The 57,671-nt window shown below is 50.9% G+C and carries 56 protein-coding genes and 1 pseudogene (2 of these 57 only partly in view); 9 read left to right on the top strand and 48 right to left on the bottom strand.

Annotated elements, in window-relative coordinates:
• From J2Z18_RS15755 to J2Z18_RS15735, 5 genes and pseudogenes are all read right to left on the bottom strand, one after another.
• On the bottom strand, positions 1-943 hold the 5' portion of the coding sequence (locus J2Z18_RS15755) for a DUF3658 domain-containing protein (protein ID WP_210094978.1). Its footprint begins 872 nt before the window's first position; only the first 943 of its 1,815 coding nucleotides appear in the window; it begins with the start codon at positions 941-943; its stop codon lies beyond the left edge, outside the window.
• A 14-nt stretch (positions 944-957) separates the two neighbouring features.
• Positions 958-1,143: a hypothetical protein gene (locus J2Z18_RS15750; RefSeq protein WP_007131369.1), complete on the bottom strand. Its 186-nt coding sequence runs from the start codon at positions 1,141-1,143 to the stop codon at positions 958-960.
• 14 nt (positions 1,144-1,157) lie between these two features.
• The gene (locus tag J2Z18_RS15745; protein WP_210094977.1) at positions 1,158-1,670 is read right to left on the bottom strand and encodes an NUDIX hydrolase; all 513 of its coding nucleotides are present in this window, start codon (positions 1,668-1,670) and stop codon (positions 1,158-1,160) included.
• Positions 1,671-1,749: 79 nt separating this feature from the next.
• Positions 1,750-2,308: pseudogene (locus tag J2Z18_RS15740) on the bottom strand (GNAT family N-acetyltransferase).
• Between the two features lie 189 nt (positions 2,309-2,497).
• Positions 2,498-3,553, bottom strand: coding sequence for a GntR family transcriptional regulator (locus tag J2Z18_RS15735; protein WP_210094976.1), 1,056 nt, complete (start codon positions 3,551-3,553; stop codon positions 2,498-2,500).
• Positions 3,554-3,680: 127 nt separating this feature from the next.
• On the opposite strand from J2Z18_RS15735, the gene J2Z18_RS15730 reads away from it, so the two are divergent.
• Entirely contained in the window at positions 3,681-5,726 is a 2,046-nt protein-coding gene (locus J2Z18_RS15730; protein ID WP_210094975.1) for an RICIN domain-containing protein, read from the top strand.
• A 384-nt stretch (positions 5,727-6,110) separates the two neighbouring features.
• Here the strand turns inward: J2Z18_RS15730 and J2Z18_RS15725 are convergent, their stop codons facing one another.
• From J2Z18_RS15725 to J2Z18_RS15690, 8 genes are all read right to left on the bottom strand, one after another.
• Entirely contained in the window at positions 6,111-7,874 is a 1,764-nt protein-coding gene (locus J2Z18_RS15725) for a glycoside hydrolase family 2 protein (protein ID WP_007131364.1), read from the bottom strand.
• 71 nt (positions 7,875-7,945) lie between these two features.
• Positions 7,946-9,970, bottom strand: coding sequence for an alpha-L-arabinofuranosidase family protein (locus J2Z18_RS15720; RefSeq protein WP_210094974.1), 2,025 nt, complete (start codon positions 9,968-9,970; stop codon positions 7,946-7,948).
• Between the two features lie 19 nt (positions 9,971-9,989).
• Complete coding sequence (locus tag J2Z18_RS15715) at positions 9,990-10,895, bottom strand: carbohydrate ABC transporter permease (RefSeq protein ID WP_007131362.1); 906 nt, start codon at positions 10,893-10,895, stop codon at positions 9,990-9,992.
• Between the two features lie 14 nt (positions 10,896-10,909).
• Positions 10,910-11,869: an ABC transporter permease gene (locus tag J2Z18_RS15710; RefSeq protein ID WP_007131361.1), complete on the bottom strand. Its 960-nt coding sequence runs from the start codon at positions 11,867-11,869 to the stop codon at positions 10,910-10,912.
• A gap of 32 nt (positions 11,870-11,901) precedes the next feature.
• On the bottom strand, positions 11,902-13,476 hold the full coding sequence (locus tag J2Z18_RS15705; RefSeq protein ID WP_007131360.1) for an extracellular solute-binding protein: 1,575 nt from the start codon (positions 13,474-13,476) through the stop codon (positions 11,902-11,904).
• A gap of 118 nt (positions 13,477-13,594) precedes the next feature.
• On the bottom strand, positions 13,595-15,190 hold the full coding sequence (locus tag J2Z18_RS15700) for a response regulator transcription factor (protein WP_007131359.1): 1,596 nt from the start codon (positions 15,188-15,190) through the stop codon (positions 13,595-13,597).
• Positions 15,191-15,213: 23 nt separating this feature from the next.
• Complete coding sequence (locus tag J2Z18_RS15695; protein ID WP_007131358.1) at positions 15,214-16,986, bottom strand: sensor histidine kinase; 1,773 nt, start codon at positions 16,984-16,986, stop codon at positions 15,214-15,216.
• Positions 16,987-17,061: 75 nt separating this feature from the next.
• Positions 17,062-17,922, bottom strand: a complete 861-nt coding sequence (locus J2Z18_RS15690) for an AraC family transcriptional regulator (RefSeq protein ID WP_244869109.1) — start codon at positions 17,920-17,922, stop codon at positions 17,062-17,064.
• Between the two features lie 126 nt (positions 17,923-18,048).
• On the opposite strand from J2Z18_RS15690, the gene J2Z18_RS15685 reads away from it, so the two are divergent.
• The gene (locus J2Z18_RS15685) at positions 18,049-19,587 is read left to right on the top strand and encodes a sulfatase family protein (protein WP_210094973.1); all 1,539 of its coding nucleotides are present in this window, start codon (positions 18,049-18,051) and stop codon (positions 19,585-19,587) included.
• Between the two features lie 132 nt (positions 19,588-19,719).
• Here the strand turns inward: J2Z18_RS15685 and J2Z18_RS15680 are convergent, their stop codons facing one another.
• Both J2Z18_RS15680 and J2Z18_RS15675 read right to left on the bottom strand, forming a co-directional pair.
• Positions 19,720-20,253 carry a chromate transporter gene (locus tag J2Z18_RS15680; protein WP_007131355.1) on the bottom strand — a complete coding sequence of 178 codons (534 nt, stop codon included), beginning with the start codon at positions 20,251-20,253 and terminating at the stop codon, positions 19,720-19,722.
• Between the two features lie 14 nt (positions 20,254-20,267).
• Entirely contained in the window at positions 20,268-20,903 is a 636-nt protein-coding gene (locus tag J2Z18_RS15675) for a chromate transporter (protein WP_210094972.1), read from the bottom strand.
• 259 nt (positions 20,904-21,162) lie between these two features.
• On the opposite strand from J2Z18_RS15675, the gene J2Z18_RS15670 reads away from it, so the two are divergent.
• The gene (locus tag J2Z18_RS15670; protein ID WP_210094971.1) at positions 21,163-22,353 is read left to right on the top strand and encodes an ROK family protein; all 1,191 of its coding nucleotides are present in this window, start codon (positions 21,163-21,165) and stop codon (positions 22,351-22,353) included.
• Positions 22,354-22,493: 140 nt separating this feature from the next.
• On the opposite strand, the gene J2Z18_RS30505 is transcribed toward J2Z18_RS15670, so the two are convergent.
• Both J2Z18_RS30505 and J2Z18_RS30500 read right to left on the bottom strand, forming a co-directional pair.
• On the bottom strand, positions 22,494-22,892 hold the full coding sequence (locus tag J2Z18_RS30505) for a GNAT family N-acetyltransferase (RefSeq protein WP_245256015.1): 399 nt from the start codon (positions 22,890-22,892) through the stop codon (positions 22,494-22,496).
• A gap of 33 nt (positions 22,893-22,925) precedes the next feature.
• On the bottom strand, positions 22,926-23,315 hold the full coding sequence (locus tag J2Z18_RS30500; protein WP_244869107.1) for a GNAT family N-acetyltransferase: 390 nt from the start codon (positions 23,313-23,315) through the stop codon (positions 22,926-22,928).
• Between the two features lie 202 nt (positions 23,316-23,517).
• Between J2Z18_RS30500 and J2Z18_RS15660 the strand changes: the two genes are divergently transcribed.
• On the top strand, positions 23,518-24,453 hold the full coding sequence (locus J2Z18_RS15660; RefSeq protein WP_210094970.1) for an NADP-dependent oxidoreductase: 936 nt from the start codon (positions 23,518-23,520) through the stop codon (positions 24,451-24,453).
• Between the two features lie 93 nt (positions 24,454-24,546).
• On the opposite strand, the gene J2Z18_RS15655 is transcribed toward J2Z18_RS15660, so the two are convergent.
• The 5 genes from J2Z18_RS15655 to J2Z18_RS15635 all read right to left on the bottom strand — a co-directional run bounded on the left by J2Z18_RS15655 (position 24,547) and on the right by J2Z18_RS15635 (position 28,202).
• Positions 24,547-25,377 carry an SDR family NAD(P)-dependent oxidoreductase gene (locus J2Z18_RS15655; protein ID WP_007131350.1) on the bottom strand — a complete coding sequence of 277 codons (831 nt, stop codon included), beginning with the start codon at positions 25,375-25,377 and terminating at the stop codon, positions 24,547-24,549.
• A 72-nt stretch (positions 25,378-25,449) separates the two neighbouring features.
• Positions 25,450-26,019 carry a TetR/AcrR family transcriptional regulator gene (locus J2Z18_RS15650; RefSeq protein WP_007131349.1) on the bottom strand — a complete coding sequence of 190 codons (570 nt, stop codon included), beginning with the start codon at positions 26,017-26,019 and terminating at the stop codon, positions 25,450-25,452.
• Positions 26,020-26,240: 221 nt separating this feature from the next.
• Positions 26,241-26,429 carry a hypothetical protein gene (locus tag J2Z18_RS15645; protein ID WP_007131348.1) on the bottom strand — a complete coding sequence of 63 codons (189 nt, stop codon included), beginning with the start codon at positions 26,427-26,429 and terminating at the stop codon, positions 26,241-26,243.
• Positions 26,430-26,459: 30 nt separating this feature from the next.
• Positions 26,460-27,650, bottom strand: coding sequence for an ArsA family ATPase (locus J2Z18_RS15640; protein ID WP_007131347.1), 1,191 nt, complete (start codon positions 27,648-27,650; stop codon positions 26,460-26,462).
• 66 nt (positions 27,651-27,716) lie between these two features.
• A complete protein-coding gene (locus tag J2Z18_RS15635) occupies positions 27,717-28,202 on the bottom strand; it encodes a MarR family winged helix-turn-helix transcriptional regulator (protein WP_007131346.1) in 486 nt (161 codons plus the stop codon).
• A gap of 325 nt (positions 28,203-28,527) precedes the next feature.
• Between J2Z18_RS15635 and J2Z18_RS15630 the strand changes: the two genes are divergently transcribed.
• The 3 genes from J2Z18_RS15630 (at position 28,528) to J2Z18_RS15620 (ending at position 31,483) form a co-directional block, all read left to right on the top strand.
• Entirely contained in the window at positions 28,528-29,238 is a 711-nt protein-coding gene (locus J2Z18_RS15630) for a response regulator transcription factor (RefSeq protein WP_007131345.1), read from the top strand.
• Between the two features lie 4 nt (positions 29,239-29,242).
• On the top strand, positions 29,243-30,310 hold the full coding sequence (locus J2Z18_RS15625; RefSeq protein WP_007131344.1) for a sensor histidine kinase: 1,068 nt from the start codon (positions 29,243-29,245) through the stop codon (positions 30,308-30,310).
• 81 nt (positions 30,311-30,391) lie between these two features.
• A complete protein-coding gene (locus J2Z18_RS15620; protein WP_007131343.1) occupies positions 30,392-31,483 on the top strand; it encodes a hypothetical protein in 1,092 nt (363 codons plus the stop codon).
• A 45-nt stretch (positions 31,484-31,528) separates the two neighbouring features.
• Here the strand turns inward: J2Z18_RS15620 and J2Z18_RS15615 are convergent, their stop codons facing one another.
• The 8 genes from J2Z18_RS15615 to J2Z18_RS30495 form a co-directional block, all read right to left on the bottom strand.
• Positions 31,529-31,876, bottom strand: a complete 348-nt coding sequence (locus tag J2Z18_RS15615) for a hypothetical protein (protein ID WP_007131342.1) — start codon at positions 31,874-31,876, stop codon at positions 31,529-31,531.
• 307 nt (positions 31,877-32,183) lie between these two features.
• Positions 32,184-32,978: an SDR family NAD(P)-dependent oxidoreductase gene (locus J2Z18_RS15610; protein WP_210094969.1), complete on the bottom strand. Its 795-nt coding sequence runs from the start codon at positions 32,976-32,978 to the stop codon at positions 32,184-32,186.
• A gap of 128 nt (positions 32,979-33,106) precedes the next feature.
• Complete coding sequence (locus tag J2Z18_RS15605) at positions 33,107-34,114, bottom strand: AraC family transcriptional regulator (protein ID WP_210094968.1); 1,008 nt, start codon at positions 34,112-34,114, stop codon at positions 33,107-33,109.
• 305 nt (positions 34,115-34,419) lie between these two features.
• Complete coding sequence (locus J2Z18_RS15600) at positions 34,420-35,838, bottom strand: phosphomannomutase/phosphoglucomutase (RefSeq protein WP_028404267.1); 1,419 nt, start codon at positions 35,836-35,838, stop codon at positions 34,420-34,422.
• Between the two features lie 84 nt (positions 35,839-35,922).
• A complete protein-coding gene (locus J2Z18_RS15595) occupies positions 35,923-36,963 on the bottom strand; it encodes a hypothetical protein (RefSeq protein ID WP_007131338.1) in 1,041 nt (346 codons plus the stop codon).
• The gene (locus J2Z18_RS15590; protein ID WP_007131337.1) at positions 36,938-38,098 is read right to left on the bottom strand and encodes a glycosyltransferase family 4 protein; all 1,161 of its coding nucleotides are present in this window, start codon (positions 38,096-38,098) and stop codon (positions 36,938-36,940) included. The genes J2Z18_RS15595 and J2Z18_RS15590 overlap by 26 nt, the downstream gene beginning before the upstream one ends.
• The gene (locus tag J2Z18_RS15585) at positions 38,095-39,135 is read right to left on the bottom strand and encodes a nucleotidyltransferase family protein (RefSeq protein WP_007131336.1); all 1,041 of its coding nucleotides are present in this window, start codon (positions 39,133-39,135) and stop codon (positions 38,095-38,097) included. Before J2Z18_RS15585 ends, J2Z18_RS15590 begins: the two co-directional genes overlap by 4 nt.
• Positions 39,136-39,515: 380 nt before the next feature.
• On the bottom strand, positions 39,516-39,620 hold the full coding sequence (locus J2Z18_RS30495) for a DUF6254 family protein (RefSeq protein ID WP_222119631.1): 105 nt from the start codon (positions 39,618-39,620) through the stop codon (positions 39,516-39,518).
• Between the two features lie 238 nt (positions 39,621-39,858).
• Here J2Z18_RS30495 and J2Z18_RS15580 point away from each other — a divergent pair, with 238 nt between their 5' ends.
• Positions 39,859-40,263 (top strand): FixH family protein, encoded by a 405-nt coding sequence (locus J2Z18_RS15580; RefSeq protein ID WP_007131335.1) that lies wholly within the window; start codon positions 39,859-39,861, stop codon positions 40,261-40,263.
• 17 nt (positions 40,264-40,280) lie between these two features.
• Here the strand turns inward: J2Z18_RS15580 and J2Z18_RS15575 are convergent, their stop codons facing one another.
• The 9 genes from J2Z18_RS15575 to J2Z18_RS15535 all read right to left on the bottom strand — a co-directional run bounded on the left by J2Z18_RS15575 (position 40,281) and on the right by J2Z18_RS15535 (position 47,308).
• Positions 40,281-40,919 (bottom strand): sulfite exporter TauE/SafE family protein, encoded by a 639-nt coding sequence (locus J2Z18_RS15575; RefSeq protein ID WP_050954061.1) that lies wholly within the window; start codon positions 40,917-40,919, stop codon positions 40,281-40,283.
• 332 nt (positions 40,920-41,251) lie between these two features.
• Positions 41,252-41,905: a response regulator gene (locus J2Z18_RS15570; RefSeq protein WP_007131333.1), complete on the bottom strand. Its 654-nt coding sequence runs from the start codon at positions 41,903-41,905 to the stop codon at positions 41,252-41,254.
• 1 nt (position 41,906) lies between these two features.
• Positions 41,907-42,737 carry a sensor histidine kinase gene (locus J2Z18_RS15565; protein WP_007131332.1) on the bottom strand — a complete coding sequence of 277 codons (831 nt, stop codon included), beginning with the start codon at positions 42,735-42,737 and terminating at the stop codon, positions 41,907-41,909.
• Positions 42,738-42,799: 62 nt separating this feature from the next.
• Positions 42,800-43,324, bottom strand: a complete 525-nt coding sequence (locus tag J2Z18_RS15560) for a redoxin domain-containing protein (RefSeq protein ID WP_028404261.1) — start codon at positions 43,322-43,324, stop codon at positions 42,800-42,802.
• 140 nt (positions 43,325-43,464) lie between these two features.
• On the bottom strand, positions 43,465-44,199 hold the full coding sequence (locus tag J2Z18_RS15555; RefSeq protein WP_028404260.1) for an ABC transporter ATP-binding protein: 735 nt from the start codon (positions 44,197-44,199) through the stop codon (positions 43,465-43,467).
• On the bottom strand, positions 44,192-45,013 hold the full coding sequence (locus tag J2Z18_RS15550) for an ABC transporter permease (protein ID WP_007131329.1): 822 nt from the start codon (positions 45,011-45,013) through the stop codon (positions 44,192-44,194). The genes J2Z18_RS15555 and J2Z18_RS15550 overlap by 8 nt, the downstream gene beginning before the upstream one ends.
• Complete coding sequence (locus tag J2Z18_RS15545) at positions 45,010-45,615, bottom strand: nitrous oxide reductase accessory protein NosL (RefSeq protein ID WP_007131328.1); 606 nt, start codon at positions 45,613-45,615, stop codon at positions 45,010-45,012. Before J2Z18_RS15545 ends, J2Z18_RS15550 begins: the two co-directional genes overlap by 4 nt.
• Complete coding sequence (locus tag J2Z18_RS15540; RefSeq protein ID WP_007131327.1) at positions 45,612-46,940, bottom strand: right-handed parallel beta-helix repeat-containing protein; 1,329 nt, start codon at positions 46,938-46,940, stop codon at positions 45,612-45,614. Before J2Z18_RS15540 ends, J2Z18_RS15545 begins: the two co-directional genes overlap by 4 nt.
• A complete protein-coding gene (locus J2Z18_RS15535; RefSeq protein WP_007131326.1) occupies positions 46,937-47,308 on the bottom strand; it encodes a hypothetical protein in 372 nt (123 codons plus the stop codon). The genes J2Z18_RS15540 and J2Z18_RS15535 overlap by 4 nt, the downstream gene beginning before the upstream one ends.
• 241 nt (positions 47,309-47,549) lie before the next feature.
• Here J2Z18_RS15535 and J2Z18_RS15530 point away from each other — a divergent pair, with 241 nt between their 5' ends.
• The gene (locus J2Z18_RS15530) at positions 47,550-48,182 is read left to right on the top strand and encodes an SCO family protein (protein WP_007131325.1); all 633 of its coding nucleotides are present in this window, start codon (positions 47,550-47,552) and stop codon (positions 48,180-48,182) included.
• A 102-nt stretch (positions 48,183-48,284) separates the two neighbouring features.
• Here the strand turns inward: J2Z18_RS15530 and J2Z18_RS15525 are convergent, their stop codons facing one another.
• The 9 genes from J2Z18_RS15525 to J2Z18_RS15485 all read right to left on the bottom strand — a co-directional run.
• Complete coding sequence (locus tag J2Z18_RS15525; RefSeq protein WP_007131324.1) at positions 48,285-48,731, bottom strand: disulfide oxidoreductase; 447 nt, start codon at positions 48,729-48,731, stop codon at positions 48,285-48,287.
• Between the two features lie 22 nt (positions 48,732-48,753).
• Positions 48,754-49,077 carry a c-type cytochrome gene (locus J2Z18_RS30790; protein WP_007131323.1) on the bottom strand — a complete coding sequence of 108 codons (324 nt, stop codon included), beginning with the start codon at positions 49,075-49,077 and terminating at the stop codon, positions 48,754-48,756.
• Between the two features lie 247 nt (positions 49,078-49,324).
• Positions 49,325-51,046 carry a thiol reductant ABC exporter subunit CydC gene (cydC, locus tag J2Z18_RS15515; protein ID WP_007131322.1) on the bottom strand — a complete coding sequence of 574 codons (1,722 nt, stop codon included), beginning with the start codon at positions 51,044-51,046 and terminating at the stop codon, positions 49,325-49,327.
• Positions 51,043-52,866: a thiol reductant ABC exporter subunit CydD gene (gene cydD / locus J2Z18_RS15510; protein WP_007131321.1), complete on the bottom strand. Its 1,824-nt coding sequence runs from the start codon at positions 52,864-52,866 to the stop codon at positions 51,043-51,045. The genes cydC and cydD overlap by 4 nt, the downstream gene beginning before the upstream one ends.
• A 69-nt stretch (positions 52,867-52,935) precedes the next feature.
• The gene (locus J2Z18_RS15505; protein WP_007131320.1) at positions 52,936-53,952 is read right to left on the bottom strand and encodes a cytochrome d ubiquinol oxidase subunit II; all 1,017 of its coding nucleotides are present in this window, start codon (positions 53,950-53,952) and stop codon (positions 52,936-52,938) included.
• Positions 53,949-55,313 (bottom strand): cytochrome ubiquinol oxidase subunit I, encoded by a 1,365-nt coding sequence (locus J2Z18_RS15500; protein WP_007131319.1) that lies wholly within the window; start codon positions 55,311-55,313, stop codon positions 53,949-53,951. The genes J2Z18_RS15505 and J2Z18_RS15500 overlap by 4 nt, the downstream gene beginning before the upstream one ends.
• A 303-nt stretch (positions 55,314-55,616) precedes the next feature.
• A complete protein-coding gene (dnaN, locus tag J2Z18_RS15495) occupies positions 55,617-56,756 on the bottom strand; it encodes a DNA polymerase III subunit beta (protein WP_167324119.1) in 1,140 nt (379 codons plus the stop codon).
• 5 nt (positions 56,757-56,761) lie between these two features.
• A complete protein-coding gene (locus J2Z18_RS15490) occupies positions 56,762-57,049 on the bottom strand; it encodes a ribbon-helix-helix domain-containing protein (protein ID WP_232239236.1) in 288 nt (95 codons plus the stop codon).
• A 154-nt stretch (positions 57,050-57,203) separates the two neighbouring features.
• Positions 57,204-57,671, bottom strand: partial view of a CPBP family intramembrane glutamic endopeptidase gene (locus J2Z18_RS15485; RefSeq protein WP_007131317.1) — the 3' portion only. Its footprint extends 273 nt past the window's final position; the window shows 468 of its 741 coding nt (coding positions 274-741); the start codon falls outside the window, past its right edge; it ends in the stop codon at positions 57,204-57,206.

The following is a 57,671-nucleotide window of genomic DNA, read 5'->3' as shown; positions in this document are numbered from 1 at the left end:
CGGGCCAGACCTCCCATCGGATAGCAGCCTCAAGCTGGATCAGCTTCCACTCGTCCGCCGTTAATCCATTGTATCGCTCTTCATACCACCGAATCCGTTCCGCGAAGGATTCATAAAGGCGCTCAGCGTCCGGCAAAGGTCCTACCATCAAATTGCCGTCCAGGACGATGACAAGCTCGTCGGGCCGTGAACGAAGACTGATCCTTAACGAGCCGGCAGTGGACGTATCAAATGCTACATGAACACATGAGACTTTTCCTCTGAAGAGGGGCGACTCCCTAAGATAAGCTTCATTTCCGAGCTCCCATTCGTTGTCGAACGCCTTCCTAAAATACTGCATGCCTTGATGCCTTCCCTCGGCCAATAGCCGAGCAGCATCCGTATTCATCAGATCCTTCAGCTTCAGCAGCTTCTCGTCAAAATGATTGATTGCGGTACTTTCGCCCTTCCGGTATTCATCTCGAGTCATATGATCACGGGGCATTATGGAAGGGTCATATATTTTCTGACCCTTCCACCCGGAATAAGCAAAGGTTCGTGCAATGCCAATGGCGCCGAGAGCGTCCAGGCGATCAGCATCCTGAACGATTTTCCCCTCCAATGTGGTCATCCCGGCACCCGTTCCTCCGGCATAAGACATGTTAGCGATGATCGAGAGAATATGAGCCCTGTCATCCCGATCTACACCGGCCTGCGCCATCCATGCCTCCAACCTTCCGATGGCTGCCTCCTTCGAGTCGTTCAATTTCTCGTCCGCTACATCATGGAGAAGTGAAGCCAGTTCGCATAGAAAGGCATTCGCACCTTCAAATACCGCCAGCATCCGTGCAAGACGGCTCACTCGTTTGACATGCCACCAATCATGACCGCTTGCGTCGTTCTCATGCACCGATCGGGCAAATTCCTCGGCCTTACGAAGAATATGGATTTTTTCCGCTTCCATTTCAGGCATCTCCCTCATACTTTCTTATCCACAATGTGCTTGTTATCTTTGAGCTCCCGAATATCTTTACGAAGCAGCCTCATCTCGTGAAGCATTGCATCCATGCGTGTGATCATCTTGGAGGTATCGATGGCATAACGAACAGCAAGAACTAGAGCGATGACACCGACTAACAAGAATCCGATCCCGATGAACTCCATTACCTTCCCCCCCATCAATGAAGATGGATAATCCCACGGAGCAAGCATTGCAAAACGGCAAATACCAGCTCCGAATCCTGGATCTCGTTCTTCTGAATGCGGTGCAGACACTCCTGAACCGGAATCCGGATCACATCAATGTGCTCGTAATCTTCCGGCCGGGCTTCACCTCGAACCAGAATCTCTTCCGTATAGTAGACATGCGCTACCTCGTTGCACCGCCATGAAGCAGGATACATCCGTCCCAAGTAATGAAGACCTCCGCATTCGTATCCGGTCTCCTCAAGCAGCTCCCGTCTCGCAGCGGCTTCCAGGTTCTCTCCTTGAAGAACCCCGCCGCCTGGCAGCTGGATGACCAGATCATTCACCGGTTTCCGCTGCTGTTTAATCAGCAGGAACTCATCCTCCTGCTTGGCCAGCACGACGACCGATTCAGGGTGATCCTTCGTGAAATATACTTTCCCGTGACCGTCCACATAGACGGAAACGCCGTTTTGACTTGCCACGAGATCCTTCGACTTTGACATCGTCTCTCTCCTCACCTACCACTCAACGTTTACCTCTCTATCCCGCTTCACTGCTCATTAATTTGCCCCGCTGCACACTTCACCGCTCATCGCTTCGCACTTCCGTATTGGACCTATCGAGTTCATCTCTCAAAATCGAGAAGAGATACGAATCGTGAAACCGTCCCTTGAACCACAGATGCTGGCGCAAATGGCCCTCCTTCGTCATGCCGATGCGGCGAAGAACGCCTGCCGAGCCTGCGTTTCCTGGCCGACAGGTAGCATAGATCCGATGAACACCGAGCGTCTCGAAGCCGAAACGGCATATCGCTTCGGCCGCTTCCGAAGCATAACCCTGCCGCCAATGATCCCGGTTTAAGCAATATCCCATCTCGGCATTGGTGTCCATGCGATAAATGCCGCATCCTCCGATAAGAGCCCCTCCATCCTTCAATGTGATCGCCAGCTCGTAGTTGTTCCTCGGTGTCTGTTCGCTGTATTGAATAACCATGTGGAGGTATTGCAGCGTGTCTTCTTCTGCATTTGGCCCCCACATCGTGTGCTCGGTGACCGCGGGATCGGATGCATAGCGATGCACATCCTCGCATATCCGCCATCGTAAACTCCCGAATGATCAATCGTTTCGTCTCAAGCTGCATGTCATCCCCCTTGCCCCGATTACCGGATCTATCTTTCACCTTATGTATAGACATTTACGTTACAGCCATTGTACCATGTTCATATTCCCTTCACCCTGCCCCCATTTAAAAAAGAAGCCTGCACCATATCAGGCGCAGACGCTTCTTGAAATCGCATTGTGCGAAGGTTTTTCCCTCAAGTCAAAGGAATCATTGCGGCCAAATCCAACGGACGGGTACCACTTCGCGCCTCGGCTCAAAAGTCCCGCTTAGCTGTTCCGACAGCAATTCGACGGCGATACGGCATACGTCATCCAATTGTTGATGGACATAAGGAACGCCTTCGAGATCCGGATCATCAAAGGCAGCCAGCTGGGGTGAACTCCCCGTTCCCAGCCCATTTTCCCGAATCGCGTTTGAGGCATAGCGTGCCAGTTCCGCGTTAACCGCAAAGACCGCCGTGACATCGCGCCGAGCACGCAGAAAACGCTCGATTTCCCGTTGGCCGCGCCCTTCTCCGATCGTACCCAGGTCCAGCATGCACCACAGCGTCTTGTCTATGGGCAAGCCCTGCTCCATGAAGGCAGCCTCAAATCCTTTGGCTCTTTCGTCAGTAACCGAATTCGTAATTTCAGGAGACAGGTAGGCGATGCGCGTGTGTCCTGCCGCAAGCAATCCGGATACGGCTTCGCGGACGCCGCCATAATTGTCGGAGCTCACGCTGTAGGTCTTGATCTCTTTCAGGAAGCGGTCGACAAGCACCAATGGAACCTGGTCAAGGGACAAGCGTAAAATTGCGGTATTGTAGCTTTCCTGCTCCACGGGAAAAATAATAAATCCGTCAACTCCCCGTTCCCTGAACTGCTCAATCGTTCGGGACTCTTCCTCCGGCGACTCGCGCGTAATGCGGAACAACAGGTCATAGCCTCTGCCGGCACAGTATCGCTCCAGCCCGTCGAGCAGCTGCTGGTCGATCTTGGTTTTCATCGTCGGCAAAATAATCGCGATCGTCCGTTTCGTAACCGGCGGATGCTCCCGTACTTCCGGAGAACCATCCTCCCGCACGAAGGTTCCTTTTCCCCGAAATCGTACGATCAAACCTTCCTCCACCAATCCGTTAAGTGCGTTTTTGGATGTGATTTGGCTTACGCCGTATTGCTGAGCAAGCTCCTTCTCCGAGGGCACCAGAGCGCCTGCCTGAAGCTCACCGCTTCGAATGCGGCGGCGGATGTCGTTTTGAATTTGTTTATATAGCGGATGCTCCATATCATACCTCGCTTTTTACATCGAACCCGACTGAAAATAATATATATTTAGTATATCTTAATTTATATCAACTGCGATACAATCCAATTTAGAGAGCGCTTTCTAAATTGGATTGGGAGGTTTGTCTATGAGTCGGATCCAAAGTTTATGGAAGAAATCGCTTGCCTTCATCATGATCTTCGCGCTTGCTTTAACGGCACTCCCGTTGTCGCCGGTCCATGCAGCTTCTACCGGCATGGCATGGGCTTCGCAGCAGATCGCCATCTATACCCCGCCTTCTGGAGGCGTATGGTATCCAAGGCTCCTCAAGCTGTCGCCAAGCGAATGGCTTGTATCCTTCGACACGAACGCCGGTGGAGGCAACACGCGAATCGTGGTCTCCAGGACACAGGACGGCGGCAAAACATGGAGTGCTCCGATCACAGCTGTATCAAGCACCGCCGGCAATGTGGGAAACGGTCAAATGCTGAGGCTGCCGAGCGGAGAAATATGGCTGGCTTACCGGCTCGTCGTGCAGAACGGCTCGACCTATGAGATCCAGCTAAACGTCCGGCGGAGCGTTGACGGCGGACATACATGGAGCGATTTGCCAGGCGGACTGATCGGCAGTTCAACCGCCTCCGGCTTTAAAGGTTTATGGGAGCCGCATTTGGAGATGATCAACGATACGATTGCGGTGCTCTATGCGGACGATAGCCCGACGGCCGTCGGAACGACCGGTTTGCAAAATCTGTACATGAAGACATGGAACGGCAGCAGCTGGGGCAATCGCATCACCGTCAGCGACGGAGTTGCAGCTGGCTCCCGCGACGGCATGCCGGTCATCACGCGGATGAACGACGGCCGGTATATAACCGTGTTCGAAGCCTCAGACGTAGCCGGCCACCCTTTTGTCATCAAATACAAGATTTCACCGGACGGCTTCAATTGGTCGGTTCCCCGCCAGACGTTGTACGTGCCAATCGGCAGCGGCAAAAAGGCGGGTGCCCCGTTCGTCGTAAAGCTCGCTGACGGTCGCCTCATGGCGGCATTCCAGACCGATGAGAGCAGCGCCAATACGGGAGATCCCTACACCTCGATGCATACGATGATCAGCTCCGATAACGGCGCGACATGGCAGCATAAAACCAACGTTTTTCCAGTGTCCGATACGAAGTCTTCCAATTGGAACGCCCTCATGACCATTGATTCCACTCGCGTCGCAGCCGTCACCAGTGCAACCTATCCGGCTAACGGCATCTATCTGCGCTTTGGGCATTCCGTGACGCCAGCGCAAACGAATCTCGTCAACAATCCCGGGTTTGAAACGGCGAATGTAACCGGCTGGACCACGTACGGCGATGATTATCCGAACCGGATCCATATCCACGGCGTCAATGACGGTGTCGGGCTTCCCGCAGCAGAAGGCTCTTACTTCGTTGGACTTGCGGGGACAACCGGGCCCTCGACTGCATATATCGGTCAGACGATTACCGGCCTTGATAACGGCACCTATACGATGCGTGCCCACATGCGAAGCAGCGGTGGCCAGAACAGCTGCGTAATGGAAGTGAAGGATTATGGCGGCAGCATGCTTCAAACCGGATGCCCTATCACAACATCATGGACGCCGGTGTCGATTTCGAACATTCAAGTGACAAACGGCAAGGCAACGATCGGTTTCTACGTATCGAACTCCTCCTCATCCCAATGGGCGGATCTGGATCGGGTTGAGTTCATCCGGGAACAAATCACGATAGCCTCGGGTCAAACCTATCGTCTCATGAACCCGAACAGCGAGAAAATGCTCGAGGTTGACGGATGGAGAACCGAGAACGGCTCGAATGTGATCATATGGGACGATCACGGCGGGGCGAACCAGCAATGGCGAATCACGGAGACTTCCGGGGGGAATTACAGCCTGATCAACGTCCATAGCGGCAAAGCCCTTGAAGTTGACGCATGGGGAACGGATAACGGCTCCAATGTGACCATATGGGACAATCACGGCGGCGCGAACCAGCTGTGGCGGATCGTCGACGCAGGAGGCGGTTCCTATAAACTGATTAACGTTCACAGCGGGAAAGCATTGGACGTAAGCGGCAGCGGCACGGCCAACGGGACGAACGTGCAAATCTGGCAGGACCTGAATAATGCCGCACAGCAATGGAAGCTGGTTCAGTTGAATTTATAATGGGGCTGCAGGAGCTGTTCACGAGCGGGGGCGTCTATCCGATTCTCGACTCCGCTTTGTTCGTTTATCAGGCGTAAGGATAACTTAATATTGGAATAGACGAAGAAGGCCAGGCAGTCCAGAGCGGACTGACCGGCCTTCTTATCATGCTTCTATGAACCCTTATGAGCGTTCATCGAGGATATTGTTGACGCAACAGGAAGCAGCAAAGGAAATATTTATTATCATGAGCCTCAAGGATCCTCGTTGATTTGGCAGCTGACTCGTCAAATGACACACGCATGCAATGACCTGACTTGCGCAGCATCATTTCGGATCAAAATTGTCCTCCGGTATATCCAGCCTTTCAACGCGTTCTTTTACGGTCACTTCCACCAAAAAAACTTAAGCCATATTGATCTCTTTAATTGTGGACAACGGGATTTTCGGTTTGCGGTCCTCCGTCAACAAGCCGTTGATCTCCTGCTGCACATCGGTTAGCTGCGTGTAGCAATACCCGCATATATAATCCACGCTCTTGATCGCCTGAACCAAGCCCTCAAACCGCTTCATGAAATCCTCTTCCGTAGCTACCTGCCGGCCATACCCCCACCCTTTATCCGATTCGAAGGCGATGCCGCCAAATTCGCTGATGATGATCGGCTGGCCGCGATATTCATACCCTTCGGCAAATGCGTATTTCCAGTGGTTGCAGGTCATGTCCTTGTTGACGATGGCATCCTTGTTGCCTCGGTACCGCCGCAAAAAGCCGCTGCCGGTTTCGACGTAATCATGCAGCGTTAAGATATCGGATACGGTGTGCTCCCACCCGTCGTTCGTGATGACAGGACGGAAAGGATCAACCGCTTTGGTAAGGTGATAGATGCCTTCGGTAAATTTCTGCTGCAGGACGTCACGGAGAATGGACGGAATGCCCCAAGACTCATTGAACGGCACCCAGGTAATGATGGACGGGTGATTGTACTGCTGATCGACGATTTCCAGCCATTGCTTCGTGAACGCTTCGACCGCTCGTTCATTGAACTCGAAGGTAGCCGCCATTTCGGACCAGACCAGCAGCCCTTTGACGTCGCACCAATATAAAAAGCGGGCATCCTCGATTTTCATATGCTTGCGTACGCCGTTGTAGCCCATCTCCAGCATGAGGTCGATGTCGGCAATGATTGCCTCCTCGCTTGGCGGCGTTAAATGGCTGTCCGTCCAGTAGCCCTGATCCAGAATCAACCGTTGATATATCGGCGCATTGTTCAGCAGTATTTGACCGTTCTCGATCGAAACCTTTCTCATTCCGAAATAGGAAAAAACCCGATCGACCACCCGGTCTCCCGCATACAGGACAAATTCCACATCGAACAAATTCGGATGCTGCGGCGACCAGAGGCATTTCTTCCACGGTCCGTTCGCCTCGTGCACCAAATCAACTTCCACCGATAGATTCGGTCGATCCGCAAGCAAGGAGACTCGTTTAACCGGTTTGCCTTTCAGCGTCACGATCGCCTCCAACCGTAAATCCAAGGTCGCGTCGATTCCGCTTAACCGGTAATCGAAGCGAACGGTTGACCGGTCGATATCCGGAGTGATTTTGACCGTGTCCAGCCGCTGCTGCTCCACGAATTCCATCCATACAGTCTGCCAAATGCCCGTCGTCTGAACATAGAAGCACTCGAAGCTGTCCTTGGTCCAGCGCTGTTTGCCGCGCGGTATGGTGCAATCATTGCTGTCTTCTGCCTTTACCGTGATTTGGTTGTCCGCTCCGAAGACCAAATACGGGGTAATGTCAAAGCTAAAAGCCGCGTATCCTCCTTGGTGGTTGCCGGCCAAGTTCCCATTGATCCATACCTTAGCGCTATAGTCCACCGCCTGAAAGTGAAGGATGGCTCGTTTACCTGACGCTTCCTTCGGGATATGCACCTTTTTTCCATACCACACATGCGGATGAAACTCCTCGATCCCGATCCCGCTTGCCTTCGTTTCGTATGTAAATGGGACGGTAATCGCATGCGTACCCGCTAGGGATTTAGGCCACCCCTCTTCTTCGCCCACATTGTCGTCATCAAAACGAAAATCCCAAAGACCGTTCAGATTCAGCCAATGTTCCCGGACGAATTGAGGCCTGGGATAATCCTTCCGATAAGCTCTGGTTGTCATTTCCTCTCCTCCTATTTCCTGTTCGCAATGATGGTTCGGATGGGCTTTTCGCCCTTGTTTCGTAAACCAACCTACCCCGTTTCTGGCGCGGCATTCATCTCCAGTGCGTATACCGATGCCGGACGCAGCGGATAACCGTTTTGCAACGCCTCGAATGGAACAGTTCTTACCGTCGATTTAATGCATTCCGGCTCAAATACAGAGTTGATCGCTTCCACGGAGTCGCCTGTAATTTCGTGAAGCAGTATCTCTGAGGACGATTCATATCCGGGAAGATTCAGTTCAACCTGGACTTCCTGCAGGCTGCGGTTCACGATAAAGACCGTCATGGTGCTCCCGTCTTCATTCGTGCAGGCGACGACATCAAGATCCGGCATCGCATCAAGATCGATCGGAGCCGGCTTGTTTGACCGAACCGAGAAGCTGCCGCACTCCACGTCGGCAGGAAGCAGCCTATGGATGTCCCGGTTCGCATACAGCTTCATCACTTCGTAGGTCGGAGTTCCGTATACAGTCAACGGATGGCCGCTCCAACCTGGTAATTTGCCGCGGTATTGGTCCGCATAATAATCCCCTACTCGGATGCAGCCACCGAGCCATCCATTAACAAGATCGGAGAAGCTGCCGATATGCACCATGTCGCTTGCTCGCAGCATTTCATTAAGATTGCCGGCGTTGGCGACCGCGGCCCCCAGCGTATGCTCATCCGGCAAGCCTTTACGCACGGTGTTCGGATAGTACATCGTATTGTATTCGGTGATAGCCAGCTTGATATGACGATGATTCTCGGTAGCCTGAATCTGTTCTACTGTGCGGCGAATGTCATCCCGGGTCCATTCCGGGAAGACGGCAATCGCTTTGTAGCGTTCTTCTGCAGGCGTATCCCGGTTCATCCCGAACCGGTTAAGGCCGTGATACAGATGCAGCGTCAGATAATCAATATGTGCGCCGGCAATATCCAGCACGGCCCGGTTCCAGTCTTGGTCGGTATGCCCGCAGGCCAATATCACGACCGACGGGTCCGCCGCCTTCATCGCTTCGGCAAAGGAGACACACCGCTCGGCAAAACGGTCCGCAGAACAGGTGCCTACCTGCCACCCTCCCCAAACCTCATTGCCGATCTCCCAATACCGGACATTGTAAGGCGCCGGGTAACCGTTAGCGGCACGCACCGCCCCCATTGGGGTTTCGGCGCTTCCGTTGCAATACTCCACCCAACGAGCGGCTTCCTCCGGGGTTCCGGAACCATCGTTAACGCAGATGAGCGGCTCTACCCCAAGCTCCCTGCAGAACCGGATAAACTCGTCCGTGCCGAAATATTTGCTCGTCCAGCCGCCCCAGGCTTCATTGAACATGACCGGTCGTTCCAATACAGATCCCACTCCATGTTCAAAATGGTAGGCGCTGATGTAATTGCCGGCCAGCCGCATCATGCCCGCGTTCAGCTCTCGTGTCATGTCCATCACTTCGCCCTTCACGCCGCCGATATTGTCTGCGGGCAGCAAGGAAACGTGGTCGAGCCAAAGCATGCCCGTGGATACATGATCAGTCCATCTCGGGTGCTCCATCGGTACGTATACCCGGATTTCAGCATGCTCGCACGTGCGGGACACCGGCAGCGCTGCCTCGTACTCCTTCCAGTTATGACTGCCCAGCTCAATCCTTGCACGGCCGAGTAACTCCTCCGTACGCCGGTCCGCCGCCTCGACGATCAAGTATTGCAGCTCGATGGACGCCCGTGCCACCACCCGGACGCTGTACGCCATCGGGCCTTTGAGTGCAGCTTCTTGCGCAATTCCGGCAAATGCCTCATCATCGCTCTGGACGCGGATTCGCTGCGCCCGTCCCGAATGCTTCGGAGCCGGTGCTTCCAGCGCATACGAAGTGTTCCGTCCATTCGTAAATGGCCTCCAGCTTCCGGATACGGCTGTCTTGCCTTCGGCTTCGCTCTCAAAATCCATGTCCTTCAGAGGATAGGCCAGCATCGCCTCCATGTGATCGCGAATATCCTCGACAAAATGACCGAACAGATAAGGGTTTATCGTATGCCCGCCGGGCCGCCCAACGTCAATTGTTATCTTCGCTTTGCGTTTCAAATGAATCCCTCCTAGTCGTTTAACCTTTGATAGAGCCGATCATGACTCCTTTGACAAAATGTCGCTGCACAAACGGATACATGATGAGCACCGGCAGGCTGGACACAATAATGACCGCGTACTTGATACTTTCAGCCAGAAGCACTTTATCTTCCAGACCTACGCTGCCGTCCACGGCATCCGATTGGCTGATCAGCAATATTTCGCGCAGCACCAGCTGCAGCGGATACATTTCTTCGCGGCGGATATAGATAAGCGCATTAAAGAAGGAATTCCAGTGGCCCACCGCATAGAACAGCACCATGACCGCCAAGATCGGCTTCGACAGCGGCAGAATGATGCTGATGAGCAGCCTCCAATTGGAGCAGCCATCAATATGGGCAGCCTCTTGAAGCTCCCAAGGAATGCTGGATTGGAAATACGTTCGCATGACGATCAGGTTGTACGTAGAGACCGCCCCAGGGATGATCAGCGCCCACATTGTGTCGACCATCCCGAGGTCTTTGACGAGCAGATAGGTCGGAATCAATCCTCCGCTGAAGAACATCGTGAGCGTGACGATCAGCATCAGCCCTTTGCGCAAAGGCAGATCCGGCCTTGATAGCGGATAAGCCGCGAGCAGCGTCATCAAGATATTGATCGTCGTTCCGACTGCCGTATACAGAATTGAATTGCCGTATCCGGTCCAGATTTTATCGTTTTGCAGAATATTAATGTAAGCATCCAGCGTCACGCCCTTCGGCAGCAGCCACACCTCTCCGCCCAGCACCTTTGCCGGATCGCTGAATGAGGCGCTGACCACAAACAGCAGCGGATACAGCACGATCAGCATGATCACCGCGGCGACCGAATAGATCACGATGTCAAAGCAACGTTCATCCTTCGCGGTATGGCGCGTTTTATTAACCGGGGTTCGTTGGGACATGGAGCCCTCCTCCTTTACCATAGACTCGTCTCCGACGTTTTCCTCGCGAAGCGGTTCACTAGAAGCAGCAGCGTAAGGTTAATCACCGAGTTAAACAGCCCGATCGCCGCGGTGTAGCTGTATTCGCCCTTAAGAATCCCGGTCGTGTACACGAACGTGGAAATCACGTCGCTTGCCTCTAGATTCAGGTTGTTTTGCATCAGCAATATTTTCTCGAACCCGATATTCATGAATTGTCCGACATCGAGAATCAGCAAAATGACGATGACGGGCACGATTCCCGGCAGAGAGACATGCCAAATGCGCCGCATCCTGGAGGCTCCATCGATCTTGGCCGCTTCGTACAGCTGCGGATTGATTCCGCTGAGCGCCGCGATGTAGATAATCGACTGCCACCCCATGTTCTGCCAAATGTTCGAGCCGATGAAGATCGTCTTAAACCAGCTGGCCGATTCCATGAACCGAACCGGATCTCCGCCAAATGTCTGGATCAGCATGTTTAAAGGACCGTTAACCGACAGCATCACCGTCAAGATGCCCACGATGACAACCACGGAAATAAAGTGCGGAATATAGGTGATGTTTTGCAGCCATTTACTGTAGGCTTTGCTGCGAATCTCATTCACGAGCAGTGCCAGCATGATCGGAATAGGGAACGCGAGCAGCAGTGAGATCAAATTGATGGTTAGCGTATTGCGCAGCAGTCTCCAGAAATAATACGAATCGAAAAATCGCGTAAAATGCTCGAAGCCGACCCATTCGCTGCCGAATATCCCTTTGGCCGGGTTGAAATTTTTAAAAGCGATTTGAAGTCCGTACAAGGGACCATAGTGGAAAATCAGATACCAAGCAATCGGCAGCAGCAGCATCAGATACAGGTCATATCGTTTGGCCATCTGAACCAAGAGGCGGCTGCCGCGATTCGGACGGCTGGGGGGCAGGTTGGCCCCCGGAGGGGCCTCCATGTTGTTCATAATATCTACTCCTTAACCAGCGGCAATCAGCCTTATTTTTTCATCTTGTCGTAAGCATCCTGATACAACTGCTGCAGCTGATCCATCTTCATCTTCTTTAAGGTCGACTGGAATTCTTCCCATTTATCGAAGCTGAGGGCGCCGGCAATGAATTTCGTGCTCTGCTCCTCGTAATACTTGTCAATGTCGTTGCGTAGGATATTGACCTCTTGCGCGGTTTTCTCATCAAACATCGGTGCCGCGTAACGTATCTCCGGCATGAACGGATCCAGCTTCTTCTGCGCATCCTGCACCTGCGGCGGATTAATATAGGAGGAGACCTGCTCGCTGATCAGATGAGGCGCTCCGCCGCCGGCATACGGGGTAATTTTCGGCTGCGTTTCGGAAGTCGAGTATTCTTCCTTGTAGTACGGGATGCCGTCTTTCAGCTCGTAGTGCTCGCCTTCTCTACCGAACCGCAGGAGCGTGGAGCCTTCATCGCTGTAGAAATAATCGATCCAGCGAATCGATGCTTCGGGATGCTTATTCTCGGACGTGATGGCATAAGCTCCTGGATCTCTCGGCACCGGCGACGCCTGGCTTTGCATCCGGTCTCCGTGCGGTCCAGCCGGAGGCGCCATCCCTTCGTATTGATCCGCGATCGGCAGGAAGTTGTTATTCGTTTGGTCGAAGAATACTCCCGTTTTGCCTGACCCTTGCTTCGCCAAATACTGCGCTTCCGTATGAGAGAACACCTCGGGATCAAGCAGCTTCTCTTTGTACAGCTTGTTCAAGTACATCAGCATTTCTTTGTTGCGTTCGCTGCCCATCCAAATTTCAACCTTGTCGTCGACGATGTTAATGTTGTAGCCAAACTGCTGATCCAGACCGAATGAGCCGCTCATCATCGTCACGATATGTAGTCCTACACGGGCGGTCATCGGAATCTCGTCCTTCTGGCCGTTTCCGTTCGGATCCTGATCGCGGAAAGCGACCAAGACGTCGTACAGCTCATCCGTCGTCTCGGGCACCTGCAGCTTCAGCTTCTCCAGCCAAGCCCGGTTGATCCATTTCTTGTCCGTCCGTGCCGATCCGAGCGTCACAATTCCCGGAATCGCATAAATATGACCTTCCGGCGTCGTAATTGCCGCGCGGATTTCTGGATATTCCTCCATCAGCCTGGTGAGGTTGGGGGCGTAATCCCGGATCAAGTCTTCCAGCGGAATCAGCTGGCCGCCTGCCCCGTAACGAACCGCTTCGAGCGGTGTAAGACCGGAGCGGTATAACACATCCGGAAGCTCATTCGAGGCGAACAGCAGGTTCTTCTTTTCCTGGAAGCCATCGGTCGGTGCTTCGATAAACTCAACCTGAACATTGCTCATTTTCTCGTAATCCTGAAATACCGGCATGTCTTTGAACGGCCCGTTCACGGGTGCGATCCGGGTGAACATCTTCAGCTTGATCGGTTCCTGCACGATCGGGAATCCTTCCTTGCTCACCGCGTTTGACGCTGCTCCCTCTGGGGCGGTATCCTTCTTCCCGCCGGTCCCGGAGCTGCAGCCCCCAAGGATCAGGCCTGATATAATCATCAAGCTGATTGCAGACCTGCCCCATTGTTTTCGCTTCATACAATGACCTCCTCTTTCTCGATGAATATCACTACTTGTAAGCGTTTGCGTTGATGTGGATTTATTATAGTCGATCCCATCAGAGGGCAAATTCCACAAATATGACCTCATACTCCACTTATTTTACGGAGTTGCCTGGCCTGACCCTTTGCACATAGGCTTGGGGCGTCATGCCTGTCCTTTCCTTGAATACTTTAAAGAAATAATTGTAGGTGCTGAAGCCGACCTGGACGCTGACTTGCTTAACCGAATAGCGCCGGCTTTCCAGCAGCTTACGGCTTGCATCGATTCGCACCCGGTTCAAGTATTCCGAAAATGTCATGCCTGTCTCCTCTTTGAAAATCCGGCTCAGATATGATGGATTCAATCCGATCGCCCCTGCCGCAAGCTCGAGCGTAATGTAGCTATGATACTTCTCCAGGATCAACAAAATCGCCTGGGAAACATGCCGCGAATGATGGCCGGCGGCACGCTGAAGCTTCAAACGGTTCAACAGCTCGGCATAATAAGAAAGAAGCCATTGCTCCAATTCATCCACGCTCCCGATTTGTCCCACATCGTCGCGCGGTGGAAGGACGCCGTTCTCTTCGCCTTCATCAGCTAAGGGAAGCCATTTTCGAATCGCCTTCTCTGAGGCGGACAACAGCTCGCGTACGATCAGCTGGACCGACGGCGAATGGATCGGCTGCTTGCGAAGTCCGTCAAACACGGAAGCAATCACTTCCTTTACGCCTTCTCCGTCCAAATTTTCCACGGTGAGAAGAAGCTGCTTCTGCTCCTCGATGGTCAAGGATACACGTTCGCTGTGCAGCCCCGCCGGCTGCAGGGCCGGAGCAGCATCCAAGGCCCGCTCAGCCGTCCGGTAGCTGGCTTCGAGCCGGGAGAGGCTGGAGCATATGTGTCCGACGGCATACGTGCATTTCAAATTCATAAACAGCTCCAGCGAGTGACGGAGATGGCTCATCAATCTTTCGGCTTCACTTGCGGCAGCCTGCTCGCTGCGCTCCTGGAATGCGAACACGACGGCGATGCGTCCGTTCTCCACATAAGCTGCCGTCCGCTGCGACATGTCGCCGCCCAGGCTTTGCTGCATCAGATCTACCGCCTGCTTCATCAGCCGGTTCGTCTCCACATCGCTTCGCGACTCTGTGAGCAGCAGGAAGGAAGAAATTTGCATTGCCGCAGCTGCAAAACATACTGCCCCCGCATACAAGCCGTTCTGTCTGGAATAGGTCTCCAATTCGATCGCCGACTCGGTCTTTCCCCGCAGCGCTTGAACGATGAGCTCACGCATATCCGAAGGACCGGCGGGTAACAGACGATGTTCCGCTTCACGCTCTTCCATCTCCTGTACGGCTTTCTTCAGAACGCCCATGAGCTGAGCTGCGTCCAAACGATGCTTGAGTAAATAATCGACTGCCCCGTTCTTTAAGCATTCGCGAACATAGTCGTAGTCGTCGTAGCTGCTCAGCATAATGGTTTTGGCGAAGGGATACCGTTCCCGGATCGTCCGGTTGAGTTCCACACCGTTTATGCCCGGCATACTTACATCCAAAATGACGATATGCGGCCGATTCCATTCAATCATACGGAGCGCCGTTTCTCCCTCATAGGCCTCGCCGCACAGCTCGAAACCGTGAATGCCCCAATCCGATATCGTTCTAAGATGGTGGTGCACCAAAGGTTCATCGTCAACCAACAGCACTTGATACATCGCTTATTCCCCTTTATATCAATCTATTTACCGCTCCCCATTCCGGGGAAGCTGAGCTCGACTTTCGTGTACAATCCCTCTTCACTATAGAGCTTGATCCCATAGGGCTTGCCGAACAGCCTATGGATCCGCTCATGCACATTACGCACCCCCATGCCGCTGAAGCGCGAGTAAGTCCCTTCGCTGCTCTCCTCCAGCCGCACCATGCTTTCATTGCTCATGCCTTTGCCATTATCGATCACTTCGATCTTCAGGTCTCCATCCTCGCCGAAGACTCGGATCAGCACGAATCCCCCGTGGCCTGATGGACCGAAGCCATGCATCAGCGCATTTTCGACAATGGGCTGTAATGTCAGCTTGGGTACTCGGCATTCCAGCAGATCTTCATTTTCTACCTGAATCTGCACCGGAATCGGTTCAATAAACTTGTATTTGACGATTGCGACATAACTGTTGACGTAATCCAATTCCTCTCTTAATGTAAGAAGCTCTCCTGAATTACCAAGCACGCCGCGCATCAGTTCAATCAGTGCTCCCGACACCTCTTCGATGTTGGGCACCCCGTTCAGCTTGGCCAAATATTTGATCGTATTCAGAGAATTGTAGAGAAAATGCGGGCGGATTTGTGCCTGGAGTGCGGTGAGCTCCGCCTCCCGTTTGGCTTGCTCGCTCGTCCGGATTCCTTCCATCAAGCGTTTCAATTCATCCACCATACCGATAAACACGTGATATAAATCGCCGATTTCGTCCTTCGACTCGATCTCCGTTCTCGGAAAGTCGAGATTCCCGTCCTTGACCCGCATCATCATCGTTTTCAAACGGCGGATGTGCAGAGTGGTGCGGGACGACATCTGAAGCGATCCGAACAGCACGGCGATGAAAACCACGACCGATACCTCTACCATGAGATTGCGTATTCTTATGGATTCGCTCAGCAGCGAATCGAGCGGAATCAACGCCCGGGTCGTCCACCCCGTATACTCCGATTTCCGGCTGACGACGATATAAGGCTTTCCGTCAATGACTTGTTCCGCGGTTTCTTCGATACTGGACAGCTCAGCTGCATCATAAATCGCTTTTTCCATACCGGGGGTTACGCTTGCCGGAGCCGAATCGGACTTGTAAACAAGCTGCTTCTGCCCGTCGAGCACATACAGCATGCTATCGGCGGTCGGCTTGACTCCGTATGTTTTACGAATGAAATCATAATGCAGGTCCACCATGACCACGCCGATCGTTTCCCGATCGTAGCGGAGGACGCGGCCAACAGAGATTGCCTCCGTTGTGCCCAAATGCTTGAAATATGCGTGGCGCTCCCCATTGCGCAGCATGAAATCCATCGTGCTTGTTTCCAGGAACGTACGGTCGATCCAAGGCCCTCCCGAGAAGAATACTTTTCCGTTCAGGCCGATGACGGCAATTCGGGAAATATACGGCTTGTAATCGATCAATCCCGACAGATATTCGGTGATCCTCTTCTGCTCTTGAAACCATTCATAGCTGATTTCTTCGCTTGGGCTCAGGACCGTATCGATCACCGTATTTTTGTTGGTAACCGCAACCGTGTTCAGCCGATCGATCTCTTGGAGCATAACGTTAAGGGATTCGTCCGCCTGCCGGATGCTGTCCGAAACCGAGGTAATGGCGGTACGCTTGATCGTATCCCGCATATTCACATAAACGATGCTGGTAACGGAGACGATCGAGAGGAGCGTAAGAAAACCGAGCGCAACAAACATTTTTCCCTGAATGCTTAATTTGGGTGAAATCCATTTTTGCAGCGTGGCCAGCGTCATTGTCCGCTCTCCTTTTCGGCTGGAATGATAAAAACAAGATGGGTCGTAAGCGTTTGCAATAATAACAAGCTCCGGCTAACCTTTCGCACCGGTTCGCATGGCCAGCGGAGGCATATTGTAATAAATTTTAAAAGCTCGTGTGAACGTGTACAGGTTCGGATAGCCGAGGGACAATGCGATTTCAGTGACGGAAGCATCTGTCTCGGTAAGCAGGCGCTTCGCTTTTTCCATACGGATGTTTTGAAGATATTTCTGCGGGGATACCCCGACTTGAGCGGCAAACACGTTGGAGAAATACGAGCGGTGCACCCCTGCGAAAGCTGCTACCTGCTGCACCGTTATCCCTTCGGTTGCGTGAAGATCCATAAAATCCATGCACGCCCGGATCCACCGCGAGGGCTCGCTTGAGTGGACGGGTTCTGTATCGGGTATAAGCAGCGCCATCAGCTCGCATACCATCCCTTGAAGCGCCAAAGAGACGGCCGGATGCCAGCGCTCGGTGCCGGCCATCTTATCAAGCGTTTTTGCTGCCGCTTCCTTGACCGGTGAAGTAACCATTTGTTTCCCGTATGGTCGATCCGGCGTGATCCCGGCAAGCCCCAGCAGCCCTTTGACCCGGGTGCCGTCCACGGCAAGCCAATTCATTTGCAGAGGCGCATCGGATGCAAGCGCGTAATAATCATAGGTCCTGCCCGGGAACAGACAAAACAGATCGTTCTTGCTGAGCTCCACCCTTTTGTCGCCGAATTCAAGGCATACCCTTCCTTCAAGAACCAAATGAAGGCTGTAACATTCAATCCGCTTCGGCCCGACCTTGTAATTAGCCTTAGCAATGCTTCGGCCGCCCCGGACTGGCCATAACTGCGCCTCCTTATCGAGGTAGCCGGGCGTGTAATAAATAAACTCGGCAAACTCGTGATCATATTCCTGCATCATCGATTGCCACCCTCCTGAAAGTGTTGATGAAATCATCTAGATAACAAAATGACAATATGTAGACAACATAACGATATTCCTAAACCATTGATAATTCAATATTATCATAATGGGAGGGGATAAATTTTGTATAGTCAACCTAACATTTTACTAATCACAAGTGATCAACAGCATTGGAACACGATCGGTGCCTTTCAACCGGAAATTTCGACTCCGAATTTGGATCGGCTGGTACGGGAAGGGACGATGTTCGAGCGGGCCTATTGTCCGAATCCTACTTGTACGCCCAGTCGAGCCTCTATCATTACTGGCATGTACCCAAGCCAACACGGCGCATGGACATTGGGAACGAAATTGCTGGAGGACCGCCATACGGTCGGGGAAGATTTCAGTGCGGCAGGATACAAAACCACGTTGATCGGCAAAGCGCATTTTCAGCCCTTGAAATCGACGCCGGAGTACGAATCGAAAGAAGCATACCCGGTCTTGCAGGACTTGGAATATTGGCGGAAGTTCCATGGACCGTTCTATGGCTTCGACCACGTCGAGCTAGCACGCAACCATACGAACGAGGCACATGTCGGACAGCATTATGCACTGTGGCTGGAAGAGAATGGATGTACTAACTGGCGCCAGTACTTCCTTCCTCCTACCGGCACAATGAATCCCAAGCAAACGTACAAGTGGCCGATTCCGGAACGATACCACTACAACGCGTGGATTGCCGAGCGTACGAACGCCCGTCTCGAGGAGCACAACAAAACCGGAGTCCCGTTCTTCCTATGGGCGAGTTTCTTCGATCCGCACCCGGAATATTTGGCTCCGGAGCCATGGGATACGATGTACGATCCGGAGGAGCTTACGATCCCCGCGCTTGTGCCTGGTGAGCATGATCGCAATCCACCGCATTTCGGCATGACCCAGGAGGAAAATCCCGACTTCTCCGAATGGATGGAGACGGGATTCGGCATCCACGGTTATCGTTCGCATCATTATTATGAATACGGGGGCAAAGAACGGCTGACGGAATATGACAAGAAGAAGCTGGTCGCCGTTTATTACGGCATGATCAGCCTGATGGACAAATATATCGGCAGCATTCTGGATAAGCTGGACGAACTGGGTCTAGCCGAGAATACCCTGGTCGTATTTACGACGGATCACGGTCATTTCTTCGGCCAACATGGCCTGCAGGCCAAGGGAGGATTTCATTATGAGGATTTGATCAAGCTTCCGTTTATTGTGCGGTATCCCGGCCGGGTTCCCGCAGGAAGAAAGTCGAGTGCCATCCAATCCCTGGTTGATCTGGCGCCCACCTTCCTCTCATTCTGCGGATTGCCGATACCGCCAGCCATGGCCGGCGTCAACCAGAAGGACGTCTGGCTCGGCTCCCGGGAAAGCGCGAGGGACCATGCAATCTGCGAATTCCGGCACGAGCCGACGACGATTCATCAAAAAACGTACGTGGATGATCGCTATAAAATCACGGTCTATTACAATCAAACGTATGGGGAAATTTTCGATCTGAAGGAGGATCCGGGGGAGCTTCGCAACTTATGGAGCGAACCAGGGTACGAAGGGTTAAAGTCGGAGCTTCTTCTCAAATATGTGTGGGCAGAGCTCGGGAAAGAACCGATGCCGATGCCGAGAATTCATCACGCCTGAACGGCTTCTTCATTAAATATAACTTCATGATTCAACCTTGTAACTAAAATAGGGGGGACGTTCGATAAGGCTATTTTGCCTTCGATCTGCCCCTCTTTTTCTGTAAATTTATCCTTGCCATCCATTTGAAGGTTAGAACACTACGATACCTGCAACCGCGGACAGCAAAATCACTGCAAAGGGATGTACTTTATACTTCGTCACCATCACGATACTGCCGGCGCAGATCAACAGCATTCCGATCATCGACCAGCTCGGCACCGCTTCTCCGCGCCCGCCGAGTCCAAAATGGATGGCGGCGTAAATGATTAGGCCGGTAACGATCGGACGCAAGCCGTAAAACGATGATTTGATCCAATCGTTGTTGTACAGCTTCAGAAAAAAAGCCGAAATTAGAATGACGAGGATGAGCGACGGCAAGATGATGCCGACCGTGGCAACGATGGCTCCTAAAACACCGGCCTCCGAGTATCCGATCAAAGTAGCAGCATTGGTCGCAATGGAACCCGGCGCCATGCCGGCCATAGCTACGACTTCCTGGAATTCCCCGAGATCCGTCCATCCCCTTCCCTCCGCCTCCCGCTGGATTAGCGTGAGCACGGCATATCCGCCGCCGAACGAAACGAGGCCCACCTTAAGAAAGACAATGAATAACTGCCATAGCATAAGTGGATCCCCCTTCAGATGTAATATTCCGGATATTGCAATTCCCGCTTTTCTTCATACGGCGGCTTCTCTGTACGAACGGCCATTCCGAGTTTGCGCTTGCATAAGACCACCGCTATTCCCGCAAGCGGCCCTCCAAGGATCAGATATAGCGAATGGATACTGGTGAACAACAAGAGAAGCACCGCAATCGCTGCGATCATCAGCGTAGCGGCATCCAGGATGGAGGACTTCCACATTTTGCAGGCAGCAACGATAATCAGAGCCACTATCGAAGCATGAATGCCTTGGAGCGCAGCTGTCACTTTCTCGTTATCCTTAAAAATCGTGCTGAGGAGACTCAGAAGAAATACGATCATGAACGTGGGCAGCGTGATTGCAAAGACTGCCGTAACCGCCCCTAAGATCCCGGCAAGCCGATAGCCGATAAAGGCAGAGGAATTAACGGCAACCCCACCTGGAGCGGAGCCGGCAATGGTCATCATCTCCGCCATCTCTTCCTCGTTCATCCACCCTTTCTTATGAACGATTTCTTGTTCGATCATCGCGATCATCGCATAACCTCCCCCGAACGTGGAAGGTCCGATTCTTAAAAAAACGCCGAACAATTGCCTCAACAGCTTAAATCTCCGGCTTTGCGCATCGTTCATCCGGCCTCACCCTTTATGCTCTAGTTTGTCATATCAGAATTATAGCACATTAATTCCATTTTGGTATTAAGTTTTATTTTTGGCGAGGAATATGTTGACAAATCATTATGATAGAATCAAAATCCATATGAAGTTCTTGTGTAATAATATCAAAATGATGTAAAGTTGATTAATCCGATGTCTTGTCTGGAAATAATACGACGATGCCGCTATACTTGATATACCCGACTAATGAACTTGGAAATGGAGAACGATGCTTATGGTGGTTCATTCCAATCCTCCGCTTAAGAAGCAGGTTTACGATCGTATTTCCTACCTTGGGACTGCCTCGAAAGTCGATTTGATGCATTATTTTTCAATCACCAGCAGCAGCATGACGCGTCTGCTTGAAGAGATGACCTCCCAAGGGCTGATTGTCGTCTCCGGTCTGGGCAGCTCCACCGGCGGCAGAAAGCCGCTCCTGTTTCAGACCAATCCGACATACCGGTATATGTTAGGTCTCGATATATCCCGCATTCATTCCGCGCTCGGTCTTTATGACATGCACCTAAATACTTTGTCTCTGACACGCTGGAATATGGACAATCAAATGACGCCGGAGCGGTTGGTCGACCTGGTCGCAAGTGAAGCAGGGAAATTTCTGGCCGCCCAAGGAATCTCGGCAGACGATGTCCTGGGAATTGGAATCGGAGCGGTCGGTCCGCTGGATCAGAGCAAAGGCTTGATTCTCGAGCCGGAATTCTTCTCGGCTCCTTCGTGGATAAACGTTCCGATTTGCGAGCTGCTTGAGACAAGACTGGGGATCCCCGCCTTACTCGACAACGGTGCCAATACCGCTTTGATTGGTGAGCATTGGGCACTTAGAGCGCATAACATACAGCATGCCCTTTACGTGCATGCCGGCGTTAATATCCGGTCCGCCGCGATGTCGGGCGGTCAAGTGCTGCGCGGGGCCGTCGATACCGAGGGTGCGGTCGGGCAAATGATCATCCAGGCGAACGGCCCTCGCCTCCGTGATAAAGGCAACTATGGCGCTTTGGAAGCCTTCGTGTCGGTCCCCGCGCTGGAAGAGCGCGTACGTACCCAACTGAAAATCGGGCGCTACAGCATGTTGTCCGGCATGCCCCCGGATCATGTGAATTTCTCAGCGCTGGTCGACGCTCTGGTAAGCGGGGATCCGCTCGTAACCGAGCAATTTACGGAAACCGCCGCATACTTGGGTATCGGTCTCGCCAATCTGATCAATGCGCTTCATCCCGAATACGTTATACTGGGCGGACCGCTGATGACCGCGCATCGGATGGTGTTCGACAACGCGGTGGAAATCGCCAAGAAAAATACATATCATTACCCCGAATACAATCCGGTCTTCACCCCGGGGATCCTCACCGATGAAGCCGTCGCTACCGGAGCAGCGATTATGGTCCTTCAAGCGTGGGATGGCGAATGAACCGGGGAAGCCCGCCCCAACCAAACAAAGAGGCGCTGCAAATGCAGCGCCTTCTTCATACGCATTGAACATTTCCAAAAACAACGATTCTGCAGGCAATCTAACGGTCTTCCTCCCCTGTGAGTTGGAATCAGCACTTATCAGCATGGATAGCTATAGTAATCCTGCGTGTGCACAACTTTGAATCCAACGGATTCATATAATCCAAGCGCATGCTCGTTTTTCGTTTCAACTTCTAAGTGTACCGAATATCCGGCAGCGCTTTGTTCTTTAATGACTTGGCGCAACACCTGTCTCCCGATTCCCTTTCCTTGATATTCCGGCAGGATCGAGAATCCATAAATCCATGCCTGCCCCTCTTCTTCCCTGCTTATTCGCAGCTTACCGACGGTTTCTTCATTCACAACAATCATGAGCATGTCCGTATGATCCGCGAACGTTTTGCTTTCCATCACGCTGGCGTCTTCTTCATCCATGCCGAACGCTTGAACGGATATCCGTACGCTCATTTCATAATCATTGATCGTAGCCTTCCGCAAAACAAGACCGCTCGTTTCCTCAAGCGGACATTCCTACCACTTCATTTGATGCTCCGAGAACGCATACTTAACGCCTTGTTTATTCAAAAAGGATTTTGCCGCATCCGATCCTGCAGGCGCGTTCAGCAAAATTTTTTTGTATCCGCTTCGTTTGATGTGTTCCATGGCATGATCGAACAATCGTTGGAAATATCCCTTACGCCGCTCGCTTGGCTTTACCATGCCGCAAACCTCGACAGCAGAACCAAAAGCATATAAACCTAAGAACGCGACGAGCTCGCCATGCTCGTATTGCAAATAATCCATTTGGTCAGAAGTGCGCTCCCTGAGCATTTCCCAATTCAGCTTCAGTTGTACATGATCATGACTTTCACACTCTTTTTGCAATTGCTCAATGTCTATTAATTGTTGTGTCGTTAACATGTTTTCTCCCTTCCGCGCTCCGTCTGTCTTCAATTATAAATCGTTTATCTGCCCAGGGATATGAATGGTTATCCGATGACTTAATAGAGGATTTCACCTTATCGTACTGGGGTATCAACCGGATCGCAGTTGCCCATAATTATAAAAACTACGCGAAAATTTGCTTATGCTTGTTGCCCAAAAATATGAGGAGTGAATGGATATGAAAGCTATCATTATTGAACAATATGGCGGAAAAGAGCAATTAAAAGAAGCGGATATTCCAAAGCCTACTCCTGGAGAGCAACAAGTCATCGTAAAGCTCCATGCCACTTCGATCAATCCGATCGATTGGAAGCTACGTGAGGGATATCTCAAGACCATGATGCCGTTCGATTTCCCGATTATTCTAGGATGGGACGCTGCTGGTGTCGTTTCTGAGGTTGGCGAACAAGTGACCAGCTTTAAGGTTGGGGATCGGGTCTTTGCTCGTCCTGAAACAACGAACCGGGGAACCTATGCGCAATATACTGCGGTGGATGCTCATTTGCTCGCCAAAATCCCTGAGAATCTAACCTTTGAAGAGGCTGCCTGTGTCCCGCTGGCCGGATTAACTGCATGGCAGTGCTTATTCGACTTTGGAAATATCCAAAAAGGCGAGAAGGTGTTGATTCATGCCGGAGCAGGAGGCGTCGGCACATTCGCCATCCAGCTTGCCAAGCATGCGGGAGCCTATGTTGCAACTACAGCGGGAACACATAATGTGGATTTATTAAAGTCGCTTGGTGCCGATGAAGTTATTGACTATAAGATAGAAGACTTTGAAAAAGTTCTGAGCGATTATGATTTTGTCCTTGATTCGTTGGGGGGCGAAAACCAAGAGAAGAGCTTTACCATTTTAAAAAATGGCGGCAAAATGGCATCGATAGTGTCTGAGCCTAATCAAGAAAAGGCCGCGCAAAAAAACATAAAATCAGGCAATGTCTGGTTGAAACCGAATGGCTCACAATTAGCAAAGATGGCTGAGCTTTTGAAACAAAACAAACTTAAGGTCTTGATTGGGCACCGATATCCATTATCTGTAGAAGGGATCCGGGAAGCCCATGCCATAAGCGAAAGTCATCATGCGAAGGGAAAGATTGTTATTGAAATAAGTTAAACATTCAAACCTCCCGTTGCGTCAATGTTTTTGTACGATATATCAATAGACTCAATTATTGGGTTGCACTGGCTTGGTGATGGATGAGGTGAGCTATTGAGTCACCTCCCCGTCTTTAAGCTTGCGTATACTTCTGATTTTTCGTAGCCATGCCTGCTTTAACAATGCGGGAAACAGACGATGGATACGCCACGCCCACCGAACGGCAACAGGAAATATAATGATATCTTTGTTTTGGATAATGCCCTTTAGGATCAAATCAACGGCCTCACTGGTTTTCATTGCCCCTGAGGGCAGCGATTCCACAACTTTCTCATTCGGTACATTGGCAACCGTCATATTCTTATAAATGTCGGTTTGAACATGGCCGGGACAGATCGTGCTAACCTTGACTCCCACATCTGCTCCCTCATACCTTAATGATTGTGAAAGACCGACGACTGCGTGTTTGCTTGCACAATACGGCGTGTTGCCCGGCTGAGGCATTAAGCCAGTGGCAGACGCTGTATTTACGATATGCCCGAACCCTTGCTGGGCCATCACTCGATAGGCAATTGTCGAGCCATAAAGCACCCCATTCCAATTGATATCCATTACTTTTTTCCACTGGGCCATCGTCAGATCCCTGACATCCCCGCCAATTGCAATGCCAGCGTTATTAAACATATAGTCAATCCTGCCGTATTGTGATACGGTTTCCTCGATTAATTGTTGGACCTCGGCTTCGCTGGCAACATTGACTTTCATATAACGTGCGGTTCCTCCGCGATTCTTGATCTCATCTACAGTACTCTCAGCATAATCTTCACGAATGTCTGCTACAACTACAGTCGCGCCCGATTTTGCTAATTGGAAGCAAAGCTCTCGTCCAATGCCAGAGCCGCCGCCAGTAATAATGGCCACTTTATCCTTAAAATAATTCACGATCCGTACCTCCTTCAACTGACTGACTTCAGTCAATTAATGATTAAAAATATACAACTTCCGAAGAAGCTGTTAACCAATGCCTAGTATGCGTTTATAAAAATATTTAAGCTTCTCCACTCTTTCTTCATCGGACATACTTGAATCAATCGACTGCCAGCCGTATAAACAAAATTTTGCTGTCTCCTCAGGATACGAGCAGTTGAATGAACCATCGGCATTTCCTGTTTCAATTAATTCTTTGAATAGGGGGAGAATCATTTGTATTCCTGCGCTGCCAATTCGCTTATGAATCTCCTCATTCTCCTGCTGGTGTATGGTTTTGATTAATATAGCATCCTTCTTAAGCATGCCGCTTGTAAATTGGAACATCCGTTCTAATCGATCCGCTGCGCTGATCGTATTGTCTTTCATCAAAACCATTAAATCGGCCAGTATTTCTTTAGCCCACTCCTCAACAACAGCATCGAGCAATTCTGATTTTGATTTTACGTAGTGATACACAAGCCCATGCGCTACACCCATTTTATTCGTGATATCGCTGATTTGTGTTCCTTCATAACCCTTCTCCTCAAACAGTTCCTTGGCGGTCTGAATGATCTCGGCTCGCCGCTCTTCTGGTGGCTTCGTCTTTCGTGCCATGGAAGTTCACCTCCTCCTTCTGTCATCTAATGGGCTCCCTTCAAATATGAATATATCAGGCCCATTGACTTGAGTCAACGAGGATAATGTCCAGGCTGGCCTACCTTTTTTTCTGTTTAGTAGGTTGCGAAAAAAAACCAAAGGGCCATCTAGGCAAATCAAAGGCCATCTCGTAAAAAGAATGGCCTTATCAGTAAGGGCTTCATATAATCGAGTGATCTTTATTCGTCCGAAATATTGATTTTGCGGGCAACGGGGGCCTCTTTTTCCTCCTCGATCGTGTCAATGACACTGTCAATCACGGATCGCGAAGCAAGCAGCCATTCCTTGACGGCGTTTTTCACATGCTCCTTCGTTTGATGCCGCTCCAGATTTGCCAACAACTGCTCCAGTCGTAGCATTTTTTCCATGACTCGTTCCCTCCTAAGCGCTCCCGCTTCTTATTTATCCTGCATACTCTCCATTTCCCGTTTGCCAAACCGGATAACAAGCCGGTCCTCTGCATATCTAGCGCCTACCACTTGGCGGTTCATCAACGTCCTTGGCAGGATAACCTTGCGTTTATAAGCACCGGCATCCACCGTCAATTCGTCGCCCGTCTGCGTTAAATTCAGATCGGCCTTATCGATAAATGGAATCATAAGCTCCAAGAGCATTTCCCCATCCTCCTCGCGAATCGACTCTGTTCTGCCGTGGTAAAACATGGCGGAAGGATCCCGGTCGGCATAAACGATGTCCGCTAATTCTTTAAGAACGGGAACTCCGATGATTTCCTTTTGCATCATAGGAGCCTTCAGAATCGGAAGCGGCTGGAAGTTCAAGACGATTTCTTCCTCGTATTTCTTTTGAATGTCCCGCCACTGAGCGAAGAAGCCTTCTCCTGCCCCATCCGGCAGCAACCGATTGACGATAATGGCATCCGTGTTGAATCCGAACAGGTTCAAATAGGTAAAGGAGCGCTTTGCTTCGGCGAGCACCATCTTCTCGGGATTCAGCACGATCCTGACCGACGTGGTGTCCGAATCCAGGACGAGCCGCTGCATTTCCTCCAATCCCCGTGCCAAACGCTCGATGCTGTCCAGCACGTCATCCGAAGGAAGATCGATATCCTTGACAATTTTGGCAACCGGCCGTACAATCTTGATCAGTTTGCGTTCGGTCGGGAAGATTTTCTCCAGCCACCAATTCAATACGTTCGGATAGCTTAACAGCCGCAGCGTCTCTCCGGTCGGGGCGCAATCCACCACCATGACATCATATTGCCCGCTTTCAGCATGCTCCTTGATTTTCAGCAAACTAAACAGCTCTTCCATGCCGGGAAAAACAAGCATTTCTTCCGTAGTGACGTCTTTAAGCTGGGCTTTGTCGAGTAATTTCGTGAGCCAAACCTGTACGGTTCCCCAATTGCGCTCCGTCTCGCGGATCGCGTTCACTTCCTGCCCCCACAAGTTTTCGCTGATTTGCACCGGATCGGGCCCGATCGGTACCGCCAGCGAATCCGCTAAACTATGCGCTGCATCTGTGCTGAGAATCAGCGTTCGTTTGCCTTGCTCCGCCATTTTCACTGCCGTCGCCGCCGCGATGCTGGTCTTGCCGACTCCGCCTTTGCCCGTGTAGATGATGATCCTCAAATCCACCCGCTCCTTTTTAGTACGATTTCGTAGTAATTGGTCGGAAAAATCCGGTATGATAACCGGTTATTCCTCAATCTGAATCTTTATTGGCTGGCGCTTTACTTCTTGCGGTGTAACAGGTCCTCCGTCTTGGAAGACTTTAGCTGCCTTGAACAGAAGTGCCGTCAGCTGCTCCAATTCTTCCGGCGTAAATGCATCCTCCAATCTGCCAAGCAGCGCCATCATGATTTGCTCCCATTCTTTCGCCAGCTGCAGACCTTCCTGCGTCAGCGTGACGAGCTTCACGCGTTGGTCTTGCGCAGACGTGGCTCGTGCGATCAAGCCTTTGCGTTCAAGCCGCTTAGCGATGCTGGTCATCGAACTTAGCGGTGCCCCCATCTCGGCGGCCAGCTCCGACATCGTTAAATCTCCGCGGAGGAGCAAAATAAGCAGCGTCGACATATCGGAGCGGGTCACTTTTTGTTCAAGCTGAAGCGTATCGGTCATAAAAGCGAACGGACGCAGACCGGTCTTGAGGAAAAGATCGTATAGTTGTTTTATACCGGTCACTCCTTTATGTGCGATTTCGCATGATTGCGTCTTGCGACTATTTTAATACGACATCGTAATAATTTCAACAACCTCTCCGAATTTTTCTTACTAATGATAACCAGCTATGGACAAAGCTTATGCATATTACGGGAATCTCTCCGTTTTAACTGTCCTCAAAAATGCCCATTGACACATTTTCGTGCACAATGATCCATTGAAACTGTTAAGGTCTATTATCCGCAGAGACATAGCACTTTTGCAATCCCAGCAGGAGATTAGCCTGGATTGCCGTACTTAAATATTAATCGGATTGTTAATCAAACGGCAAAAGGAGACCTAAGAAATGCGGAGAGAGGCCATATTGTTAGTGGATGATGAGGAAGGTATTTTGGTCATGCTCGAAAATCTGCTTCGAAAAGAAGGATTTATCGATATCGTAAAAGCCGGTTCCGCTGCTGAAGCGCTCAATGCCGTGCAAACAAGACGTTTCGATATGATCGTTCTTGACGTCATGCTTCCGGACATGGATGGATTTTCGCTGTGCACGGAAATGCGCAAAACCATCACGACTCCGGTTTTGTTTCTGACCGCACGTTCCAGTGACCTGGATAAACTTCGAGGCCTGTTCTTGGGCGGGGATGATTATGTAACCAAACCATTTAACCCTCTAGAGGTGATTGCGCGGATTCAGGCACATTTGAGACGGAGTATGATGGTTGAATCCAACCATCAATACGCCGAAGAGCTTTATCGATTCAAGACGTTTACCGTGAACCGGTCAACGGGCCAGCTCATTATCAATCAAAAGGATACGCCTTGTCCGGCTAAGGAATTTGAACTTCTTCTCTATTTCTGCAAACACCCCAACCGGGTATTTACGGCTCAGCAGCTATACGAGCAAATATGGGGTACGATGGTTCATGGCGATGAGAAGACCGTCGTCATTCATATTTCAAGATTACGCAAGAAACTGGAAGTCGATCCGGCTAATCCTAAGGTTATCGTTACATTAAGAGGAATTGGATACAAGTTCGTTCCGCCGTCGGGAGGCTAACACCATGAACTTTATGCTTCGCATCGCCCTTCAATTGCTCGCGGCTTTCGTTTTTCTATTGATTTGTATTCAAGTCATCATCCTCGGGGTTGCTTGGTTATTCTGGCCGGATTTGATTCGGACGGGTAACACTTCGAATCATTACGAAATCTTCGTGGTAGCCTTGTGCAGCGTTCTGTTTGTTGTTACTTTGCTTTGGATCGGTTGGTATCTAGGAAAGCCGCTTTACATCATGATCGTCTGGATCAGGAGCTTGGTTAGTGGACGGTTCGATCCGCCGCCGGGCTGGAACAACCTCCGCTCCCATAAGAAAGGCAGGCTGAAATTTCCGTATGCGATCTATAAGGAAGTGTTCGAGCACCTGCGAATGCTTGGCAGCACGCTCCAAAACAACGAGAAGGCGCTCCGTGAAGCAGAACAATCGAAGCAGGAATGGATTCGAGGGATCTCTCACGATTTGAAAACGCCGTTAACCTATATCTCAGGTTATTCCGCGATGTTAGTTCACCCTGATTATCGGTGGAGCGAAACGGAGAAAAGCGATTTTCTTTCGGTCATTCAGCAGAAGGCCGCTCACCTGCAAGAACTGGTTGAGGATCTTAATGAAACGGTTAATGGTCCGATTCCTCTAAATGCCGAGAACACGGATATCGTTGAACTCGTGCGCAGAACGGTAGCGGATGTCAGCAGTGCTCCTTGGGCTGCCGGGTACGCATTTGTCATGGATTCGGAGCCGGAACAATTGTCGATCAGCTGCGACCCGAAACTCATGACACGTGCCATTCGGAATCTGCTCGTCAATGCCGTCGTCCATAATCCGGAGGACACCCGGATTGAGGCTCGAATTAAGCTGCTCGATCATCGGATTGCCGAGATTCGTATTAAGGATAACGGGGTCGGATTTAACCAGCATGCGGCGCGAGTTACGATTCAACCAACGAGCGAACATGCGGGGCTTGGATTATCCATCGCTAAGAAATTCATCGAGGCGCATGGCGGAACGATCATGGTCCAAAGCTCGCTTGGCGAAGGGACTTCCATTTTGATCAGGCTGAAGGCAGAGCACATTTAGGGTGAAGTTGTGTTCCCGTTTACCTCATGTTTACCCAGGCTTCTTATACTTACGGTAACGATGTATAAGGAGGCGTGATCTATGAATCCCGCAAATGAAAAGAACGTATCCTCAGCCTTGCCGGATCAATCGGAAACATCTACGCTGCATTGGTGGAAGCGTTGGCCGGATTGGGTCCCTTACGCGACGATCATTTGGACGCTCGCTTACGGCGTGCTCGGGCTATATTGGTGGGCAGGAGGCCAGGGCTTTCCGCTAGGCTTGGTTAATGATCCGGGTGCGGCTCACTCCCTGTTCCGGCAGGCTGCAGCCGCTGACGGCGGATTGCTCATCGCTTGCCTGTGTTTACTTGGAGCCATGGCCATGCTCTTATTGAATCGCAAAGCCCGCGGGATAACCCGAGCAATCATGCTGTTATACGCTTGGAGCGCAGCCATGGTCCTGTGCTTTGCGATCCCGGATCCACGCGCCCTGATAGGGATGGCTTATGCCCCAGTATCTTTGATCGGAGCCGTATTCGGACAGTCATTACACTATCTCGATTTCTTCACATGGCCGGTCGTAAACCAATATATCTGTCTCATCGGAGGTTTGTTATGGGCCGCAACCGCTTTGACATACCAGCGCCACACCCGCGATGCTTGCAGGTATTGCGGACGAAACAAGGGTCATACGTTACGGCGGATGAACGTAGTGACTCGTTTGGGAAGATGGGCAACCTATGCAGCGATTCTAGCCCCACTATATTATGATATCACTCGCATAGCTTGGCTGCTCGGTATTCCTTTTGGAATCACCGATGAAATGCTGTACAGCCTGCAGGCTTCAGACGCGGATTGGGCCGGTGCCGGACTTGCCTTAGTCTCGATCGGAGGTGCCTTTCTCACGCATGGACTCATCAAGCCTTGGGGGGAAAGCTTCCCCCGTTGGTTCCCAATCTTGGGTGGTCGACGCGTCCCTCCTGCCTTAGCCGTCATTCCTGCCGGATTCGTGGCGATTCTCTTAACGGTTACCGGCATTCAAGTCATTCTTGAGTTTACGATGAGCGGTGATTTTCAAAATTGGGGAGGCACAACGCCACTTCTGCTTATGCCAGTTTGGGGGATTGCTCTGGGGACAGCAACCATTTGCTACTATTACCGGAGGCAAGAGCAATGCCGTCAATGCGCATGATACGGAGTTCACGTAATTTAGGCTGCTCGGTCGGCACTTCTCCTACTACGATAGCTTCCAGGCAGGAATCAGCGAATGGAATTGGAAGAAGAAACTGACCATAACGTGAATCAGCGTATATAATGCTAAAATAATCAAATACGTAATGAGCCATATCCGGAACGGCTGTTTCAAAAATAGAAACAATAACAGCATTCCGACCGGGAATGGAATAAGCACAATCAACCAGATTGGCAGCCCGATTGCCTCAGCAAGAGCACCCAAAGAAACTACGGATGCGCCTATGGCTAGAGCTTGCCAGAGATGTATGCCCTTCGTAACCAAGCGGCTGCCGAAGAAATAGGATATGGACGTAAGTAATACGGCTATAATGAAACTGACAACATATTGCATGTATCTTCACCTTTCGGGCAAATATTTAAAGTAGTATACCAGTCGAATGTTAATAAAAGTGCAGCTTTTTGTAAAATATGGTGATTTCGAGATTTAACCTTGAATCGGGATTCACATGATACAATACAAAAAACCGCGAATACGCCGCATCACATATGCGTTTGTCTTGGATAGGTATATACGCCAAATGAAAAACCCTCCATTCAAAAGATGGAGGGTTTTCGGGCATGCATACTATAGTATAACATCATTTTCGCCAGTTGGGGACAGTTGCATGTCATGTTTGTATATCGAAGTTCAGGTTACGTTAAAAGATCGTCGGCACCATTCCCCCATCCATGCGTATAGGCGAACCCTTAAACGCGGATGCATAGGGGCTGCATATAAAAGCCGTTAACCGGCCTATTTCAAACGGTCTGATGAACCGCTGAATCTCAGATTGGGGCAGGTTTGATGCCATAAAGGCTTTCTCTTTTTCCGAGAAAGGCATATCTTCATCGTTGTATATGCCCTCAATGATCTGCTGTACATTTTCGGATAGCGTCGGTCCGGGCATGATCGTGTTAACGGTAACCTCTGTTCCTTTCGTCAATTTCGACAAGCTTTTGGCTAAAGACAACAGCATGGATTTTGTCACACCATACTGCGGCATTTGGCCAGAAGGCATAACAGCCTCTTCACTCGCAATAAAGATAATGCGTCCATACTGATTCTCCAGCATGCTGGGCATATAGAATTTCGTCAGGGCATTTGCTGCAAGGACATTCGTAGAAATGTACTTTTCCCATATAGCGTCATCTATATCTTCATACTGCATGATTTCATAATTTCCCATGCTGTTTACTAAAATATCGACGTTCGGGAACTTTTCGAATAATGCTTCGCGCTGTGCCCGGTCTACCAGATCGGCTGCCGCATTTTGAGGCGAGGTCTCCGGGAATGCCGACTTGAGTTCATGGACCGTCCGTTCTACTTCTTCGGCGTTTCTGCCGTTAATGAATACTTGAGCCCCTTCCTTGGCAAGCTCAAAGGCAATGGCTTTGCCGATCCCTTTGGTGGATCCCGTGACTAAAGCCGTTTTATTGGTTAATCCCATTTCCATCCTACATTTCTCCTTATGTTTGCTAGACTATGGTCGTACTGAGGATAGAATTAGGATACCTTGTTTTGCGCATTTGGTAACTAGTTTAAGGCGCCAAAGTTCTTGCAGTACACGCCAAAATCTTTTGCTCAGGAAGCCGAATGGACAGAACGCCAATTGGTTGGGGTATCCCCTTCCCATTGACGGAAAGCCCGGTAGAACGAATTCAAGACTTCGTATCCAAGCAGAAAAGCGATTTCTTTCGTATCCAGCGAGGGATCCGTCAAGTATTCGCATGCTTGCTCATGTCTAGCCTCTGTCAGCAGCCGCTTGAAGCTTGTATTCTCGTCAGTGAGCCTGCGCTGCAGGGTACGGCCGCTCATTCCGAGCTCCCTGGCAATAGGCAAAATATCTGGTCGTCCTCCTGCCAGGCTTCTTTTCATGATCCATTTGACTTTATCGGCTATCGACGGGTCTAACTGCCGATCATGGAGCGATTGGTCCAGAGCGGGAGTCAGGATCTCAAGCAAATCTTCGTTGAACGACATAAAAGGAAGATCCAAGTCCTTCTGATGCAGCGTCAAGCGGTTGCGCTTGCTTCCAAACCGGATGCGGCAGCCAAAGTATGCCTCGAGGGCCTCTGCATTGCCAACGGACTCCGATAACTCAAGCGAATGTGCCGACACATGCTGACCGGTTCCCCGGCGGCCAAACTCCAGTAGACATGCAAGCGTGATGCCAAGCAGAATCGGAGGACCAGGCTCTTCCGTCTCCAGCCAATCCAAGTCCATCGTGCAGTACCCGCCCTCCTCGCTCATGCGTAATCTTCCAGGAGGGCACAGCCTCTTGTACCGGACCATTCGGTTAAGGGCATCCCTATAGTCACGGGCATGGTAAGTCGCTAAGACGGAGGACGGGTACTTCGCCGTTTCAAAAGCCGTCGCTAGCTTGATGATTCCTAGTGCAGGATCACCTATAAGATCGGTATACGCCTTCCAAATTGAATAATATTGGGTGGCAGTTACCTCGGATTCATTGATGATCGTCAGCGGAAGCCGCGCTTTTCGTACGATGTCTTGATCAGCGAGCCCTAATTGACGGATGCCGGACCAAAAGCCTGGCGGCATTTTAATGCGGTCGGAGGTATGAGACTTCATACGCAGGCAGCCTCCTTTAATATTTACACAATGATTATGTTTGTCTGATGTCTGACAAAGGGTTACTTACTATAGTACCTCCCGAATCTTGCGATGTAACTAGCAGAAACTTACATTGAATCATCAAATACGGCCATATCTTTGAAGAACGTCCAACAAGAACACGATATCCTGCACTAAAAAAATTCATGTCGCTTCCTTTAAATGGCGCTGCAATACTCCATCTAGTCAGTCCCCAATAGAGCCCCTTCCTTATTAAAAAAAAGAAGCTCCGCGGCATGATCGCCGCAGAAGCTTCCTCGTGCTTACCAATGAATTTGCAATCCCGGCGCAGCCTCGCGGAGCGCTTGTTCCAGGCGGGCTTTGACTTCATGTAAGTCTGCCTCGGTATCGGCCTCTGCCCGAAGCACCAGGATCGGCTGGGTGTTCGAGCTGCGAACCAGCCCCCAGCCGTTCGGAAACAGCACGCGTACGCCGTCTACGTCGATCAGCTCGTGCTTCCCGTCAAAATGGTTCTTCACTTTATGAATGATCTGTTGTTTCGCATCGTCGTCACATGGAACCCTCGTTTCAGGGGTCGCGCAATATCTTGGCACGTCGGAGAATAATTCGGACAGCGGGCGCGAATCCCGGCTCAATATCCGCAACAGTCGTCCAGCGGCATACAGCGCGTCGTCAAATCCGTAGTATTCATCGCGGAAGAATAAATGCCCGGACATTTCGCCGGTAAACGGCACATCCAATTTGCGCATGCTCGCTTTAATGTGGGAGTGGCCTGTGCGATGGAAGACCGGCTCGCCGCCCAGCTTCTCGATCTCCTCGACCAGCGCTTTCGAGCATTTGACTTCCACCAGCGCTTTGCAGCCCGGATATTTCGGCAGGACTTCACGCCAGAACTGGATCATCAGCTGATCGCCCCATAAAATGCCGCCCTGTTCGTCCACCACCCCAAGGCGGTCGCCGTCCCCGTCGAAGGCGATGCCGATGTCGGCTCTTTCTTTCTTCACGACGTCGATCAGGTCCCGCAAATTTTTCGGCTCTACCGGATCCGGATGATGATTCGGGAAATCCGGATCCGATTTGCAATACAGCTCTACCACATCGCACCCCCAGCGTCGAAGCGCCTTGGGGGCAAATGGCGACGGCGTACCGTTGCCGCAATCGACCACGACTTTAAGCTTCCGGCCGTTCAGCCGGATTTTGTCTGCCAGCATGTCCAAATAAGGCTCCTCGACGCTTTCGCATCGCAGACCTTCTTCGTCATAATCGAAACCGGACGGCAGCTTGCCTTCGGCTGCCAAGCCAAGCATGCGGCTGCGCAGCTTCTGGATTTCTTCTCCATAAATCGTCGTATAGTCCATGGCGATTTTAAATCCGTTTTCGTCGCCGGGGTTATGGCTGGCCGTAATCATGATGCCGCTTGGCTCTTGATAATGGTGCATGGCATAGTAGAACATCGGCGTTGTCACTTCGCCGATATCAATCGCCTCGCATCCGGATTGCTGCAAGCCGGCAATCAGGGCCCGGTGAAAATCCGGGGATGATTTCCGGTTGTCGTGGCCGACAATGGCCTTATTCAAGCCGGCCGTCTTCAAGGTTTCGCCGAAAGCTCTCCCCAGCCAATAGCAAAAAGGGAGGTCAATGTCTTCATACGCTTTGCCGCGAATATCATATTCGCGGAATACATGGGAGGGGATGGAAGCCCCCCCTTCAAGGGTTGGCATCCCCTGCTCCTGCAGTTCTTTGGTCAAAGGCATCGTTGTCCACCTCTTTTTGTATGATGTCTATTGGATAATGGCGAATTGCGCTTAATGTTGTATCCATTCTTCGTAAATAGCTTCGGTCATCAAGTAAGAGATGACGGCTTCCGCCCCGCAGTTTATATTCGGTCCGTCGGCGCTCAAGCCGTCGCAGCAGCTGCCGTCCCGCTCGTTAATCATTGGGGCTCCGAGATCGTTGCCGCCGTAAAACCAATTGCGGCACTTCGTGACGGCCGATTTATATTTGTGCATGTTCGTCAGCTCATAGGCCTTGGCAGACGCTAACGCCAGCTTCATGACATCGATCGGCTGCTGGTCCCACAAAGCCCGATACCCCTGGCGGCACCACCCTTGACTGCCTACCGGCCGGATCTGTCCCGCTTCGTTTTGCGACAAACCGATTAGGAAGTCAAGGGAACTCAAAGCGATGTCAAGCAAGTCCGTCCAGTTCAACATTTCATGAGCCCACAGCATCCCCCATGGCAGCACGGCATTGCTGTAAGTGATCTCCGATTCAAACCAAGACCAGCCTGGAGCCGAATTCCGACGATAGAGGGCAGCCAGACGTTCCGCAAGCTCTTGGATATGGGAGGTCAGATCGATATCATATCCGGCACGCTGCAGCATGCCGAGTGCGGCGATGCTGTAAGCCCATCCGCGCGGATACCGCAAATGGTCAACCTGCGGCAGCGCTTTTTGAAAGATCGATTCAGCAACCATCGCAAACGAAGGGGCGGGTGCTGCTGTCATTGCCTTCGCACAAGCCCAAAGGCAGCGTCCAAGGCAATCGTCGGAAGGCATTTCCGGCTCCTTGCTCCGGTCATAGGCAAAATTGTTATGAAAATGACCATCTTCCTTTTGCGCCCACAGCAAAAAGGCGATATAGATCTCGGCTAACCGCTCAAGTTGTTGTTGGTCTTCAGGACGCCCATGCTTGAACCATTCGAGACAAACCCATAACGCACGAGCCTGGTCGTCCGTGCTGTATCCTTCGTTGCGCCGGGGGATCGTCCCGAACCCGTGCTCGAGTATGCCGGTATCATCGGTCATCTTGATCAGATGGTCAAACCGAACGGATCGCCTTTCCATGTCTCCCCACCTCGGTAAACAGAAGGTTGTACTCATGCCCGACGCTTGGCCAATGCATCGTTTGCCCCAGCCGCTTCATTTTCCGGACGACATCTTGATGCATCACGTCGTTGGTCAGCAGCGACACGATCCGTTCCCGCCATAACGCCTCGTCATCAGCAGGAATCAGCAGCTCGGGTTCATCGGCGAGCAAATCCTGTGCATAGCAGTACGGAGTCGAAACCACTGGCCGTCCCAAGCCGACCGCATAGGCAAGCGTTCCGCTGGTGATCTGCTCCATACCCGGATAAGGTGTCACGTAGACATCGCATGCCGTAATATGGCGCACCAGATCATTCTCCTCCATATAACGGTCGATCATGACGACATTGTCACCGATCCCGCTGTCAGCGATCATGGCCTTCAGCTCTTCGCGGTACTTCTCTCCTTCCCATTTCTTGACCTCCGGATGCGTTTGGCCGACGATGGCATATAACACTTTAGGCACCTTTTTAACAATTTCAGGCAAAATCCTCAGGATCAATTCAATTCCTTTTCCGCGGCTCAGCAGCCCGAACGTCATCAGCACCTTGCGATCGGCCCAATCCAGCTGCTCCCGGAATGCCTGCCGCCGCTCCGTATCGGGCTCGGGCGTACCGTGCGGTATAAAGACGATTTTCTCCTCCGGAATGCCGAACGAGCGGTTTAAATAAGATATCGCTTTGCGGTTCATCACGACGATCCGGTCGCTTCGCTCGGCGATTTCCCGCTGAATGCTTGCGTACGGTTCACGGGGCAACTCAAACACCGTATGAAACGTAGTCACCAGCGGTTTTTTCAGATTGCGGATGAAACGCAAGATGTGCCGGCCGGCCTCGCCGCCAAATATCCCGAACTCGTGCTGGAGAGAGACGACCTCGATTTCGGACTGGTTGATTCTGTACGCCATCTTCTCATAATCGTTCTCGCAATCGCGACGCAGCAGCCACAGCAGCGGATCCTGCAGGCCATCGGATTCCCCATCGTGGAGCACGATTACGGGATCCTTCGCTTTCCACTCCTTCACTGCATGGACCGCCTGGCGCAAATGAAAAGTGAACGTGGCCAGGCCGCATTTCTTCGGAACGTAAGTACTGATATAAGCCACCCGGGTCATGCTTGCATCACTCCCAGTCGGTTCATTACGGCTTCATGCAAAATATGTCTTGGGCCGAGCTCGAGATTGTAACCGAATATGCAGTTGTTTAAGTACGCTCCCTCGTTTACCCGGCAGCCGTCCCACAGGATCGTTTCCGATAGCCGGACGTTCGGGCCGATCGTGCACTTGTCGCCGAGCACCACATGAGGCCCGATGACGGCCCGCGCTCCGATTCGTACGTGATCTCCGATCAATACCGGCGGAACGAGGAGGACGCCGGCTCCGATTTTAGAGCCCTTGCCGATCCAGATGCCTTGATCCTGGACGTGTCCGGGAATTTGGATCCGGCTCTGTCCCGTTAAGAGATCCCAGTGAATTTTGCGGTATCTGTCTTTGGTGCCCATATCCGCCCAATAGCCTTGAATCGTCGTACCGAAGACTCCCATATTTTCGCGGATGAGATGTGGAAACGTTTCGCGTTCAATGGAGACCTCCCGATCGGACGGAATCGCTGCGAGCACGTTTTTATCCATGATGTAAATACCTGCGTTGATCCGTCTCGAAGGGGCCTCGTCCAAGCGGGGCTTCTCCACAAAACGCAAGATGCGCCCCGTATCGTCCTGCTCAACGACCCCGTACGCGCTAGGGTCCTCAACCTCCGTCAGACCGATCGTTACCTTTCCTCCGTGAGATCGATGGAAATCCAGCAGCGGTTTCAGTTCAATATCGTGGACGATATCCGCATTCATGGCAATAAATTGTTCATCGAGTAAAGCCTCGGCATTCTTGATCGCCCCGGCAGTCCCCAGCAGCTTATCTTCAAGCGCATACTGGATCGACACGCCCAGCCGGCGGCCGTCGCCGAAATGGTTTTTTATTTTTTCGGGATGATGCTTAAGGGCGATAACGAAACGGTGAACGCCTTGTTCCTTCAGATGAAGAATGAGATGTTCCAGCCACGGACGATTCAGAATCGGTGCCATCGGCTTCGGCATGTTCTCCGTCATCGGTCTAAGTCGGGTTCCCAATCCACCGGCAAGTAACAGTACATTCATCTTCGAAATCCTCCTGTTCCCAAAAAATGATTCGACAAACAAACTTACGCCAGCTTTGGACACTGACGCTAATATTGTATCGGCTTCCCTCCTTCGCTCTTGATTTGTTAGCACTCTATAATGTCGAGTGCTGATAATATAGTATTTTATGGAATAGTTCTTTGAATCTTCAAGTTGATCAGGACATAATGTCTCGCATTCCGCCTGAAATCAAAGCATAAAATCCTCTTTTTTCTTTTGAAATCTCATGATTTCTTTGTTTTTTGCCATGAATCGATCATGAATATAGTCGCAGGACCGCCCGTTTTCATAAAAAAGAGACTGCCGGCAAGTTAAAACTAACCGACAGTCCTTTACTTCCAAGCAGTATACTCCTCATCCTATTCGCCGGACAATTCCTTGAGCGATCTGATTTTTCCATGGGGGTGCTGTGCTTGCTTACGCGACTTCCAGGCAGCTTCTTTCCTTCTCTTCTGGTGAGCCATGTCAGTCTTCCTCCTTCGGAAATCGAGAATGTATACCACTTCCATAGGTTTTCAATATTAAGCCTTGTTCATTCATCCGCCTGGGGGCAAGAGCATAGATAATGGAGATAGTCCCTTTTGCTTCTGTTTTCTTATGTATGCTTTAGCTGCACTCCAGCACATATTCCGGCATTTTCTGCATGTCAGATACATATAACATCAGTAATTAACGTTATGAATTATAGGAAGAAGGCGAAGCATGAAAGCGAGATGGATCATCCTGTTGTTGTTTGGTTTTATGCTCTTGTTCATTTTGTTTCGTCTAGTGGAAGACCATCCATCAGCAGAGGCTCTTTATATCGATGATCAAATCCGCATGCAAATAACACCGATTGATTCATCAGCGGTATCGATGCAGGAGACCACCTTTGAGCTGCAAATTGACGAGTTATCCGGAATACCCGTAACAGGCGCGGATTTCGATTTGAACATTACCATGCCGGATATGTTTTGCGGGGTTTTTCCTGCTTCCATTGAGGAGATTCAACCCGGGGTATATCATGCGACAGTGGTGCCCGTCATGCGCGGGAAATGGCAAGCCGAAGCCGAATTACAGTGGAAGGAGCGGTATGTCAAAGTCAGCACCGTTTTTAAGGTTCATTAAAGAGAAAAAGCCCCCCATCACCATAGCCAAGGGTGCACGGAAGGTATCCAGCCATTCGCACTTAGACCTTTCAGAATGCACAGCAACCCCATCAAGACGGCCAGATATCCGCCGATCCTGCGCATCGCCCTGCGCCATCTTTTCGTAAGGCTTCCCGCAGACATCGCCGTCAGAAGCAAGACCGGAAACGTCGATATGCCGAACACCAGCATAATCAGCGAACCTTCTGCTGCGGTTCCCGAGGCGGCAGCATTCATGTGCATTGCATAAGTCAAGCCGCATGGCAAAAAGCCCAGCAGAATCCCGGTCAAAAAGGTTGCAAGAATTTCGTAACGTTGTCCGAGCTGCTGCAGCTTCGACTGAACGCGAGAATTTTTATATGGATGCGTGCGAAACATCGGGAGCGTATACCGACGAAAGGTCCATAACAAGATCAGCAAGCCGCCAATGATGCTGGCCGCAGATTGGAGCCCGACGAATCCGGCTGCAGAATCCAGAAAAGAGCCGACCAAGCCCATAAAACCGCCGATTGCCGCGTAAGTTGCTACTCTCCCTACGTTATATGCGAGGATCAAAGCCATTGGCGAGCCTTGTGCGCGAAGTGCAACCGACGACACGATGCCTCCGCACATCGCGAAACAATGCGGTGCACCCATCAATCCGGTAAGTGCAACGAGCGCCAAGCTGTTTCCTGCTGTATCCAAGACGATTACTCCCTTCTGAAAACTGCCTCATACTTCACTTTGCTGCTGGTACCTCCATTGCGACTTAAACGCTGATCGGATAAGCCGGCATGAATTGGGAGATACCTGTTCATTATATGAAGCCGATTGAAGGATAAGAATGTCTCAGGTTAGAAAGCTGCGGCGCAAGTATAGCAGCCTATCGCCAATCGTTATTCCATCAAAGCCTGCTACATCTTTGCTACTTCATTGTTAACTTGCTACTTCATTGTAAACTTGCACTTCATTGCTGGTTCGTTGCTGCTTCATTGCTGCTTCTTGCCTACCAAGCCTTGTTCATAAGCATAACGCGCAATCTGAACTCGATTGGCCAAGTGCAGCTTTTGAAGGATGTTCTTCAGGTGATTTTTCACCGTATGCTCTGAAATGCTTAGATCGCCTGAAATTTCCTTATTGCTCATTCCCTCGGCAACGAGCACTAGAATTTCATGCTCCCGCTCAGTTAAAGGATGATCTTGAACCTCGTCCGCACGCTTCGGGGACATTTCCTTGAGGATTCGAAAAGCCAGCTCGCGCGTTACCGGCGCTTCATCGATGGCGACTGCTCTTAAATATTCGTGCCACGCTTCAGGCTCCATATTTTTCAACAAATAGCCCTGGGCGCCCTTCTTAAGCGCATCGAATAAATGCGCAATATCGTCGGATACCGTAACCATAACGACCTTGATATAGGGGAAGGCTTCTTTAAGCTTCTTCGTTGCTTCCAAGCCGCCCATTCCCGGCATTTGAATATCCATCAGCACCAGGTCCGGCATCCAATATTCACTTAAGGTAATGGCTTCTTCTCCGCTGCTTCCTTCCGCCACGACTTCAAAGACAGGATCGCTTTCCAGGATCATTCGGATCCCTTCTCTGGCCATCCCGTTATCATCGATAATTAACACCCGGAATTTTGACATTTCAATATGCCCCCTTTCGAACGATTACCAGCGTGTCCCCATCTTTACGTTCCAGGCTGAAATGCCAGGACATCGCCTTGGCACGGTCGCGCATCATTTGGATCCCGTATCGATTACGGATCATCATATTATCTGGGTTAAAGCCTTTGCCGTCATCCGCGACCTGGCACATCCACCCCGATTCTGTTGGTCGCGCTTCGATTCGGACTTGCTTCGCCTCCGCATGCTTATGAATGTTAAGCAGCGCTTCGCGGATGATTGCGAATAACTCCACTCGCTCTTTGGAAGACAGCATCGTTTCCGGAATGCGCCAATTCGTCTCAATTTCCAGAGCGGTTTCCTGCTGCAGCTCATCGATCAAGCTCTCAATGCCTTGCAGCCACGGATTTTTATCCGCATCGGCTTCATGCCTCAAATTGGCGATGGCTTGTCTGACATAATCATTGGTGCGATGAACACTCTCCTTCAATTTATGAAGCGGAAGTCCGTCTGCTTGATTCATGCGGTCCATTTGCGAGATCTGCGCGTTCAAAAAGAACAGGGATTGCGCGATGCCGTCATGAAGCTCCCTTGCGATTTTCTCTCGTTCCTCCAGCACGGCGCGGATCGCTTTTGCTCGATTAAGCTCCTCTTGATTATGTTCGATCATGGCAAATAATTTGGTCAAAAACAGCAAGGATACGAGCAGCACAATGACCGGGGCAAGCCAGTTTCCAAGCTCCATCGAAATATACGGCAGCAGAAACTCATGCCGGACATACTCCCAGACCCCGATCGTCAGGGTAGGAATCGTAAGAATCAGCCATTTGTTTTGTTTATAGGTCACAATCATTCTCCCCTCTAGCTGATTGATGCATGGATCCATTATATTGCATTGGGAACCTTTAGCGAATGTTAATCGTCTTGCCTGATCCGATTCATCAGGAATATGATGTCTTCCATCTCTGTCAGCTCCCCTTCGTGTCGTTCCACCAAAGTCCCGTCTTCATCAATGATGATCGTAAGTGGCATTCCGACCAATTGATACTTTTGTTTAATGTTCATCTCGGAGTCCAATACGATCGGAAATTCGAGGTCATACCGGTCAGCAAAATGCTGCACCGTTTCTTTGCCCTCCCCCACGTTGATCGCCAGCATGTCCACGCCTGTTAACTTATGAGCCTCGTTAAGAAGCGGCAGTTCGTTGACGCACGGATTGCACCAGGAGGCCCAGAAATTCAGGACAACGCCCTTCCCTTTGTAATCGGCAAGACGGATTTCTGTCCCCTCCAGATCCACGGCTGAGAACTCCGGCGCTGCTTCTCCTGGAATAGCAAGAACCTGCGGATCACCCAAAAAACGTGACACGGCATACACGCCTCCGATTAGGACAACCATCAATAGCATATACTGAATCATTCTGCGGATCACCCTGTTCATCTCCTTGCTCACAAATTAGGCATACATGTTGGCCGTTAAGCTCTTAAATAATAGCCTGACGGGCGGCTTGAACGCCGGCCACCGCCTCACCTAAAGTGAAACAAGACAGCGGCCCGCCTGCGGACTCGCTGCCTGCTTCGCTATTTCGGGCTTCCTCCGTTTATCCCAAACAACTCCCGGAATGCTCTGCGCATCCCCTCAGCTCCATATGTTTGTCGAAGCTCTCCCGTATTCCCGTCCAGCACCACATTCCCATCCCTTAAAAAAACGATCCGATCCGCCAAAGCTTCGGCAATTTCCAATTGGTGCGTGGAGAAGAGGATAGTCTGGCCTTCGGCGACTGCCTGGCGAACGAGCATGACGAACGTATCCATCCAGTAAGGATCAAGGCCATTCGTCGGTTCATCCATAATGACGAGCAGCGGCCGTGCCATTATCGCTTGCGCGAACAATACCCGCTGTCTCATGCCCTTAGAGAAGGAGGCCACGGATTTGCTGCCGGTATCCGAGAGACCAACCATCGATAACGCTTCCCGTGCACGGGCTTGCCCGAGTCCGCGAAGCCGGGCCCAGAACAGCATGGTCTCCAGTGCCGTTAATCCTGGACTAAAGCGATAATCATCCGGCATATAACCGATGTGCCGGGCATATTCCCGCCGATTGTCCCGGCATGTCTGCCCGTTGACGGTGATAACACCCTTCGTCGGGTGCAAGATTCCCGCCAGCATCCGCAGCAAGGTGCTTTTTCCAGCTCCGTTGCCTCCGCACAAAGCGACCGCTTCGCCGTGAGCGACCTTCAAATTCAATTCTTCAATGACAACCTTTCCCTTAAATGCCTTATGAACCGCATCGAATCGTACGAGCTGATCACCCACGACCTCTTCCCCTTTCCCATAAACCATAAGCAGCGGCAAGAGCAGCACCTATCCATACGAGCATCACACCCGCAAAAACGGGCGTGCCCCAGGGTGAACGGATCCATATCATCCATTTGTAATATTCAGGCCCCAGCGTCGAGCCTCCTCCTAACTTGACGACGGTAAACAAACGCGTCAATTCAGCCGGATTCAGAAAAGTAAGTGTTGTTATCGCCGGCTTAATCCAGAGATATGGCATCATGCCCAGCATAGCAATGAGGAGCGAAGGCCATGCGATGACGGTGAAGAACCAGACGCCTACCGCTATCGTTAAAGCCTGCCAGCGGTTGCGGGCGAGCGTACCGATCAACATGGCAATGCCGAGATAAAACAGAGATAACCCGATTGAGAAGCCCAGCAGCTGCTTGTACGTTAAAAAATCAAAACCGCTGCCGAGAAGCCAGCCTGCCGACCCGGACAGCCCGAATCCGAAGGCGACGATGGAGAGCAGCACTGCAGACAGCCCGATATATTTTCCTGCCAGAAACGGCCAAGTGCCAAGCGGATACGTCGATAGCAGCTCCCAGTTGCCCTCTTCCTTCTCGCCGGTTAAGGAGAATGAGCCCAGCATCAGGGCCATCAAGGGGAGCAAGTACAACGCCAGGTTTAACATGGTTCCGCTGGTGCCGGAAAATCCGCTCACACCCCCTTGGGTATGTATGATTAGCAAACTGAGCATGAATACTGCGAAAAGAGCCATGAATGAATATGCCCAAGGGTTGCGAAACCCGATGTTCATCTCGCGTATAGCGACGTATTTCATGTCTTTCATGAGCCATGGCCTCCGGATGCGGGAGGTTCAGGAGGTGTCGAATGCCCTTCTTGATGCGCTGGAGGATCATGATCCGCAGCTTCATCTTGTTCCTCAACAGGCGGGTGACCATGATCATGTATCCCTTCCATATCCATCATGTCGCGATTGACCTCCCACGAATGATCACGGAGCTCATCGGCCGTCATCAGCTTCCCCGTACCTTGTTCTTCAATATAAGCTTTGGCGTCTTCTTCCTTCTCAAATGACAAAATCCCGTAAGCCATCGGCGTTTTGTAGGAAGGATCATAAGCATAGTAAGCCTTCTCGTAACGAAGCCATTGCTTGCTGTTGTAATCCCGGACGAAGGCGGCTCCGATCGTATCGGTCCCATTCTCGATCTTCCATGTGTTCAAACAACCGATATCATCGAATTTAAGCGATTGACCGTCTTTGGTTACGATTTGAGTCGCATATTGATCATCTTTAACCGCCATCTTGCAGATCACGCATACATCCGTTTCCTCGTTAATGGCTTGCGGTTTATAAGCTTCTCCCCCGCAAGCGGATAGAAGCAGCAGCAATGCTGCGAGGATCGCATTCAATTTCATTCCTTTACTCATGACATTCGTCTCCTCATCCAAAAAAATAGTGTCCCGGTACATCCTAATAACACGAGTCCGGCTATCCCTGTAAGGGTTCTCCCTTCCGCATCCCCGATCTGGTTTTCACTCATAGGAGGCGTCATTAACGGAGCAGCATCCGTAGTCCAGCGATCCCGGTCACTTTGATAGAGCCCTTCGAGGAACACCATCCCCGGGGATTGGAAGAACAATTGGAACGCCGGGCGTTTTTTCGTCAGTTCCTGAAACAACGGGTTAATCGCGTATGAAATATCGCTGTTCCCGTCTCCATTTGCATCGATGCCTCGGAAATTGTCCCAATAGTTTTCGATGATCCTATTGTCCTCGCTGCTCCGTGCCTGGGCGTCCGCAACATTGCCGGTAAACCGGTTGTGGGCGATGGAATTGGAGCTGGAGTCCAGAAGCTGGATCCCCACAAAATTGTAACGAACCTCGTTATTCTCCAATCGGTTGCCCGTCGACAGCTCAACATACAGGCCGACCCGATTACCATCAACCGTATTGTCTGCCAGAACCGAATCATGCGTGTCATACAGCAAGATCCCTTGCGAATTCACGTTTTCGCTTTGCTTGGAGAACGAGTTCCCGATAACGGATACTTGCCTGGCCGTCATCACCATGGCACCGGTCACATTCAAGCTGCCTTCGTTTCGTTCGATGACCGTTCGATTCGTGTACATGCAATGGATTCCATACCGGGAACGTTCAATCCGGTTTCCGGTTACACGCGTATCATCGCTGTTTTCCATATAGATGCCGTCATGAACATCTCGAATCGTATTGTCCATGAACCTCCAGCGATGCCCATTGAACACATCCACGCCATTCCCTTTGTCCGCCAGTCGCACGCCTTCAGCCGCCCAATCGATCGTAGTATTCGTCACCAAGCCTTCATCCGCGTCACGGACCGCAATTCCATCCCCGCCAGTCCGAATGTAGAGGCCGTTCAAGACAGCTCGATGACCTCTGACGAGCACCGTTGGCGTTTCCTTAACCATTCCGTCGGTAATATGGAGTCCGGCAACCGTTGTGCCGTCAGCATCGATCGATAGGGCAGGAAGCTGACTTCTATTAATTAATTCGACGTTCCCTTCCCCCTCCGTCCGTATCGTTAACGGCTTGTTAACGACAACCGGTCCCTGGTATGTGCCAGGCTTCAGCACTAGCGTGGCCCCCGGATTGGCCTGGTCCACGATCTCTTGAAGGCCCATCAGCTCGTCCTCCGCCCGGGCCGGACTTCCGTGCATCATCGCCAATACAACCAATAGTGCGAGAAGAGCCCATTTGTTGATTGACCTTGTCATTTGACCTCGACCTGCTTCTTCTTCGTGATATGGATATCGTCCTCGTACAAGTGAATATAGACGGTATAAACGCCCTTGCCCGGGAAGGTGAATGCTCCGCTGAATACGCCATCCCCTTCATGAATCGCATCCATAAGCACCGGCTCATCTCCAATCCGCACATCGAAAGTTGCCCGTGCCGTGTCCGATACCTTCATTCCGGTAACCGTTACTTTCATATCCGCCTGGCTTCCTGCGATGACGGTCTCCGGATTTGTCGTCAGCTCCGCTTGAACAGCTTCCAAATCAACAGGTTCTTCGCTCGAACAAGCTATCATCGTTCCGATAAGCGATAGAACCAACACGAGCGAAACGATCCTTTGCTTCATATGCTTACTTCCCTCCCTCTCCTGTACCGATGTAATATCCCAGATTGTAGCAAGTTCAATCGTTCGCTCCTATAACTCATAAGAGCTATTTCCATAGTTGAACATCGACACATTTGTGTCGGGAAAGGAAAGGGCTTTATTCCAGAGGGGATTCCATGGCTCTAAGGAGTCATGGTAAGGCAGCACCATTTTCAGTACAATTGAAACCGTTATTTACCAAAGAATATGGAGGATAAACGGAATGTCACGAGCTCGCAAATCTTCAATGCGCCGATATGTTATGGCAATCATCATTCTCTGTATCGCTGCTGTGGGTTACTTGGTGCTGCAATCCTCGTTCCGTTCGGATTCGCTTCCGGTCAAAATGGAATCCCCTGGATTCGCATTAACTGATCTTGAAGGTGAAACCGTAACGGACAAGGATTTCGACGGGAAGATCCGCCTAACCTCATTTATCTTCACACGATGCCCGGACATTTGTCCTGCGACAACCGCGAATATGGTCGCGCTTCAGGCAGAGCTTCAAGAACAGGGACGTTTTGGGAACGGCGTTGAGTTTGTGTCGATCACGTTCGACCCGAATAACGATACGCCTGAGGTGCTGCGGCAATATGCGGATCGAATGGGAATCGATCAGAGCGGCTGGACCTTGCTTCGTGGAGAAGAACATGAGGTGAAGGAGCTTGCTTCCCAGTACAATTTTTCGATCGTACGCCTGGATGACGGCTTGTTTGCGCACTCCGTCACATCACTGCTATTGATTGACGGCCAGCAGCGTGTACGCCGTATTTACCGAATGGGTGAAGATATGGAGAATGATCAGATTTTGGCCGATATCCAGACCTTATTAAAAGAACAGCAGCGGAAATCCTAATCCGGCTGCTGTTCTTGTTCATTTCAGGCAATATCGCGCTGTTCATGTCCACGCGCCATGAGGAGAAGCTTCCTCCAAGGATTGATATTTCCTCAAGGGATCCTAGACATGCGCATCCGCTTCTTCATTGCCTTGTTCTTGTTTCTGCGCGCGCACGGCCAGCCCAAGTGCTGCAGCGATCAGCAGAAATGCCGCGAGTGCCAGCATCGGAATGGTCAGCCACCCGAACCAATTCAAGTAGTCGTCCAGGCAAGACACCGGCCCGCATGCGGCGGCATCTGACGAACGCGGAAGCTTTTGAATGATGATATGATAAGTTGATATGCCTCCGCCAATGACAATCAGGGGCAGGATGTAAGGAATAATAAATGTCTGCTGCCTGTAAGCCGCGATACCCAAGAGAATGACTAATGGATACATGAAAATCCTTTGATACCAGCATAAGACGCATGGCGTGAAATGCCATACTTCGCTAAGAAACAAACTGCCGCTTGTGGCGACGGCCGCAACCAGCCATGCGAATAATAACCATGCTCCCGACTTATTCATTGATTATCGTGTCAACTCCCTTCTATTGATGTTCGGCCAGCCATGCGGAAATGGATGCAAGCTCCTTCTCACTCAGCCTTTTTCCGAAAGCCGGCATGCCGCCTATTCCATCCGAAATAATCGCGGCGATCTCTTCCTCGGTAAGACGGCTTCCCACAGCTTGCAAATTCGGACCGACTCTTCCCTCGAGCTGATCCCCGTGGCAGGACAAGCAGCGCTGTTTATACACAGCCGGGATCGGACTTTCCGTGTTTGCCGCCCCTTCGCCGCTCTTCTGGCCGCCGCAGGCTGTCAACAATCCTACGATCACCAATGTCAATAAGAGTCTAATACCGCTTCTTGACATGACGCCCCTCCTTCAAACTCATCTTAAATCCGTTGCATTAACCTTCTCATTGTCTCTCGATTGGTCATCGTTTTAAATGGCTCCTTCGGGCTATGGTTTTAAGGACGTTAGCCTTCAATGGAGGCACCTTTGTGAATTTTTCGATTGAAGGAAAGATGGCGTGCCAGACAAAAAAGCTGTCGAGACTTTCTCGACAGCCAAGGTCTGAACTATCAGTGTTGTACGATTGGTGATTCGTATTCTATCTTTACGCCTCGTCAATCATTTGCCGCTCAATGAGCTTCATCTCATAAAAATATCCCTTTTGTTCCATCAGCTCCGTATAAGTTCCCGCTTCAACAACCCTCCCTTGGTCCAAAACAACAATCCGGTCCATTTTCTCCAAACCGGTCAGCCGATGGCAAATCAGCAGGAGGGTATCATCGGCAGCTTCCGTCAACAAATGCGAGAGAACACGCTGTTCCGTCACGTAATCCAGGGAAGACGTCGGTTCGTCCAGAAGCCATAAACGTCCCTTGCGCAGCATCACTCTGGCCAAGGCCAAGCGCTGTTTCTCCCCATCTGACAAATTCTCTCCTTTTTCATATACGGGATCATCAAGCGATTTGTTCGGAAGCAGCGCTTTCTCCAATACTGCCGCCAGCTCCTCGTCTGTATAGGATTCCTCGTCCAGCAGCAGGTTGTCCCGGATCGTCCCCCGGAAAAAATGGCTGTGCTGCAGCACCACATTCGACGCCTGCCAAATGCTCGCTTCATTCAGTTCTTGAACCGATATATCGTTCAATCGGATCAGGCCGCTTGTTGGCACGCGCAGCTTGAGCAGCAAATCGATGAGGGTTGATTTTCCTGAGCCGCTCGGACCGACAATCGCGGTCTTGGATCCCGGCGGAATAGACAGGGTAATGCCTTTCAGCGCAGGACGGCATTCATCTTCATACTGAAACGAAACACCGCACAGCTCGACTGATACGGCTTTATCGGTGGATAAAGCACCGCTTGGCTGGGGCTGCCGCCGATCAGCGTCAAGAACCGTTTCCGCCAGCCTATTGGCCGCATGCTCGCTATCCTGCTTATAAGCAGGAAGTGTGGCCATTGGGGCCGCCTCTTCAAATACAGTCAGCGAAGCCATGACCAGCATGGCGAGAAATACGCCGGCTAGCGAACCGTTCATGATGAATACCGCGCCAAGGACCAGCACTCCCCAGGAAATAAGATAGGCCACGAAAGCATGCAGCGATTGACCGCGCAGCAAGTGGCGCGCTGCCGCCTCCTGCTCGGCCGCCAATGCGGCGGAGGCATCCTGCAGAAGCTGCTCGCGCTTTTTCATTTGCCCGTATACTTTTAGATCGCGGTAACCATACAGCATTTCGGCCACTTCCGTGGACAGCTCGGCCCTTTTCTCGCGTACGCGCCCCTGTCTTCTACGCTGCCCCAGCAGCACGATTCCAGGAACCACAAAAGCCGTAATCAACATCCCCAGCACGAACAAACAGGCAATCCAGATCGAAAAGACGGAGGTGAATATTACCGTAGCCAGAAACACCATGACAACAATGACCGGAGGATAGGCGACGCGTAAAAAATAATGCTGCAGGCTTTCCACATCCCCAACGATTCGTGCAAGCAGGCCTCCGCTGCGGTTTCTGCCCAAAATGCCGGGGGTCAAAGGAATCAGCTTGGCAAAGAATGAGGTGCGCAGCCGGCTGAGCATCGAGAATGTCGCCCGATGGGAATACAAGCGCTCGGCGTAGCGGCTTGCCGCCCGCAGCAATCCAAGAATCTTCACGAGGGAGGTTAGGACGATCAAGGTATAGAGCGGCGGGGCAAATACGGTCTGGGAGATCAAATATCCGCTAGCGGAAAACAGGCTCACCCCCGCGATGCCTGCAATGAATCCGCCAACGATTGCGATGGCAATATCCTTCCGCTCCTGAATCATGGCTTTGGTTAGAATCGCCAGCTCACTCATGCAAATCCCCCTTTCCGCTGCGCATTGACCATTTCGGCATACTGGGGCAGCCGTGCAAGCAGCTCCTCATGGCTCCCGCTGTCCAGAAGCACTCCGTCGTCCATATACAATATCCGGTCGGCATGCCGGATCGTGTACAATCGGTGGGCTACGGTAATCATGGTTGCGCTGCCTGCCAGCTCGGCAATGGACCGCTGCAGAACGCGTTCGGTGTGCAAATCCAGTCCCACCGTAGGCTCGTCGAACAAAATAACCGCGGGCCGCTTTAAAAAAGCGCGCGCCAGCGCCAGCCTTTGCTTCTCGCCCCCTGATAACCCCCGGCCTCCTTCGCCGACTGGGGTGTCATAGCCTAACTCCAGTTCGTCTGCAACAACTGCAAGCCCGGCGGCCTTCGCCGCCTCCACCATTTCGCCCCGGGAGACTTCCCGGCTTGCGCCAATTGCAATGTTCTCGGCTAACGTACCGGCAAAAATATAGGGATGCTGCGTAATATAACTAACTTGGTCAAACCATAGAGCCTCGTCCATTTGCCAACGCGGGCGTCCGTTCACCAGCACTTCCCCCGACGTCGGCTTCAGCAGCCCGGCAAGAAGATGCAGCAAGGTGGTTTTGCCGGACCCGCTTTTTCCGACGATGGCGATCTGCTCCCCCGCTCCAAACGATATGGAGCCGACTGCAAGTTCGAACGAATCCGGTGCATACCGAAATCGGACATCTCTCAGCTCGATGATTGGCGGCATCCGAATCGAGCTCCGATCGGCAAACCCAGGAGTATCCGCTGGATCCATCTGCTCGGTCTGTTGCGTTTTGTCCATATTTTCGCCGCCATCCTGCCAATTCGTTAATGAAGCCTCGGTTTCACTTCTTTCCGCGAGCAGCTCCTCAACTTTACGAATTGCCCCCATGCTTGTACGCCCGCTGTGAAAAGCCGTTCCCGTGTTTTTTAACAGGCTGTAAAACTCAGGCACCAGCAGCAGGATCAAGAACGCGGTCTGAAAAGACAGCGATTTGAAAACGAGAAGCTGCAGGGCCAGCTCAAGCGCAACAATGCCTATGCTCAGCATGACGATGGACTCCAGCATGAAGGTGTTGGTAAACGCAATCCGCAGAATCCCCATCGTGGCATCGCGATAGCCTAAGCTGCTGCGTTCAATTGCCTGCTGCTGGAGGTGAGCCCGCCCGAACAGCTTGAGCGAAACCAGCCCTTGAAGGGAGTCTAGAAACGTGCCGGAGAATTCGGCCAGCTGCGCAAATTTCTCCTCCGATTTGTTCTTTGTTTGCAGCCCAACGAGAATCATAAATATCGGGATAAAAGGAGCTGTCGCTAGCATTATCAAGCCGGAATTCAAATGCTGAGCAAAAACCATAATCAAGATCAGGACAGGAATAACCGCTGCTTCCATCATTCGCGGCATATACTGGCTGAAGTAACTGTCCGCCTCATCCACGGCATCCAGCGCCACACTCACCTTGCCGCCCGTTTGCCCGCGAAGCGACATCGGCATCGAAGCATTGGACAGTTTACGAAGCACCGCTGCTCGCATGCTCGTTTTGGCACTGGAAGCCATTTGCAAGCCGATTCTCCCGTTTCCATACGACAGCAGCGTCCGCGCTGCCATCACGCCAATCAATGCACCAAGAATACCAGCAACCGACGCCAAGGACGATCTCTGAACAAAAATCCTCTCGACTGCTTCGGCGAGCAGCACCGCCTGGACTGTGATGGCTGCACCGAGCGCAAGCGACGTGAACCCTAAGAGGATAAGACGTTTCCTCTGTGCAGACATTTGTTCTGACAGCAGGCTGCTTTTCTTTTTCAAGTAATCTCCACCTCCTGTTTACGCACTCCCTCCAAGGTAATCCTAATTGTAGCGGGACAAGCGCCCACCTTATTTTTTGCCTTTGACATAATCCGCATCAAACAGAAAGAGCCGGAAGACCAGAATCAGGGACGGGATCAGCAGACAGAGCCCGCCGATAAAGGCCGCAACAAGCGCAGCTCCCATCGACTCATGCGTAGCGCCGCTCTGAATGGTAATGTACGGATCCAATATATATGGATACTGCCCGATGCCGTACGCGAAGAACGCGCAGAAAAATTGCAGCATGACGCAAATGAAGGCCAGTCCGTATCGGCGTCCGCTGTACAGCAGCCACAGCGCGATCATGAAGAAACCAACCGACAGCGCCAGCAGCCACCATAAGTCCATCATGTTCTGAAAATGCCGCTCATTATGTTGACTGAGATAAATAAATGCCGTGAGCGCGGCAATAATCGTCGGCGTGCTCCAGAACATGGCATAGGTCCGCATCAGCTTTAGGGCTGGCTGATCGCCTGCCCGGGAAGCGTAGAAGGCCAGGAACGTACCGCTAATAAACAGCACCGATACGATAGCCAGCGCCACGATGCTCCACGACAGCGGGCTTGTCATCAGCGCCCAATAATCCAGCGTAACCGCGCCTCTTGCCTCTGAGATAAAACCGCCTTCGGAAAGCGTCAGTGCGACCGACAAGGATGCCGGTATTAACAAACCTGTAGCCCCGTACAGAAACAGATAGACGATGTTTTCTTTGGAGCCGTAATTCTCGAATGCGTAGAAGGAACCGCGAATGGCCAGCAAAATCACGGCAATGCTCCCCGGAACAAGCAGCGAAGAGCCATAATAATAGGCCGTATCAGGGAAGAAACCGACGATGCCGACAAAGAAAAAGACAAAAAACACATTGGTAATCTCCCAAACCGGCGATAAATAGCGGGAGATCAATCGATTGATCAGATGATCCTGTTTGGTCAGCCGGGCATAGAAGGCAAAAAAGCCAGCGCCGTAATCAATGGAGGCTACAATTAAATAGCCGTATAAAAACAGCCAAAGCACCGAGATGCCTATCAACTCGTAACTGATCATACCGGCTCACCCTTTTCCATGGATTGAATAAACTTCTCTTGCCTTAACGATTCGAGCTCGGCCTCTGCCGGTTTGTTACGGAACAAGCGTCTCAGGACAAAGACACACATCGTGCCGAGCACAATATACAGCAGCAGGAACAGGAAGAAGAGAATCCTCACATTCGGTGATGTCGTAGCCGCCTCCTCTACGCGCATATATCCGCGAATAATCCACGGCTGCCGTCCGAGCTCCGCATAGAACCAGCCCAGCTCAACACCCAGAAACGCCAGTGGGATGCACGCGACGATGGCCCGAAGCAGCCACTTATTGAGCGAATTTCGTTTCTTCCAGAACAAGAACAAGAAATACAGAAATGCGACGGCCAACATCACAAAACCGATCATGGCCATGAAATCAAACAAATAGTGTACGAGCAGCGGCGGCCATTCACCTGGCGGAAACTCCTCCAGCCCCTTCACTTCGGCATCAAAGTCTCCAAAGGCCAGAAAGCTGAGCGCTTTCGGAAGGTGGAGCGCACCCACGATCTTCTGCTCCGCATTCAGCCAGCCCAATAAAATCAGATCCGCACCGCGCTCCGTCTCAAAATGCCATTCCGCGGCGGCCAGCTTCTCCGGTTGATGCTCCGCCAGGAATTTGGCGGACAGGTCCCCGGCTAAGGTGGTCAGCACGCTGAACACCAGAACAATAGCCATCATGAGCTTCAGCGCTTTTTTGTAATAAGCCGATGCTCCTTTTCTCAGAATAACGTAGGCTGCAATTCCCGCCAGCAAGGCGGCTCCCGTCAAATAGGCCGAGGTTAGGACGTGGAACACTTTTGAGGGAGTTGCCGTATTCAGCATCGCTTGCACGGGATCCACGGCCGTAAAGTGGCCAGCCTCCATGACAAAGCCTTCGGGCTGATTCATGAATCCATTCACCGACGTGATGAAAAATGCGGACATGCCGGCCCCCGCTACAATCGGAATTGTCAGCAGCCAATGGATATACGGATTGCGAAACCGGTCCCACGTGTACATATAGATCCCGAGGAAGATGGCCTCAAAAAAGAATGCAAAAACCTCCATAAACAAAGGAAGCGCGATAACATTCCCTGCCAGACGCATAAAGTTCGGCCACACGAGCGCAAGCTGCAATGCAATCGCCGTTCCGGTCACCACGCCCACTGCCACGGAAATGACAAAGCCCCGCGTCCACCTTTTGGCCATGAGCAGGTAATGCGGATCCTTCTTGCGAATTCCGACGAATTCGGCAATGGCGATCATCAGCGGCACCCCGACGCCAACCGTCGCAAAGATCGCATGAAACGCAAGCGTCAGCCCGGTTAGCCATTTGCTCCAAAGCACGGTATCTATAACCAAAATAAACTGCCTCCTTTCAAAACCCTGCACACTCGTTGATCGGGATAAGCCCTAACCAATACATACCCGATATTTAAACGATATTATAACGAAGCAATCTCTCAAATGAATCACGAAAGCGTCTCGTTCATGAAAGCATCGAATCTTTTCGACAACTCGGTGAAAAACAAAAAAACCACTCCATCGAGCCATTGAAGCTTTAGCTGATGTGTGGTATTTGCGCCTTGAAGTTCTCGGCGGAAATTTTATGGCTGACTAAATTCTTGCATTTTCCATTAATACATTAAAACTGGAAGATTCTCTTTAAGAAGATTTGGTCAAGACGGGAGTTAACAAGAACAGCCAATCTCTTTCTTCGCGGACTGGAAGTAATAAAATAGGACTCCTCGAACCGGTAAAACGTATCCGGATGTAATCTTCATTGACGCACCGTAACGTACTAATAAGAAACTTCCCATTAATCGTTATGCTAAAATTCTCTCCGGATTGCTCTTTTAAATCCAACTCATCACTTATACCACCAATCTCTGCCGTATTTGACAAGAGGGTCAATCTTCCTTCTGATATTTGCATTGTTACGAGATGATAACCAGCCAGCACAGACACGCGATCTAGCAATTGTCTAAATGATATATTGTCTAGGACAACCTCGGATACATGAATATGTGGGACTAGATTTCGGGTTGAGGGATATAATCCCTCAATCACTGCCGATTTAATAAGCAAATTAGGAGTCATAAATCTTATTTCATAATGATTTAATTCTATCACTACATCGGTAAAGCCGTCATTGGTCAGCATTTTAGCTATATCTATCAAACTCGTAGCAGGGATAATGGAGATTCCCGTCCACCCAGCATCGTTCTCAATCGGGATTGAGCATCTAGCCATTCGCACGACTCCATCTGTAGCAATCATCGTGAGTTGACTTCCTTGAATCTCCAAGCACACCCCCATAAAAACCGGTTTAGCGTCAGTAGTTGAAGCGACCCCCGCTACCTGTTTAATCATAGGTACTAACAAGTTGCACGGTACAATAAATTGATTGGTTGTTTGCTGATATTTATTTTGAGAAAAAAATGGGATGTCAGTATGTAACATCCCGTTCAACCGAACCTGTGTACTTCCGGATGTTATATATAATATTCGCTGTTCAATTACCTCAATAATTACAATATCATCCACTAATTTACGGCTAATTTCATATAAATAATTCGCTTGACAGGTAATACTCCCTTGATTAAATATTCGGACCTTACTATCTGAAGTGCAAACCTTGTATTGAACTGCCAGACTTGTACCAGTACCGCTAATAAAAATCCATTCATTCTGAACCAATATGTTTATTACAGATATCATAGACCCGCGACCGTTATTTGATACCGCTTTATATACATGTTGAATGGCCTTGACGAGTAATTCCCTTGAAATGTGTATTAACAACGAATTCACCCGTCTTTCTTATTTGCAGCGTAGTATGATTCAATCATGTTCCTTAAATATGCAGATCGAGAGATCTCCAGCTCCCCACATTCACGATCAATTTCTTCCCAGATTTCTTCAGTTAGAGTCAAAGATATCTTCCTCGTCATTCCGATCCCTTTTCTTCCAGCTCCCTCGCGCGCTCCCCCGCGAGTAAACATGAAACCTAGTTGACCGTTCTTTTTTGAAAGACCAATTTTTATTTGATCATCGTTCAAAGTATACCAGTCCTTTGTTTTGATTTTGGTTACCATTTTCAATATCGCTACTTACATCGTACCACATTTTTCTATCCGGCAACAAATAAAAAAACTAATAAAGTGCCCGTAGCTTCTACGCTATGGATATATTGTGAGTGCTGTTCCCCTTGTTATAACCGGCATCTTGTCAATTCCCCTAAACACCACGCTATATTAACCCGGAGGCTAATGTGAATATCGCGAGCCCATGCGTCAAGGTCGATGGAAGGATGCCATATTTCATGCGGACATAAGCACATACGATTCCCTCGTACAAGGTAAATAGTAAAATCGGTCCCCCAATATCCGTTACCGTTAGTGCCAAAAAGATGTGCCCGGTTGCAAAGAGAATTGCCGAAATTACAGCTGCCTTCATAGGTCCGCTAATTCGTTCAAAGTACCCCTGTAAATACCCCCGAAACAGCACCTCTTCCATGAAGTTGCCGGCCAATGCCATAAAAAGTAACGGAAGCAAAACATAAGGAGGAACCGCTCCTCCTCGCTCTTCCAGATCGATGAAGGAATAGATTAGAGCAAACGGTAGGACGACAATCAGAGCACCCAGCATTCCGGCGAAAACAGAAGCCGCCTTGCCTTTGCCGCACCAGAACAGGAGATTTAATAAAGGTTTATTCGT

The organism is Paenibacillus lactis, assembly GCF_017873605.1.
GTDB classification, from domain to species: Bacteria; Bacillota; Bacilli; order Paenibacillales; family Paenibacillaceae; genus Paenibacillus_AQ; species Paenibacillus_AQ lactis.
Note: the sequence above shows the minus strand (reverse complement) of the source record. Positions and strands in the feature narration are given on the sequence as shown.

Bases quoted from the DNA above. Each gene is read 5' to 3' on its own strand.
- J2Z18_RS15750 (WP_007131369.1), bottom strand. From the start codon at position 1,143: ATGGAGTTCATCGGGATCGGATTCTTGTTAGTCGGTGTCATCGCTCTA.
- J2Z18_RS15745 (WP_210094977.1), bottom strand. From the start codon at position 1,670: ATGTCAAAGTCGAAGGATCTCGTGGCAAGTCAAAACGGCGTTTCCGTC.
- J2Z18_RS15735 (WP_210094976.1), bottom strand. From the start codon at position 3,553: ATGGAGCATCCGCTATATAAACAAATTCAAAACGACATCCGCCGCCGC.
- J2Z18_RS15730 (WP_210094975.1), top strand. From the start codon at position 3,681: ATGAGTCGGATCCAAAGTTTATGGAAGAAATCGCTTGCCTTCATCATG.
- J2Z18_RS15725 (WP_007131364.1), bottom strand. From the start codon at position 7,874: ATGACAACCAGAGCTTATCGGAAGGATTATCCCAGGCCTCAATTCGTC.
- J2Z18_RS15715 (WP_007131362.1), bottom strand. From the start codon at position 10,895: ATGTCCCAACGAACCCCGGTTAATAAAACGCGCCATACCGCGAAGGAT.
- J2Z18_RS15710 (WP_007131361.1), bottom strand. From the start codon at position 11,869: ATGAACAACATGGAGGCCCCTCCGGGGGCCAACCTGCCCCCCAGCCGT.
- J2Z18_RS15705 (WP_007131360.1), bottom strand. From the start codon at position 13,476: ATGAAGCGAAAACAATGGGGCAGGTCTGCAATCAGCTTGATGATTATA.
- J2Z18_RS15700 (WP_007131359.1), bottom strand. From the start codon at position 15,190: ATGTATCAAGTGCTGTTGGTTGACGATGAACCTTTGGTGCACCACCAT.
- J2Z18_RS15695 (WP_007131358.1), bottom strand. From the start codon at position 16,986: ATGACGCTGGCCACGCTGCAAAAATGGATTTCACCCAAATTAAGCATT.
- J2Z18_RS15690 (WP_244869109.1), bottom strand. From the start codon at position 17,922: ATGATGCAGGAATATGATCACGAGTTTGCCGAGTTTATTTATTACACG.
- J2Z18_RS15680 (WP_007131355.1), bottom strand. From the start codon at position 20,253: ATGCTATGGCAGTTATTCATTGTCTTTCTTAAGGTGGGCCTCGTTTCG.
- J2Z18_RS15675 (WP_210094972.1), bottom strand. From the start codon at position 20,903: ATGAACGATGCGCAAAGCCGGAGATTTAAGCTGTTGAGGCAATTGTTC.
- J2Z18_RS15670 (WP_210094971.1), top strand. From the start codon at position 21,163: ATGGTGGTTCATTCCAATCCTCCGCTTAAGAAGCAGGTTTACGATCGT.
- J2Z18_RS30500 (WP_244869107.1), bottom strand. From the start codon at position 23,315: ATGTTAACGACACAACAATTAATAGACATTGAGCAATTGCAAAAAGAG.
- J2Z18_RS15660 (WP_210094970.1), top strand. From the start codon at position 23,518: ATGAAAGCTATCATTATTGAACAATATGGCGGAAAAGAGCAATTAAAA.
- J2Z18_RS15650 (WP_007131349.1), bottom strand. From the start codon at position 26,019: ATGGCACGAAAGACGAAGCCACCAGAAGAGCGGCGAGCCGAGATCATT.
- J2Z18_RS15645 (WP_007131348.1), bottom strand. From the start codon at position 26,429: ATGGAAAAAATGCTACGACTGGAGCAGTTGTTGGCAAATCTGGAGCGG.
- J2Z18_RS15630 (WP_007131345.1), top strand. From the start codon at position 28,528: ATGCGGAGAGAGGCCATATTGTTAGTGGATGATGAGGAAGGTATTTTG.
- J2Z18_RS15625 (WP_007131344.1), top strand. From the start codon at position 29,243: ATGAACTTTATGCTTCGCATCGCCCTTCAATTGCTCGCGGCTTTCGTT.
- J2Z18_RS15620 (WP_007131343.1), top strand. From the start codon at position 30,392: ATGAATCCCGCAAATGAAAAGAACGTATCCTCAGCCTTGCCGGATCAA.
- J2Z18_RS15615 (WP_007131342.1), bottom strand. From the start codon at position 31,876: ATGCAATATGTTGTCAGTTTCATTATAGCCGTATTACTTACGTCCATA.
- J2Z18_RS15610 (WP_210094969.1), bottom strand. From the start codon at position 32,978: ATGGAAATGGGATTAACCAATAAAACGGCTTTAGTCACGGGATCCACC.
- J2Z18_RS15605 (WP_210094968.1), bottom strand. From the start codon at position 34,114: ATGAAGTCTCATACCTCCGACCGCATTAAAATGCCGCCAGGCTTTTGG.
- J2Z18_RS15600 (WP_028404267.1), bottom strand. From the start codon at position 35,838: ATGCCAACCCTTGAAGGGGGGGCTTCCATCCCCTCCCATGTATTCCGC.
- J2Z18_RS15595 (WP_007131338.1), bottom strand. From the start codon at position 36,963: ATGGAAAGGCGATCCGTTCGGTTTGACCATCTGATCAAGATGACCGAT.
- J2Z18_RS15590 (WP_007131337.1), bottom strand. From the start codon at position 38,098: ATGACCCGGGTGGCTTATATCAGTACTTACGTTCCGAAGAAATGCGGC.
- J2Z18_RS15585 (WP_007131336.1), bottom strand. From the start codon at position 39,135: ATGAATGTACTGTTACTTGCCGGTGGATTGGGAACCCGACTTAGACCG.
- J2Z18_RS30495 (WP_222119631.1), bottom strand. From the start codon at position 39,620: ATGGCTCACCAGAAGAGAAGGAAAGAAGCTGCCTGGAAGTCGCGTAAG.
- J2Z18_RS15580 (WP_007131335.1), top strand. From the start codon at position 39,859: ATGAAAGCGAGATGGATCATCCTGTTGTTGTTTGGTTTTATGCTCTTG.
- J2Z18_RS15575 (WP_050954061.1), bottom strand. From the start codon at position 40,919: ATGGGTGCACCGCATTGTTTCGCGATGTGCGGAGGCATCGTGTCGTCG.
- J2Z18_RS15570 (WP_007131333.1), bottom strand. From the start codon at position 41,905: ATGTCAAAATTCCGGGTGTTAATTATCGATGATAACGGGATGGCCAGA.
- J2Z18_RS15565 (WP_007131332.1), bottom strand. From the start codon at position 42,737: ATGATTGTGACCTATAAACAAAACAAATGGCTGATTCTTACGATTCCT.
- J2Z18_RS15560 (WP_028404261.1), bottom strand. From the start codon at position 43,324: ATGAACAGGGTGATCCGCAGAATGATTCAGTATATGCTATTGATGGTT.
- J2Z18_RS15550 (WP_007131329.1), bottom strand. From the start codon at position 45,013: ATGAAAGACATGAAATACGTCGCTATACGCGAGATGAACATCGGGTTT.
- J2Z18_RS15545 (WP_007131328.1), bottom strand. From the start codon at position 45,615: ATGAGTAAAGGAATGAAATTGAATGCGATCCTCGCAGCATTGCTGCTG.
- J2Z18_RS15540 (WP_007131327.1), bottom strand. From the start codon at position 46,940: ATGACAAGGTCAATCAACAAATGGGCTCTTCTCGCACTATTGGTTGTA.
- J2Z18_RS15535 (WP_007131326.1), bottom strand. From the start codon at position 47,308: ATGAAGCAAAGGATCGTTTCGCTCGTGTTGGTTCTATCGCTTATCGGA.
- J2Z18_RS15530 (WP_007131325.1), top strand. From the start codon at position 47,550: ATGTCACGAGCTCGCAAATCTTCAATGCGCCGATATGTTATGGCAATC.
- J2Z18_RS15525 (WP_007131324.1), bottom strand. From the start codon at position 48,731: ATGAATAAGTCGGGAGCATGGTTATTATTCGCATGGCTGGTTGCGGCC.
- J2Z18_RS30790 (WP_007131323.1), bottom strand. From the start codon at position 49,077: ATGTCAAGAAGCGGTATTAGACTCTTATTGACATTGGTGATCGTAGGA.
- cydC (WP_007131322.1), bottom strand. From the start codon at position 51,046: ATGAGTGAGCTGGCGATTCTAACCAAAGCCATGATTCAGGAGCGGAAG.
- J2Z18_RS15505 (WP_007131320.1), bottom strand. From the start codon at position 53,952: ATGATCAGTTACGAGTTGATAGGCATCTCGGTGCTTTGGCTGTTTTTA.
- J2Z18_RS15490 (WP_232239236.1), bottom strand. From the start codon at position 57,049: ATGGTAACCAAAATCAAAACAAAGGACTGGTATACTTTGAACGATGAT.